The following is a 57,671-nucleotide window of genomic DNA, read 5'->3' on the forward strand; positions in this document are numbered from 1 at the left end:
ACAAGCAGTCGGAGTCATAAGGATCGGTTGATCCAAATATTCATATGTCAAAAGAAGCATTATTTAAGTCAGTATTTGCCACAACCTTAGGTGTCGCAGCTTTGCTGTGTGGGGCACTCATTTACTTTGGTTACCAAGCTTATACCAATCCATCCCAAGTATATGGCTCTTGGATTGAAATTAATGCGCCTGGCTATCGGACTGAAGTCATCACTTTGAGTGACCAAGGTGTATTCCGCAATCACCGTTTAATCAGCACCAGCTTTGAATATGATGGTAAGAACATCAAGATAGAAACTGGTCAAGGACGCTCTGTTTATGCCTTAGCGGGAACAGAGAACTCACCTCAGTTGAAGCGAATTCAGCCAGCATCTCCTGTTCAGCGTTTTATTAAACAAGGCTTTGAAGATACCGTTGATTCAGAAAGTGCAGCGGAAACGCGCCGCAGCGCGATCACTAGTCACTTCGACCAGAACTAACCGGTCAACACTGTATCTTCAGGGTATTTCAACAGGGTTGGTTGTGGGGTCGCAAGCATATAAGCCAATGTTAGCGGCCCGATACGACCAATGATCATCACCACCACCATAATGTATTTACCCGCTTCAGAAAGCTCAGCCGTCAGTCCTGTTGAAAGGCCGACGGTGGCAAAAGCTGAAATCGTTTCAAACAAGATATGATCAAAACTGGCGTTTTTTTCGGTAATCATAAGTAGAAACATAGCGATCGTCAGCAAAGCACCGCTGACAACAATAATCGCCAATGCTTTCGTTACCGTTGGCCAGTTGACGGTACGCTGAAACATCACCACATGTCTCTTCTGACGTAAAAAAGACCAAGTTGCAACAAACGCTACAGCAAAAGTCGAGACTTTAATCCCTCCCCCCGTTGATGTAGAACCAGCTCCGATAAGCATCAAAATGATCATCACCAACAAAGCTGGACGAGTATATTGAGCAAGATCGACACTGTTAAAACCTGCGGTTCGAGCGGTTGCAGACTGGAAAAAAGCCGCTAGCCATTGCGATTCTAAATCCAGATTTTGCATCGTGTTTGGATTGTGCCGTTCTAACAACCAGAACAACACGGTGCCTATAAACAACAAGGTCGGCGTTGCGGTGAGCATGATTTTGGTATGCAAACTCAGACGATGAAAGCCTCTACGCCAGTTCGTCCAGACGTCTCCGACAACGGTGAATCCCAATCCGCCAAAGATAAATAAACTGGCAAGAGTAATAATCACTAAAGGATCGCCCACATAGCCCATCATGCTGTCCGAAAACAGAGAGAAACCAGCGTTATTAAACGCTGAGATAGCATGAAAAAGCGCGTAAAACAGCCCCGTTGACCACCCTAACTCGGGAACCCAGCGAAACGACAAAATCACAAACCCGATAAATTCTGCGATTAAAGCAAAAGTGATGATTCTGGTGACCAGTCTGCGCAGGTTAATAGCTCGGTCTTGCCCCAGTGCATCTTTCGCCAACGCCTGTTGATACAAGCTTAAACGCACACCGAATAGATACAGAAGTACCGCAGACAGAGTCATCTGCCCTAACCCGCCAACTTGCATTAACGCCATCAACAGAATTTTGCCCGCTAAGGTAAAGTGTTGCCCTGTATCAACCACACCAAGTCCGGTCACACTGATCGCCGAAGTTGCAGTGAACAGCGCATCAGCAAAGCTTAAACCGGAAACAGAAAAAACAGGGAGAGTCAGCAAAATAGCGGAAGGTATCAGAACCCAAAGGAAGCTGAGCAAGATAATCTTCGGCTCAGAACTTTTCTTTTCATTATGTTTTTTATCTAAAGGATAGAAAACACCGCTGCGAAATAGACTCATAAAGATTTCAACTTAGCCATTAATACGTCTTTAGGGCCAGCGACAATCAGCATGTCCCCAATTTCCATCACTTTATCAAGGTCGGGATTTTTGATGATTTCTGGACCACGTTTAAAGCCTAGAACCTGAATCTCATCATTCTGACATAAACTCAGTTGCCCAAGAGTTTTGCCCATCAAACGAGAACCAATCACCACTTCGGTCATGGCAAGGTTGCTGCCTAACTCCTGAAATTCCAAGACTCGCTTATCCAGCATCTTACGCGCTACGCGAACACCCATATCGCGCTCGGGCATGATGATGTGGTCAGCGCCAATTTTTTGCAGAATCTTGGCGTGAAACTTGTCGTTCGCTTTTACCCAAACAGATTTCACACCCGATTCTTTCATTACAAGCGTGGTAAGAATCGATGCGTTCACATCTTCGCCTATTGAAATCATCACCATGTCGTAATCGCTGAGTTTTAACTCTTCCGCGGTATCTTCGAGCGTACAGTTAGCGACAACCGCTTGAGTGACAAACTGAGTCGCAGCCTTCACTTTGTCTTCATTGATATCCACAGCCAGCACTTGTGCACCAGCGTCTGCCAACTCTTGGCAAACCGATAAACCAAAACGCCCTAAGCCGATCACGGCAAATTGCTTATCACGAATTTTCATTTTATGGCCTTACTGACTCAAATGGTTACTTTGCTCTATTGGCGCTAACCATACTAATTAAAACCGCTAGCAAACTTGTTGAATACTATTGGACGACTTTTTAGATAGCATAGAATGCCTTTAAAAATTCGCCACTTAACTCACATAATCTAGAGAACAAACCCACTTTCTGTTAATTTAGATGAGAAAAATGACATCAAATTTGGATAGTTATGAACGAATTATTAACACAGCTTCAAACTTCACAGTACCTCAAAGGCTGGGATAACAGCGTAATTTTCATCACGTTAGCAAGTTTAATTGCTTGGGTGATTTGGCGATTCGTTTATAACCACTTATCCAATATCAGTGAAAAAACCAAGTTTCACTGGGACGACTTAATACTACATGCCTTAAAAACCCCAATCAGTACTTTGATTTGGTGCTGGCCTGCAACCATATCTCTTGGATTGCTGCTGGATGATAACATTCAAAGCAAATTCAGTTGGTTAGCAACAAGTAAAAAGCTCATGCTTGCGGCTGTTTTCATTTGGATTTTGATTCGCTTAGCCATCAATATCGAGCAATACCTCCTTCAAGACAAGAGTCGTGATGAAACAACCATACAAGCCGCAAGTAAAGTGGCCCGTCTCATCATCTTAACGATAGGTTTACTCACGGTGATGCAAACACTGGGGGTAAGTTTGCGAGGCTTGCTGACCTTTGGTGGTGTCGGTGGTTTGATCGTCGGTCTTGCGGCCAAAGATCTGCTTTCGAACTTCTTTGGCGGGTTAATGATTTACTTCGATCGCCCTTTCAAAGTAGGAGAATGGATTCGCTCTCCAGACCGCGAAATTGAAGGCACTGTTGAGCGCATTGGTTGGCGTATGACCATCATACGCACATTCGACAAACGACCTCTGTATGTACCGAACTCTGTATTCAGCAACATTATTGTTGAAAACCCGTCACGCATGAAGAACCGCCGCATCTATGAAACCGTAGGTTTGCGTTATCAAGATGCCGATAAGATGGCAACGATTGTGGCTCAAGTTCGTGAAATGTTAGAAAACCACGAAGATATCGATGCGCAACAGACCTTGATTGTTAATTTCAACGCATTTGGTGCTTCATCCCTCGATTTCTTTATCTATACCTTCACAGAAACCATTAACTGGGTTCGCTATCACGAAGTGAAGCAGGACGTAATGCTGAAAGTGATGGATATCATTCATCAAAATGGTGCGGATATCGCTTACCCGACTCGCACACTCATGATTGAGCCAAAAGAAGCACCTCTGTTCGACGAATGATCATTAACCAATAAGATGGATTGTAACGGTTCCCCAACTTACTCAAACAAATAAGGGGAACCATGATATTAAGGACGATTTATGAATAGTACGGCGATGCCGCACCACACTGTAGACTCCAAACCACGGCTTTTTTGGCAAGGCACAGTTGCCATGCTGCCTCTTAGTGTCGCGGTTCTGCCTTGGGGCTTACTCGCAGGTTCCTTTGCAATTGAGGCTGGGCTTAACCCCTTTGAAAGCCAAGCTTTGTCGGCAATCTTATTTGCAGGTTCCGCTCAATTAGTCGCAACAGGCATGATAAAAGCGGGCGCAGGCTTAATGACCATGCTGATCACCACCTTCTTCATCACTTCGCGGCACTTTCTTTATAGCGTCTCGATGAGAGGAAAAATCAGCCCACTACCTACCCGTTGGCGTTTGATTCTCGGGTTTCTGCTTACTGATGAACTGTTTGCATTATGTGGTCAACAAAGTGAAAAACAGTTTAACCGCTGGTATGCATTGGGGGCTGGTTTTAGTTTCTATTTAATCTGGAACTTAGCCACTTTGGTCGGCATTGTAGCGGGAAGTTACATTCCGTCGCTCAATTCTATTGGTTTAGAGTTTGCAGTTGCAGCGACTTTTATAGCAATTGTTATCCCAAACGTTAAGAGCATTCCGATTCTTATTTCCGTAATTACCGCGTTAATACTGTCTGTCACTCTGACAATCTTTAATGTAAACGGCAGCTTAATGTATGCCAGCGTTGGCGCTATGTTAGTCGGATGTTTCAGCGAACTAGCCTTAACGAAAAAAACGCCAAGCAACAAAGAAACGGGAGATAAAGCATGATTATTCTCTCTATCTTGGCCATGACCTGTTTGGTGTTTCTCAGTCGGTATTTATTTCTTGAACCCAGACTGCCACTAAAACTTAGCCCGGGCGTACAGAAGCTGCTCAGCTATTCCAGCCCAGCGGTATTAACGGCAATTTGGGCACCGATCGTTTTTACGCACGACAGTCAGCTTAATACCTCAGTCAACAACCCCTATCTTTGGGCTGCGGTTCTGGCTGGCATTATTGCTTGGAAAACGAAGAATGTACTGCTCACTACTGTGGTGAGTATGGCGGTATTTCTGGTGCTTAACTTGGTTGTTTGGGGATAAACAAGAAAAGGGAAAACGAAATCTGTTTTCCCTTCTCACATCACCTATATAAATAAGAGGCAAGAAGGGAAAGAATTGCCGATTATTCAGCCGGCCATTCAATCTCGATAAGTGTGGTATCACCGCTCTTCAGACGTCCCAGGAAAACATCGCCGCGATGAACTTCTCCCACACCTTGTGGAGTGCCTGTCATGATGATGTCGCCATCAAACAAAGTGGTGTAAGACTTTAATTCCTGCAAAATGACATCGGGTTTGAACATCATTTGTTCAACACCACCCGCCTGTACTCGAACGCAGTTAATCAGCAACTCCAGATGCAGAGAAGCAATATCAATCCCTTCTAGCGGTATAAAACGGCTGAACACTGCTGATCCGTCAAAAGCCTTTGCACGTTCCCAAGGTAAACCTTGTTTTTTCAATACAGATTGCTGTTCACGCTTGGTGAGATCCAAACCCAAACCAACCGCGGCATACTGACCATCTTTAATCATGAAACAGATCTCTGTTTCGTAATGCAGAGTCTCCTGATGGAAAGAGTTCAGTATCGAGGTTACGCTGCTGTTGGGCTTATTAAACACCACCATTTGATCAGGGATGGCATTATTTAACTCTTTAATATGCTCAACATAATTACGTCCAACGCACACCACTTTTGACGGGTAAATCAGTTGCTCATCTAATCGAACCGAGTTCATTTTTCTTCCTTGAACATTGAATGAGCACAAATTTTATCTTATCCATACAATTCAACAACTAAATTGATGGATCTGTTACTGGAACTAAGATCTTTGACCCGATTTTTTAAGTTCAGGACAACTTCGCAATGACCTTTTCGCAAAGTGTTTTTAACGAAACCAGGTCATCCAATTCAAGGTCAAACTTACATAGCATAGCGTTGGGTACTGATAATGCTTTTTGCTTTAGCGCAAAACCTTCATCCGTTAGGAAAAGCTCTCGCACACGTTCGTCAGACAGCCCACGTTTGCGCAGCACAATACCTTTGTTTTCGAGACGCTTTAACAGCGGAGTCAATGTGCCTGAATCGAGGTGCAATCGTTCGCCAAGAATTTTTACGTTAATACCGTTTGTCTCCCACAGTACCATCATCACTAAGTATTGCGCATAGGTAAGATCGAGAGCATCAAGCAATGGTCGATATGCACGAACCACGGCGTTGGCTGCGCTATACAAAGGAAAACACACCTGTTTATCAAGCAGTAGCAGCTCTTCTCTCGCAAGTGATTCCGTATTCTTGCCTGTTCCACAATGACTCATGTTTCTCTCTCTCAAAAATAAATTGTGCACAATATACTTGCATTCGACCTAAAGATCGATTTAATATTGCAAACAATTAGATTGCACACAACATATATTAAGGTGATAAACATGGCGACTATCTACACAACTAAAGCAACAGCACTAGCAGGCCGTAACGGTAAAGTTTCAACAGATGACGGTTTACTGTCTGTAGACTTGAGCTACCCAAAAGAAATGGGCGGTAACGGTACAGCAACAAACCCAGAGCAACTATTTGCAGCAGGCTACTCAGCATGTTTCTCAAACGCGATTCTTCATGTTGCTCGCGAAGCAAAAGTTGCGCTTAAATCCGCTCCTGTAACCGCTGAAGTGGGTATTGGTCCTAACGAAACTGGTGGTTTCGCTCTAACTGTTAGCCTAGATGTTCAGTTAGATCTTGAAGACGCACAAGCGGTTGAACTTGTGAAAACGGCTCACCAAGTATGTCCTTACTCAAACGCAACTCGTGGCAACATCGCAGTTGGTCTGACAGCGAATGGCGTAAAAATCGCTTAATTTTTTAGAATACGCATTCAACAAGCTCGCCAAGTGCGAGCTTTTTTTTCAAGTCACAATAATGACAACAAGTTGAAATCAAACCGTCACGTAATCCATCTACCTTTAGACGCAGCAAAGAAATTGGGCCAAATACTCTATGTATTTGTCACTCACAATGTTTGCTTGGTTTAAATACTCCCAAGATAAATCCTTTTGACCAAACAATCGTTTGGTCTTTTTTTTTGCACCACATCACAGCGTTGTGCGCCATGAAGATGCACATAACGTTCTTGCACAAACACGCAACATTTTAATAACCTATTGTAAATTAAGAAAATTAATTATTGGCACAGTAAATGCTATATAGAAAATACAAATGCAGGCAGCGTTTGTGCTTCTTTTCAGTGATAAGGCAGAAATCACTGGTCACTTCATGTTCTTTCGACCTCCTTCTAGGAGGTCTTTTTTTATCTGTAACTTACCTCAAAGATTCTGAACAGCTTCAACAGATAATCGACATTGGTTTCACTATAAATAGAACGTATGATTCACCCTATTATCTACTTTGTATAAGCATTTCAAATGAACGGAAAACACCAGCCGATCCATGGCGCTTTTTGGATGTTAACAGCGGGGTTAGCTTTTGCTGTTGTGAACAGCGTGACACAAATTGCGACCATCAAGTTCGGACTTACTTCAACTACGGTGGCTTTGATTCAATACGCAGTCGCTATTGTGGTTATCCTTCCTTATCTCAAAACGCTGGGCATTCGCCGATCTTTACGTACCCAACATTTTGGCTGGCACGTATTTCGTGTTTTCCTAGCCGTAATCGGTATTCAATTATGGCTATGGGCACTCGCCTACCCTGTGCCTATCTGGCAAGGTATTGCTTTGCTGATGACATCTCCACTATTTGCCACCGTCGGCTCTGGCTTAATTCTGAAAGAAAAAGTGGGAATCGCTCGTTGGGGGGCTACGCTGACCGGCTTTATCGGCGCAATGATAATTCTTGAACCGTGGGCTGAAGACTTTAGCTGGGCAACACTGCTTCCTGTTGGCGCGGCGTTTTTCTGGGCATGTTATTCACTGATGGTAAAGAAACTCTCTTCCGTCGATAACCCGTCCACTATGGTTGTTTACCTGTTGCTGCTGATTACACCCTTTAACCTGCTTTTGGCGATTCCTGAATGGCAAACACCTGTCGGCGGTACGTTATGGGTATTACTTATTGCTGCTGGCGCGATGACAGCCTTAGCTCAGTGGTCGATAGTTAAAGCATACTCTGTAGCGGATGCGTCCTTCGTACAGCCTTTCGACCATGCGAAACTGCCGTTGAATGTTCTTGCTGGCTGGATGGTTTTCGGTTGGGTTCCACCGGGTAGATTATGGCTTGGGGCAATTATTATCATCTTGTCTGTCGCCTTCATTACTCAGTGGGAAGCAAAAAAGAGCCACGTTGAAATAAAAACCGCCTGAGTTCGTTCTTATGTTGTAAGTGATCAAACGAAGGTTAACTGGGTATCTATCAGCCATGACAAAGCCAATTAAAATAACTTTATATCGATGGGCAGGCAGCTTTGGCCCATTTAAAGTAAACATTCCGTGCGGTGAATGCACACTGACAAAAGACATACTTCTCGATACGTTTAAAAACGAACTCGCAGACGTTCCTGTTGAATTAGAAGTGAAAGACTGGCTATCGCATTGGTGGGAACCTTTAAAGCACGGAGCTTGGCATGCGCCAATTGTTATCCTTGAAGGACAAGTCGTGAGCCAAGGAGAAGCCTTAAACCGAGGTCTGCTGGTACAAGCTGCGATTAAAGAATGGACGAAGCGTGACTCGTTGAAGGGCAATATCGTGTTTGGTAAAGAGACCTGCCCTTACTGCGCCAAAGCAAAACAGTTGCTGGACAAATCTGGCATCAATTACCAGTACCATGATGTGGTAAAAGACAGCGCGGCGCTGTACAGAATGATTCCCGAGGTGAAAGCCATTATTGGAGAAAAAACGCCCGTGACGGTTCCACAAATTTGGATTGAGGGCAACTACATCGGTGGATGCAGCGATTTAGAAACATGGTTAGCGCAACGAGATTTGAATCAAGAAAGCCTATCGAACGGAGAAAATGTTCATCCGATTCATCGCAAAGAGATTGGCTAATCCCATCTCCAATCGAATAAGTAAAAGCCCTGAGACCATTAACCTCAGGGCTTTTTAATTACTGAAAGATTTTCTTAACAAACATCTTTATACGCGATGATTTCTTCGCTTTAGCTTTTCCGTAAAGCGTTTCTTTCATCACTTGTTTAACAACCACTTCACCCGCCACCATATAGGCTGATGCTAATTGAAAATTCATAGCTATCTGCGAAAATTCATAGCTATCTGCGAAAATTCATAGCTATCTGCGAAAACTCAGTTAGCTTCTTTTTGGCTGCTTATAAGTTTTGCCAGCCGCTTGGTAGGTATCTTTATGTTTAACATCAAAATGGATATCAAAGAACCAAGCGACAAACTTAATCACATCGTCACCTTCATTCATAATGTGCTCGACAAACTCTTGCTCTTCGCCTTGTTCATCCTGCTGCAAAAAGACGTGATAGATGCGTTGTTCACCATCAACTTCTGCCAATGCAAACTGACCTGTTAACGACTGAGCCGCTTCCGCAACCTCTTTATCTTCACTCGCTTTTAGCAGCTCCAGAGCCTGAGGTAGGTTCTCTTTCTCACATAAGCTTTTTACCAAAGCTTCAAATTCGTTTTGCTGCATAAAATCTCTCCTCAATAAAGTACGCGGCGGATTATATACGTAAAGCGGCAGACAACGCATCTTCACGTACATCTTTAAAACATAGATAGTTAAAACATAAAAAAGCCCCATCAAACGATAGGGCTCTTGAAACATTAATGAACCAACGACTAACCCTCTTGAGGAACGTCTTTGGTATTTGAAGCAAGCATGCTCTCTTTCGAGTCGAGAATTTTATCGAGCTCATCACGTCGAGCAAGGAATACGGACATCTCTTTTTTCGGCACCGAAGTTGCCATTGGGATATTCGCTTTCATTGCATCAACCGGACGACCACGAACGATCAATTCATAGTGCAAATGCGGACCAGTCACACGGCCTGATTTACCCGACAAACCAATGCGTTGACCGCGAGTAACTTTTTGCCCTTTACGCACCAGTATCTTGCTCAAATGCAAATAACGAGTGCTATAGGTGTTGTCATGCTTAATCACAACATAATTACCCGCATACGGGTGATTACGAGTCATGATCACTTCACCGTCACCGGTTGACAAGATTGGCGTGCCTATTGGTGTCGCGAAATCCGTACCATTGTGCGGAGCATACTGTCCAGTAACAGGGTGATGACGATTAGGATCGAAGCCAGATGACATTCTCCAATGTGTTTTTGTCGGATAACGTTGAAAAGCACGTTGAAGACTGTTGCCATCTTTATCGTAATACTGACCATCTTTGTATAAATACGCAGACACTTCGCTATTACGGCTGTAAATTTTAATCGCTTGAATTTCTCGGTTACCTGTCAGTTTTTCACCGACATACTGACGAGATTGCACCACTTCAAACTGGTCACCAGCACGTAAATCTCGGCCAAAATTCACTTTATCCTTCAACAAAGCCACAATTTGGTCGATCTCAGCGCTGCCTAAACCAATCTTGTTCGCAGATTGTGAAAAACTACCCTGAATTTCACCGACAAGAGCAAACTCTTTCCATCGGCTAGGTAAAGTTACGTCCTTATATTCAAAACTTCCATCTTCAACACGCGAATAAACCGCTCGCTCAACCAAACTGAACTCTAACTCCATCTTCGCCAGAGTTCGTTTATTATCTCCTGACCAGAAACGCAGTATGTTGCCAGGCTTCAATGTATCCAGTGCCAGATAGTTCAAGTCGGTTTCCATTATCTTCATCAGCTCTTGGTAGGAAAAACCAAGCTGGTTAAAGATACTACTTAAATTATCACCGGATTTGATTACATATTCGTAATCAGGAAGTGGCTCACTCTCTTGCTTTGACTCGCCAAAAATCGATTCTACTACGTCTGATTCTTGGATAGATAAAGCAATACGTCGCTGATTTGACTCAGGATTTGACGATAACAAGATGGCTGCAGCAGCTACAATAGGTAACCCTAATGCAAAGGCTTTCTTTCTTTTTGAAAGCTCTGAAAATCGCAAAATAACAGATTTTGAAAGCACAACCTTACCTGTGTAAATCATTTAAAAAGAGGCACAGATTACGGCTTTCTTAACAAAAAGTCATTATTGAGCGAGTAAAGAATAGTAAAAAGGCACAAAAGTGCCTTTTTAGAAGTATTGTTTATAGCGCAAGTTTAGCCTTCATTAGCCAATCAACATTACTATTAACTATATGGTATCTAAACGAATTTATTGGTGAGTGGAGACCATACAGTTATCTTCGCCGTAGCCATTCGGAATGTATTGATCAGCCTGTGGATCATTCACCCAAAGTTCTTCGTCTAAAAGATAACGGAACTGGTAATTAGAATCTTTTGGTAGTCGAGTTTTAAACTTAAACACACTGGATTTTGCAACTTTCTTCATAGGCTGAGGCTGCCAATCAAGAAAATCTGCAACAATAGCTACATTCGATGCGACATCCGGTGCATCCAGCTCAAATGTCACCTCTACTTCATCTTTTGTCTTAAAGAAACGCTTATTAATCATGTCAAACTCCATTTTTGCTCAAAAAGTGTTCTGTTAGGCAAATGATAGAAACTCAAAAATAAACTTTCAAATTAAGCCAAGAAGTTTACTCAGACCACTGAGTATCACTAAGCCATTTTCCTGCTAAGCAACTACCCTGTTGAAACTAAGTTTCTAACTGGATGGCGATAGCTGATATTTCTCCGATATCGAAAACAGTATAGACACAGATTCCGTTGGTGCCTCAGAAAAAGCCACATTATTTGCATGGCTTAGCAGTGTTACAGTGACGCTGCTACCATCCTGTACCAGCGATTGCACGTCTACGCGATCTCCTAAAAGTTGGCTGCTGACCATCACCATTCGAGATCTGAGTGAGTCATATTTAAATAGCGCTAAATAGTTGAATACGCCTGAGCCCTGATTCGAAACACGAATGACCGAAAGGTATCCATGGTTCTCTTCAAAACCTTTCAGTTTAAGCATCAGCTGAGTATCCAATGCGACAGAACCTCGCTCGCTTCCCGAATCATAACTGCCGATCACCCAGCGTTGTTGCTCATCCCAAGATTCCATAAACGCAAAGCTTGGGGTTTCAGGCACCGGAACGGTGATTGGGTTGGGTACATCCAATCCAAACACTGCTTGAGCAATCTGATCTTTGTGTTTGGTTGTCGTGGGAAATTTCGCCATGATTTCTTGATCAGACAGTGAAAAGCGATAAACACCCGCAACAACAACTACGACGAGTAAAACAATAGGAGTGAGCAAAATCAGAGGAATAGGTAAAAGGCGTTTTTTCATAATGTTTGTAGTCTGATGTTTTATAAGGCGCGAACACTATAACCCAAGCTCTCTGACATTAAGAGTGTTAAGCCTATAACCTATTGGTAAAAATTCATTACGAATGCCTCACAGGAGTGCAACTTTTCCGCTGGAAAAGCGCTTTTATTACCTAAATTTCGCTGCATAAAATCTATCTGAATCCTACCTTTACAGGATATGAAATGAGCGTAGAATCAGACGCCGTTCGATTACCACACCATTTTTAAGGCTATTGATATGTTTGCCATCTATGAATCCCATAAAGCAGGTCTGCTTAAAAGTAAGCATTGGTTAAATAATTTAAGCGCGGGATTGATTGTCGGGGTGGTTGCTCTTCCTTTAGCGATGGCATTCGCGATTGCATCAGGAGTGAAACCTGAACAAGGTATTTATACCGCGATTATCGCTGGCTTAATTGTCTCTATCTTCGGTGGTTCACGAGTTCAAATTGCAGGCCCTACTGGTGCATTTATCGTTATTCTGGCGGGGATTGTTGCTCAGTATGGCGTTAGCGGCTTGCAAGTCGCGACCATGATGGCGGGTGTCATTCTGCTTGTTCTCGGTGTAACTAAACTCGGCAGTATTATTCGTTATATCCCAGATCCAGTTATCGTCGGCTTTACCAGTGGTATTGGTGTCATTATTTGGGTCGGTCAATGGCAAGATTTCTTTGGTTTACCTCAGATCAGCGGTGCGCATTTTCATCAAAAACTGATTTCTATTTTCCATGCGTTCCCACAGTTTCATTTAACAACGACCTTATTGGCTTTATTATCTTTGGTATTGGTCATTGCAGCTCCCAAGATTCCAAAGTTATCACGCATTCCGGGGCCATTGCTGGCACTGGTGGTGGTGACCACATTGCAGTATGTCGTCGGCTTTGAAGGCGTGCGCACCATAGGTTCAGCTTTTGGTGGTATTCCGCAAGGTTTACCAGAGCTTTCCGTCCCTGATATCTCTTTTTCTCAGATTATTCAGTTGATCGGCCCTGCCTTTGCTATCGCTATGCTTGGCGCTATTGAGTCTTTGCTTTCTGCGGTTGTTGCGGATGGTATGGCGGGCACTAAACACAACTCAAACCAAGAACTAGTGGGCCAAGGCATTGCCAATATCATCGCACCTATTTTTGGTGGTATTGCTGCAACAGGGGCAATTGCCCGCACCGCAACCAATATTCGTAATGGGGGTAATAGCCCGCTTGCTGGCATTATTCACGCCTTAACACTTGTCGTTATCTTACTCGTTTTAGCGCCACTGGCAGTCAACATTCCATTGGCAACACTGAGCGCGATTCTATTCGTCGTTGCTTGGAACATGAGTGAGCTTCCACACTTCTTAAAGTTGGTAAAACGCGCACCCAAGGCAGATGTGGTTATTTTGCTTATTACCTTCAGTTTGACTGTGTTCGCAGACCTAGTAGTGGCGGTAAACATTGGCGTGATCATCGCCATTCTTCACTTTGTGAAGCGTATGGCTTCTAGCGTGGAAGTGAAAGCACCTACGGCGGAAGAGTTAACGCCTGATTTGCAACGTCATGGTAAGAGTGCATTACCGCGTGAATTAGCTATTTATGCACTCGATGGACCATTCTTCTTTGCCGCAGCCGAAACGTTTGAACGTGTGATGACCAGTATTCAGGAAACACCAAAGATCCTGATCATCCGTTTAAGATGGGTGCCATTTATGGACATTACAGGACTGCAGGCTCTCGAAGAAATCATCGAGAACTTCCATCATAAAAATGTCACTGTGCTCATTTCAGGGGCGAACCCACGCGTGACACAAAAGCTAGACAGGGCGGGAATTATTCATCTTGTAGGTGAAGAGAATGTGTATAAAGAGTTCGACGATGCGTTGCGTGTAAGCTTAAATGCCATCGATAAAATTTCATTAACAAATACAGACCCAGCCTAGCGCCTAAAGGCAACATTCTCCCTCTGTCAATCCTCATATTCTAGCTCTTGGTCTAATAACCAAGAGCTTTTCTTTATAATTCTGTAACTTATATAAGCCAAACCATTTTTAGCCCGATTCTAAATCCACAAGTCTGTGCCCAATATCACATTAAGCACACAAATGATTTTAAACAAATCCTTCACCAGTGTAACAATAACGAAACAAATCACCATGATTTGCCATTCTCAGAGTGCAAAGGAATGAATATTTACCCTTTTTTGATGAATAGTATTGCTAAAGCATCAAAAAATAGATATTCTCGCGCCAATGAGTAAATACGGATGTTTAGTGAATTAATATACCAAGGACATGGTGTTAATTGACTAGTAGTAACACGAGAAAAATAATGCAAGATAACGCTCAAACATTAGATAGTCCAGTAGAACAGAAGTCTTCTGGAAGCTTATGGATGTTCCTGATCCCTTCTTTGATCGGGGTGTTCCTATTTATGGCACCGATCAGTTATGACGGTTCATTCACCATTCCTGTCGCTGTATTAGCTAAATCAGTACAAGCTCTATTTGGTGACTCTTTAGTTGCAATTATTACCACTATTATTGCATTTATGTCGGTTGCTTCTTTTGCAACGAAACTTTTCAAACCGGCATTCATTGTTGAGAAGCCATTCTTAAACAGCCTATTTAACCCTTCATGGCTATGGCTAGCTGTACGCGTCATTGGCGGTGCAGCAGTAATCATGACTTTCTTCAAAGTTGGTCCTGAAGCTATCTGGGAAGAAAACACGGGTGGCTTAGTTCTGGAAGGATTGTTACCGACGCTATTCTCAGTGTTCATTTTTGCAGGTCTGTTACTGCCACTATTGCTTAATTTTGGTCTGTTAGAACTGATGGGCGCGCTATTAAGCAAAATCATGCGTCCTCTGTTTAACCTACCTGGTCGTAGCGCAATCGACTGTGTGGCTTCTTGGTTGGGTGACGGCAGCGTAGGTATCCTACTGACAAGCAAGCAATATGAAGACAAATTCTACACTCAACGTGAAGCAGCTGTTGTAGGTACAACCTTCTCAGCAGTATCTATCACGTTCAGTCTAGTGGTTATTGCTCAGGTAGAATTGGAACATTTATTCCTGCCATTTTACGGCGCTATCTGTTTAGCTGGTTTTGTTGCGGCGATCATTATTCCTCGCTTGCCACCACTAAGCTTGAAGAAGAACACTTTCATTGATGGTTCAAAACCTGACGCGGATGCGGATGCGATTCCAGCAGGTCACACCTCTCTTTCTTGGGGTATGAAACTTGCTTTAACGAAAGCAGGCCAAGTGAACTCATTCAAGTCAGTGTTTGGCGAAGGTATCCGTAACGCTATCGACATGGTATTCGGTGTACTTCCAGTTGTTATGGGTCTAGGTACTGTTGCTCTTGTGATTGCTGAATACACCTCTGTATTCTCGATTTTAGGTCAGCCATTTATTCCTTACCTAGAGCTATTAGGCGTACCAGAAGCGGTTCAAGCGTCTCAAACAATTGTGGTTGGCTTTGCAGACATGTTCATTCCTGCAATCCTTGCGGCTTCAATCGACAATGAGATGACTCGCTTTGTTATCGCAGCAATGTCTGTTACTCAGCTTATCTACATGTCTGAAGTCGGTGCACTAATGTTAGGCAGCCGTATTCCGGTTAACTTCGTAGAACTGTTCGTTATCTTCATTCTACGTACGTTAATCACCCTACCGGTTATCGCTGGTGTTGCACATTTGATTTTCTAAATTCAGATTCGCAAACAAAAGGCTTCACTCGTTGAAGCCTTTTTATTGCTTAGCGCAAAAGCGATATAAAACTCTTTCCATATTCCTCCCCAGAATTTCATTCACCTCATTGCATAAATTTCCAGTTGATAGTCCTAAATAACCTAACTTAAGTACTATATGTCTTAATAAAAAATAGAACTGGCTAGATATGCACCGTATAATTTCGTAGAAAAATACTGCACAGGTCGTTTTACAGACGATTTATGCAAAAATAGCACTCAATACATAAAGTGAATGAATGGAATGAAACGGATTTTTGCTGCCTCTCTTCTCCTTATTAGTAATTTTGCATCTGCGTTTGATTTAACCGTAAGAGTGCCAGATCAGGCCCCCGTTGTACTTTCTATGCATCAGCTCAAAAGCGAGTTGCCCGTTGTGAGTTTTAGCACAAGCACTCCTTGGGCAGACAACGAGCACACTTCAACCTTTACTGGTTTTACCATGGTCGATTTGTTGAGCTATTTAAATATCAAAGATGTAGCCAGTGTTTCCTTTATCGCTTTGAACGACTACTCAGCATCAACTTCTATTGATGATTTGAAGCGCTATAAACCGATTGTGGCTTACGCAGTCAATGGCGAACCCATGCGAGTACGAGACAAAGGTCCATTCTGGTTTATTTACAATATGTCGAAGTATCCACAGACAGATACCCCGGAGTACCACACTCAAATGGTATGGCAACTTAAAGAGATATCGATTAAATACAAATGATTGCAGCCTCTCAAAGTAAGCAGTTACATCCATTAATTCAACGTACAAAGACGCTGCTACTGATTGTCTCTGTTGTTTTAATGATTGCGAATCTCTATACGCTAACTTCAACCAAGGAGTTAGCTCGTTCCTACACCTATAAGCAGCATAAAGCCACTTGGTTTTTGTTCTACCTAACCAAAGAGTTTACAGAGCTGGTATCTATCATGCCTCATGCTCTTGATACCCCAGAAGATCTCGAAATTGTGAAGCTAAAATATGAGCTTACTTGGAGCCGTTTTGATCTGATCCTGCACAACAGCGAAGCGGATGAGTTCTTAGAAATAGACGGTACGCTACACTATTTCAAAAATACGTTTGACCATTTCAAGCTACTTGAATCCTTCTTAATGAATATCAACGACGAGCAATCGCTCGCTGAGTTCACAACCAGAACCGAAGCTCTATATCTTGATGTGATTCAATACATTAACGATAACTTCAAAATTCAAAGCCCTATGTATTTAGAGCAGAAGGCGCAAGCTGAGTATGTGACCAATATTCAATATGCACTCATTCTGCTGCTGTTTTTCTCTATAGGATTGGTGAGTTTTATTTGGTACAAAGAGGCTCAATATCATCGTCTATTAGCATTAACGGACCCACTGACCGATATCGGCAACCGATTATCGATGTTTCGCTCCATTTCACATCGACCAAGTGGCAGCTATTACTCGCTGTTCCTGTTGGACCTCAACGGTTTTAAAGCCATCAACGATGATTTTGGCCATTTAGCTGGTGATTCTGTTTTAAAACAAGTAACCAAACGCTTATCACATATACCTACTTTCGATTATGAACTGTTCCGAATGGGTGGCGACGAATTTGCAATCATCATTAATAGTATTGATGCACTGGAATTAGAAGGAATGCAAAGCCTGATTGAGCAGTGTTTTGAACAGAAATTTGTGGTTGGTGATAATCAATATCGTTCATTGAACACCAGCATTGGTCTTAGTTCTTGCCCTAATGATGGTAACGACATCAACCAGTTAATTCACATTGCAGACCAAAAAATGTATGCAATGAAGCACCAAAAAAAAGGCCCCTCATTGTGAGGGGCAAGATTACCATCGCTTTATAGTTATATAGTGTTAGCCAGTAAGCGTTGTCAGTAATGACATCTCTTTGGTGAATGCGTTGCGATTAACCGAAATCACCGTTCACATAGCCTTTTGTTCTGTCATCTTTAGGTTGACTGAAAATGATTTGAGTATCGTCATGCTCAACCAACTCTCCCATCAGGAAGAACGCGGTGCGGTCTGAAATACGACGCGCTTGCTGCATTGAGTGAGTAACGATAACGATGGTGTAGTTTTTCTTTAACTCTTCCATCAACTCTTCAATTTTATGAGTTGCAATTGGGTCAAGTGCAGACGTTGGTTCGTCCATCAGGATTACATCCGGTTCCATTGCGATAGTGCGAGCAATACATAGACGTTGCTGCTGACCGCCCGATAAACCAAACGCGTGTGACTTCAAACGATCTTTCACTTCATCCCAAAGCGCTGCACCACGCAGTGAACGTTCTACCACTTCGTCAATGTGTTTCTTATCTTTCACACCTTGAGCGCGTAAGCCGTACGCCACGTTTTCATAAATGCTCATCGGGAATGGGTTCGGCTTTTGGAAAACCATACCTACACGGATACGGATATCTGCAACATCAACGTTGCCATAAATATCCTGACCATCCATCTCAAGCTTGCCTTTGATGGTGACGCCTTCGATAAGATCGTTCATGCGGTTTAAGCAGCGTAATAGCGTTGATTTACCACAACCAGAAGGACCAATCAGCGCCGTCACTTGACGAGTAGGAATTGGCAGGTTGATAGATTTCAGCGCTTGGTTTTCGCCGTAGAATAAATCCAGATTTTCAATATTAAATTTGTTCATTGTCGTGTCTCTTAAATTCTGTCAGTCGTATCGGATTAGTAAGTTGCCGTGTTGAATCGCTTAGCGATTAACTTGGTAACCATGTTGATGAGCAACACAACAACAATCAGCACAGTGGCTGTTCCGTACGCTTGATTCCACTCTTCAATCGTGAATAGTTCAGTTGTCAGTTTGTAAAGGTGAACCGTCAATGTTCGACCTGAATCCAAAAGAGAATCAGGAACACGAGCTACCATACCTGCGGTTAAGAACACCGGTGCTGACTCACCGATAACGCGGCCAATACTCAAAATGACAGAAGTTAGAATACCTGGGATCGCACTTGGCAAAATGAGACGCCAGATGGTGTAAATTTTTGAAGCACCAAGGCCATAAGAGCCTTCGCGATACGTTTGTGGTACCGCCATTAATGCTTCTTCTGTAGTACGAATGATTACAGGCAGAATCAGGATACTTAGGGTTAATGCACCGGAAAGAATCGAGAATCCTAGACCAAGAATCACCACGAAGAATGTCATACCAAACAGACCAAAGATGATCGATGGAATGCCCGCTAATGATTCGGTACAGAAACGGATAACCTTCACCAGTTTACTGCCCACTTTGGCGTATTCGGTGAGATAAATCGCCGTCATGATCCCCATCGGTGCCGCAACCGCTATCGACGCCACTACCATGTAAATGGTTGAAACGATCATCGGGAAGATACCGTGTTCATCACCAGTACGAGTGTAGTTGTCTGTAACAAATGCCCAGTCTACGTGTCGTAAACCGTTAGATAGGATGTACCAGATAATCCAGAACAGAAAGCCAACGGTTAGCGCCGCTGCAAGCCAGATAAACACACGTAATACGTTATCTTTAAATTCACGTGCTTGTTTTAGTTTTGCGCGGTCCACTTGATTGTATTTTGCGTGATCCATGTTGATTACCTCGCTTTCTCACGGTTCAGGTACAGAAGAGCAGCGTTAAGCATCATGATAAACACAAGCAACACAACACCAGTTGCATACAGTGCGTTGGCGTGAACACCACTTGCATAAGACATTTCAATCGCAATGTTCGCCGTTAGAGTACGCGCAGAATCGAGAATACCTTCAGGCATTGCTGGCGCGTTGCCCATAACCATGATGATAGCCATTGTTTCACCAAGTGCACGGCCAATGCCCAGAATCACGCCGGTCATAATACCTGAACGTGCCGCCGGAACGAGAAGTTTGAAGATGGTATAGATATTTGAAGCGCCAAGAGCCAAAGAACCTTCTTTATAAGCGCGAGGTACAGCACGTATAGAGGTCTCAGATACCGTGATTACAGTAGGTAGAATCATCACACCAAGCACGATGATACCTGCAAGAATGGTGTTACCCGCTGGAACTTGGAAGATGTTCTGAATAAGAGGAACAATGATAACCAAGCCGAAGAACCCGTATACCACAGAAGGAATACCAGCTAACAACTCAACAGCAGGGCGAATCACGTCAGCCACACTTTTCGGCGCAATTTCAGCGATGAAAACAGCCGTAAGTACACCAATAGGCACACCAACAATAACTGCACCGAAGGTAGAAACAACAGAAGCCACGATCATTGTCGCGACACCATACAGCGCTGGAGGCAGCCAGTCTTGGCCAAGAACGATTCCTGAAACGCCAGCTTCTTGGAATGCAGGAATACTCTCTCTTACGATGAAGTAGGCAATAACAGCTAGAGAAACGATACCGATAACGGCACTCGTCAAAAACAAACCGTGGAAGAAACGTTCCTTCCAATCTACGCGCTTTTGAGCACGCAGTTTACGCTTTGCTTGCGTCTTTTCGATATCCATAAGCTTGTCACTATTTGCGATGGTCATAGATGTTCTCAATCTCACCTACCGAGCAAACCAACTTTTATCAGTTCGTCGGTATGTAATACAAAAGCCCAGCCCAAATCGGGCTGAGCAAAGTTTATTAATTTAAATCTTAGTTCACTGGGATGTAGTGGTGTGAAGCAACGATTTTTTGAGCTTCATCAGTTAGCATCCAGTCTAGGAACTTTTGTGTTGATGCAGATGGAGCACCTTTCTTGTAAAGCACTAGGAAAGGACGTGCAACTTTGTAGCTACCAGCTTTAACGTTCTCAACTGTTGCTGGAGTACCGTCGATTGCTAGAGCATGAACAGAACCGTCTACTGTACCTAGAGAGATGTAGCCGATTGAGTATGGGTTAGAAGCAACCATAGTTTTCAGACCACCGTTACCGTTCGCAACTTGCGCACGTTGAGAGATAGCTGAAACTTCTTTGCCAGAAACTTTTTTCTTAAGTTCCATGATTTCTTCGAAAGCACCGCGAGTACCTGAAGCAGTATCACGAGTAATTGCTACGATTGGCTTGTCTTCACCACCAACTTGTTTCCAGTTAGTGATTTCACCTTTATAGATTTCAGAAACTTGCTCAGCTGTTAGGCCTTTCACTGTATTGCTTGGGTGAACAACCACTGCAATACCATCACGAGCAATCACTTCTTCTACTAGGTTTGATTCTTTTTCAGAGTCTTTCAGACCACGAGAAGACATACCAATATCTGCACTGCCATTCTTCGCTGCTTTGATACCAGCAGAAGAACCTGGGCCTTGTACTTCAATAAAAACGTCCGAGTTTGTTTTCATGTATGTTTCTGAGAAAACTTCCATCAGTGGTGTTACGCTGCTTGAACCCACTGCAGAGATAGTTTCTTTTGCTGAAACAGGGTTAATTGCTAGGGCGCCAAGAAGAGCGATTGCACCGATTACTGTCTTTTTCATCACATTCTTTCCTTAAGTGGCTATTTTATTTGCCGTTGATTTACTGGAACGGGATTCACTTTAGAATCCAAATGTGACAGTTGTGTTTCAGTTCGTTGAAAACTGCATGACAAATTAAAATAAATCCTTCAAACATATGTACCCAGTTTCTCATATCAAATAAAATTCCGACTGGGAACGTTATCAAATGAGCAAAAAATCAGACAATCTTCAAAAAGACAGCATAAATACTCAAATAATAGGCAATATCTGATTAATTTGAGGCCAGAAATAATTGAATTATTACTCCAAGTCGATAAAATCTCGAAGTGACAAAACTATCAAATAATAATTACTACTATTTACATAAGGATACATCATGCGAAAGCTGATCTCCGGGTTGTCTATCAAGCTACAGGTTGTCGTGCCTGTTCTTGTAACTATGCTTCTTCTGACTGTTGGAATTACCTATAGCTCGTCAGTTCTTAAAACTGCCTTCAAAAGTGTGACTCAATCCACCGAGCAGCTTGTTGAGCACAAAGATGCTGTAACCAACATTGTTAACAACACCTACAGTATGCGCATCAGTGCTATCTATAGCTTGTTCACTCCTGACGAAGTCGCACGTCTTCAATCCGTACTAAAAGAGAACGAAGCCAAGAACCTTAAACTTCTTCAATCTCTAAACACAGTTCAAGGTCTACAGCCAGAAGTCACCGCGCTGCAAAAAGTGATGAAACACTATGTAGATTACTCTCTTAACACCATGATCCCATTGCTTAAAACTAAGCATAACCAAACCAATCTTGATTCAAGCTTTGACAACAAATATCAGCAGGCTTCTGCCGCGTACAGAGATGCTGGCGCGCAAATGGTCAAAGCGATTGAAGCCCTTTCAAGCAGACTCAATGCTATTGCACTGGAAAGTGTCAAAGGTTCCGAAAATCATCACGGCACAGTGATGCAAAACTCCATGATTGGATTTGTCACAGTTTTGATTCTGGCAGCATTTTGCAGTTGGCTTTTAGCGGCCATCATCGTTAAGCCAATTCAGAACCTACAAACGATTATGCGTGAAGTTGCCAAAGGCAACTTGCTGGTTGAAGCCAAAGTTGAAGGCAACAACGAAGTGAGCGCACTGGCTCGTGACATCAACGACACAACCAAACAATTACGCGAAACAGTTGAAACATTAATCCGCATTAGTGTTGAAGTTGCTTCAGCTTCAACAGAGCTTGCTGCAGTAATGACACAATCAAGTGTTAACTCTGACCAAGAAAAGCAAGAAGTGGAACAAGTGGCTTCAGCGGTAAATCAGCTTGAAAGTGCTGCTCAAAGTGTAACCAACAACGCTTCTCAAGCAGAACAAGCGGCGCAACAAGCTAATCAGCAAGCGAAAGAGAGCTTGGCAATATTCGAACAAAGCCACAAAGCAAGTATCGATATGGCTCGCCAGCTTAATGAAGCCGCATTGGTTGTGAATGGTTTGAAAGAGCAGTCAGAGCAAATTGGTCAGGTCATTGAAGTGATTGAAGGCATTTCTGAACAAACCAACTTGCTGGCTTTGAACGCGGCAATTGAAGCGGCGCGAGCCGGAGAAAGCGGTCGTGGCTTTGCTGTTGTTGCCGACGAAGTTCGTATGCTCGCAGCTCGCACTCAGCAGTCAATTCAGGAAATTCAGCTCATCATTGAAGAGCTGCAAAGTAAATCTGGCATTGCGAATGACAGTATGAATATGAGCTTGAAGATGATTGAAACCAATCAGGCATTGGGCGATCAGGTAAGTGAATATCTCAACAATATTAGTCAGGCGATTTCGGAACTGAACGGCATCAACACCCAAGTTGCCGCAGCTTCTGAAGAGCAAAACCACGTGACTTCGGATATTAACCGCAACTTGGCAACTATCTATGAGTTGGTAAGCCAGAACGTTGCTGGTATTACCCAGTCAGCAGCAGCAAGCCAAGAACTTTCAGCACTTGCAGAGCAGCAGAAAGAACAACTTAGCCACTTCCGCGTTTAAACCGTTTGTTGCTCAGACATAAACACAAAGGCGATGGTTATATTCCATCGCCTTTTTTGTACTGTACGTTTTCGAATCTCTATTGCCGCTCATCTTTTGGCGAATCCATCACCACCATGGTCGAGATGGATTTCACTTGCGGACTTTCACCCAAGACATTCGAGTGAAAGCGCTTATACGAATTTAGGTCCTTAGTTTCCACACGCAGCAGATACTCATTCATGCCTGTAATGTTATGGCATTCCACCACTTCCTTGGCATAACGAACATGATCTTCAAATGCGAGTTGCGACTGCTTAGTGTGGCTATTTAAACCTATAGAGACATAGGCAATAAAACCGACTTCTAGCAGATTTTTGTCCAATACAGCGCGATAACCTTTGATCACTTTGGTTCTCTCCAGTTCCTGCACTCGTCTTAACGTAGCCGAAGGCGATAATCCCACTCTTTCCGCCAGCTCGACATTTGAGATTCTTCCGTCGGACTGAAGCTCAAACAATATTCTTTCGTCAAATCTATCCATAGCTAAATTTTATTGCTTATAAATTGCATTAAACACAAATATAAGCACAAAATTGCGTTCGCATCCAATTACAATTTTTCCATCATTTGATAACAATTGCAGGAGAGAAAATGGATTTATATCAATGGTGGCCTTTAGTGATGTTTGCGTTTGTATCCACGTTTTCCCCTGGTCCAAACAACATTATGTTGATGACGTCTGGAGCGAATGTCGGCTTCAAGAAAACCATTCCTCATATGGCTGGTGTCACTTTTGGCTTTAGCATCATGATCATTTTGGTTGGTATAGGTTTGATTGGCGTGTTCCAACAATACCCGATCATTCAACAGGCACTGCACTGGTTGTGTTTAGGCTATTTAGTTTATCTGGCTGTCAAAATTGTGCTTAGTAAGCCAAGTCAAAGCAGTACGACCTATAAGCCAATGACTTTTCTTTCAGCAGCTATGTTTCAGTGGGTGAATCCCAAAGGCTGGTCAATGGCTTTGACCGCAGTGAGTGTTTACAACTACACCACCAGCTGGGTTGGTTTAGCCATTATTGCAATTGTATTTGCGATGGTGAATGTGCCTTCAGTCAGTGTCTGGACGGCGGAAGGTAAACAGCTTAGTCACTGGATGCATCATCCGAAATATGTGCGCTGGTTTAACGGAGCGATGGGAGGACTACTGTTACTTTCCGTAGTCCCAATGCTATAGAGCGAAACGTTGAAGAGAGTTAGAACTCTTGATTGATCAGCGTCAGCATTTGAGCCAGATTCTTTTGCTGCTCGGCACTAAAACGACGAGTGAGCTCTTCAGTGAGCGACATGTGCAAGGCGTTGTGTTGTTGAAACACCCCTTTCCCTTCTTCAGTCAAAGTAACCTGAATAGAACGTCGATCCCCTTCTATGGATTGACGTTCTATTAGTCCCGCCTGAACCAGTTTTTCCACTTGAACGGTTAAGGTTCCCGTTGTAATGCTCAGTCGATTCGCTAACTCTTTCATTCGCATTGCACCGTGAGAGCCTAACACCTCAAGCGTGTGAATTTGAGCCAATGAGTACCCTGTTTCTTTAACAACGGACATCTCCCAAGAGGACATCTTGTCGTAGAACTCAGTAATCAGGTTGTTAAGCTCGGTCAACTGGTGCATATGTCATAGCCTTTAAAGCGGGTTTACTTCTAGCGTGAGGTGGTGGAGTCTATCAAACTCTTTCAACACCTGTCTAAAGTACAGTGCATCTTTATTCGACTCAGCAGACATTCGTATCGCCGCAGAATAATGATTCGCACTCACTTTCCAAACGTGAATATCAATTACTTTTGCGCCTGCTTCAGTAAGTTTGGCGAGCACTTTCTTTTCATAGTCATGGCTGATGTGAGCATCCAACAGAATAGGCGCTGTTTGCTTCATTAATCCTACTGCCCACTTAGTGATCACAAGAGCACCAACAATACCCATGATTGGGTCTAACCACACCCAGCCTAAATATTTACCTACGATCAAAGCCGCGATAGCCAATAACGAAGTTAACGCATCAGCCAGCACGTGCATGTAAGCCGCGGTAAGGTTGTGATCATGATGATGCTCATGAGCATGGTCGTGATGGTCGTGATGGTCGTGATGGTCGTGATGGTCGTGATGGTCGTGATGGTCGTGATGGTCGTGCAATAAAAACATACTGGCGACGTTTACTACAAGACCTACGACGGCAACAATAATCGCTTCATTAAACTGAATACTTAGCGGGTTAAACAAACGATGAATGGATTCGCCAGCCATCACTAACGCCACCAAACCTAAGCCGATTGCACTTGTGTATCCACCCAAAACGCCAACTTTACCAGTACCAAAGGTGTACGCTCGGGTTTTCTCATGTTTACGGGCATAGCGATAAGTGAACAACGTGATACAAAACGCAGCGGCGTGTGTGCCCATATGCCAGCCATCAGCAAGCAAGGCCATAGATCCATAAAAACTACCCGCAACAATCTCGACTGCCATAGTGACAACGGTAAGTAACAGAACATAAAGGGTACGTTTTTCACCTTTCTCATTGGTGTATGAAAACGTCTGCGTTTGAGGACAACTTGGAGTTTGCATAATAAATAATTTGATAATCAAATTTTCTAAAGTGTAGTTAGTTTGATTATCAAAGTAAATTAAAGTTTGTTGTATACATGCGTTTAACCTTAAATTATCCAGAACATAACAAGAAGGTTAATCATAGTGTCACCTGTTTTCTTAACTGTCGTTACCATGCTTGCTTTCGCAGCAAACTCCATTTTGTGTCGCTTAGCGTTGCAAGACCAAACCATTGATGCCACCACCTTTACTTACCTTCGACTGGTATCAGGGGCCATTACTTTGATTGTTTTACACAGTGTGATGGTGAAAAAGGCAGAGAGGCGCTACCAACCGATGTTCGCCATCAAAGCAGGATTGGCTCTGTTTACTTATGCATTATGTTTTTCTATTGCCTACTTGGAGCTATCAACCGGAACAGGCGCTCTGCTTCTGTTTGGTACGGTGCAACTTAGCTTACTTGCGGCGCACTTTTTCCAAGGGAACAGAATCAACGCATTAGAACTTGTAGGATTAGTTGTTTCTATATCCGGTTTTGTTTATCTCATGGCGCCCAGTGTCACCAGACCTGACATTCTCTCCGCTCTGTTGATGATTCTTTCAGGGTTAGCATGGGCTGTCTTTACTCTGGTCGGCCGCAACAGCGGCAACCCTATCTCAGCCATTTCTCAAGGATTTTGGGTCGCTGGGCTACTTTGCGTATTACTGACACCGTGGATGGTGAACCTAGATTCAAGCTCCTCCAAAGGTATCGTCCTCGCTTTGCTTTCCGGCAGTATTGCTTCTGCGGCTGGCTACATTTTGTGGTATCGAGTGATCAGTCATCTGACTATGTTGCAGGCTTCTGTCGCTCAATTGTCTGTACCTGTGATTGCCATAGCAGGCGGAACTCTACTGGTGGGAGAAGCATTTACCCTGCACCTGACCCTTGTCAGCGCACTGATTCTCGGCGGCATCATTCTGGTGATTATGGGTAAACAAACAAAATGATGGATTTTCCCTCTGCGCCCAGTAAAATTCCGCGCTTATATCTATCTAGGTTTTGATGACCTAAAAGAGGTTCCAGCGTTATGAAGCACTCCGATCACTGTTTTACCCCATTTCAGACTGACATTTCTGAATACACATTACCGGAGCGTTTTACTTTTCCGTTTTGCTATGAACCTCATCCGCTAAGCGAAATCGCCTCCAAAGAGCTACAGCAACATATTGAAACTCAGACCGATTGGACACACCCTTTCGGGCTCACTGAAAATGAACCCGATTCTCACGGCAAAATGTTTGGCGTGTTAGTGGTACAAAATCAAAAAGGTGAACTAGGCTATCTCTCCGCTTTTTCTGGTCTGCTGGCGGAAAAGCTGCAACAGCCTCACTTCGTGCCGCCAGTATTTGATCGTTTTGAAGACGAAACCTTCTTCCGCTTGGAAGCCAATCAAATTGCAGAAATTAACCGCCAAGTTCGAGAGCTGAATGAGTCGCCAACTTCTGCGCAGTTAACTGGGGCAATTCATGCTTGTCAAAAGCAAGCTGAGCAAGAAATTGAATCTCATCGTCAAGTGATGATTGAAGGACGCAAGCAGCGTAAATTGTTGCGTCAAACACCGCCTGAAAACATGTCTACCGATGAGATAACTGACCTTTTTGAACAACTTGCACAGCAGAGCGTCACTGAAAAGAATCAGCTCAAGCATCTCAAGCAAAAGTGGGATAACGAGTTATCGCTGCTTCAAGCGGAACTTGAACAACATCAGAATCAGCTTGAAGAACTCAAAGAAAAGCGTAAGCAGCTTTCTGCTGCTTTGCAGAAAAAGCTGTTCTCGCAGTATCAGTTTTTAAATCAGCAGGGTGATGAAAAATCGCTGGTCGACATCTTTGAAGGCACGGTGAATCCTAATCCACCAGCCGGTTCTGGCGAATGTGCGGCCCCTAAATTGTTGCAATACGCTTTTGCACACCAACTAAAGCCGATTGCATTGGCGGAATTCTGGTGGGGTCGTTCACCAAAATCCGAAATCCGCCAGCATAAGAAATATTATCCGGCTTGTAACAACAAGTGCCATCCGATATTAGGCCACATGCTTGAGGGTATTGAACTGGATGACAATCCATTGCTTGAAAACCCCGCTGACGGCAAAGAGATCGAGATCCTCTATCAAGATGAAGCGATTGTCGTCGTCAACAAACCCGCTGAGTTTTTGTCTGTACCCGGTGTGAATATCAAAGACTCGGTTCTAACACGCTTAGAGGCAATGTTTACCGACGTAGAAGGCCCTTTTGTTCTGCATCGGTTAGATATGTCGACATCTGGAATATTGGTGTTTGCACTCACTCGTCGCGCGAACAAGAGTTTGCAAAAGCAGTTCATTACTCGCGGCGTTGAGAAGCGCTACGTAGCACTATTAAGTGGCGAACTGACGGCTGATTCAGGAGAAATCACGCTTCCTCTGCGTGGTGATTTAGATGACCGACCTCGCCAAATGGTTTGCTACGAACACGGCAAACCAGCCGAAACCTTTTGGCAAAAAATCAGCAGCAATGAAGGCAAAAGCAGGGTTTATTTGTACCCAAAAACAGGGCGAACACACCAGCTTCGTGTGCATTGTGCTCACGCCGACGGCCTGAATATGGCGATTGTCGGCGATGACCTATACGGACGAAAAGATAAGCGCCTTCATCTGCACGCAGAAAGTCTGAGCTTTGATCATCCCTACACAAAAGAGCGTATGCACTTCCAAGTCGATCCTGATTTTTGAGTTCAAATTCATTGAGCAAATAAGTCGAATTTGTACGTTAAGGTTCACTTTAAAAATCACTAGACGACTGGTCTAATTTAAATTATATTGCCTCCCATGAACGAAAAATCACACGACACCAAACAGCATATTTTAGACATTGGCTATGAACTGGTTGCCAGTAAAGGGTTTACCGGTGTTGGCCTGTCTGAGCTATTGAAAAATGCTGAAGTACCGAAAGGTTCTTTCTATCACTACTTCAAATCCAAAGAACAATTTGGCGAAGCGCTGCTGCAAGATTACTTCAATCACTACCAGCAGAAGCTCGAAAACCTGTTCGCCAGCAGTGATATGAGTGAGTATGAAAAACTCATGCAATATTGGCGGTACTGGATGGAACAAAACAGCAGTGCGTGCCAAACTGGTAAATGCTTAGTGGTGAAACTCGCAGGTGAAGTCTCTGATTTATCTGAGCCGATGCGCTTAGCACTGCATAAAGGCACAGACCGTGTGATTAGTACCGTGGCAGAACACATTGAAAAAGGTATTCAGTTCGGCGAAATGAACGTAAAAGATAGTCGCCAAACTTCAGAGTTGCTGTACAACCTTTGGATTGGTGCAAGCTTAATAAACAAAATTCGTCTCGATGACGCGAGCTTAGTTCAGGCACTAAAAGTAACCGAACAAGTTTTAAAAGGTGAACAGCTCAACTAAGCGATATCGACAACGGCTAACCTGTGCCGATTTAACAGATTCATCCGCTATTTCCGTAGCGGTTTTTTTGAAACGAACACTAGACGACTGGTCTAATTATTCTAGAAATATAAAAGGAAAGTCTAATGACTGACTCTACAAACCAACGTATCGTGTTGGCGTCACGCCCTATAGGCGCGCCAACACCAGAAAACTTTCGCTTAGAAACCGTTGCTAAGCCAGAACCAAAAGAAGGCGAAGTTTTACTACGTACTATCTACCTATCACTCGACCCATACATGCGCGGCCGCATGAGTGATGCAGAATCTTATGCTGCACCTCTAGCAATCAATGACGTCATGATTGGCGGCACTGTGTGTCAGGTTGAAGCATCAAACAACCCTGATTTCCAGGTTGGTGAATGGGTTCTTTCATACACGACAGGTTGGCAGAAATACTCACTATCCGATGGTACTGGCCTATTGAAACTAGGTGCGAACCCAACAAACCCGTCATGGGCGTTAGGTGTTCTTGGTATGCCAGGCTTTACCGCCTACATGGGTCTTTTGGATATCGGCGCACCACAAGCGGGTGAAACCATTGTTGTCGCTTCAGCAACAGGCCCAGTAGGTTCAACAGTAGGTCAGATTGGCAAAATCAAAGGCTGCCGCGTTGTTGGTATCGCTGGTGGTGAAGAGAAATGTCGTTATGCAGTAGAAGTACTGGGTATGGACGCTTGTATCGACCATAAAGCGGAAGATTTTGCAGAGCAGCTTAAGGCAGCTTGTCCACAAGGTATCGATGTGTACTTCGAAAACGTGGGCGGTAAAGTATTCGACGCAGTTATGCCTCTGTTGAACACCAAAGCTCGTATGCCAGTGTGTGGTTTGATTGCTCAATACAACGCAACGTCACTACCAGAAGGTCCAGACCGTTTGTCTCAACTAACAGGTCTAATCCTGACTAAGCGTCTAAAAGTTCAAGGCTTTATTATCTTTGATGATTACGGTCACCGTTACGGCGAGTTTGCTGCAGACATGAACAAATGGGTAGCAGAAGGTAAGATCAAATACCGTGAACAAGTAGAAGTTGGTTTGGAAAATGCTCCAGAACAGCTAATTGGCCTGCTAGAAGGTAAGAACTTCGGCAAGCTAGTGATTGAAGTCGCTAAGCCGCTTTAATCTCAACATCCGGATACGAAAAGAGCCTGTAAATACAGGCTCTTTTTTTGATTTGTACATTACGCAACTTCGGGAGTTGCATTGGTTGTATTCTCGTTTGGATCGTCTTCTTTCTGCACTGGTGGTACCTGACCTTCCTGAACCGCTTCTTGATAACAGCCGCTGAGCTTAATCGCTAAATAGAGATCGGCACGAAGTACTACCCCACCGTCACCAACAGGCACACCAGTTAACTCACACCATTTACGTAGGCTACGTTTTCGCCCTGCGATCACTAAGCGAATACCTCGTTTTTTCAGAATCGTCTGAACATCGCCCAACATCGCCATCACACTGAGATCTAAGTGGGTAAAACTGGAGACCGCATCGACCACCACACACACAACGCCACTGCCGCCAGCTTCTGAAAGCTCCAATAGTCGGCGCTTAAAGTACGGCGCGTTAAAGTAGGTAAGCGGAGAGTTAAAACGATAAATGATCAAACCCGGAATCGCTGTCGCTTTGCCTGAAGGGTCAATCGAACGTACCGTACCTTTTTTATCCAAACCTAATACTTGGTCTCTCGGACGCATGACCACGCGAAGGAACTGAAACAAACCCAACAATACCGCCAAAGTGATACCGGGAATAACGCCAATAACTAGCACTGATACCAGCGTAATGGAAGCAAGATAAAACGCATCTTTATTACGTTTGCGAAGTTGCCAAACCCCTTTTAAATCCAGCAGAGACATCGACGCAATAATCAGCACAACACCTAGTGCCGCAATCGGAATGTACTGTAATGGCTGATAAGCAAATATCGCTATTGCCCCAATCACCGCCGCTGCAATCACTGAAACCAGTTGTGATTTTCCGCCGTTTGCATCATTCACTGCGGTGCGAGAATCTGCGCCACTAATAGCAAAACCTTGCGAAAATGCAGACGCGAGATTCGCAAGTCCCAATGCCTGAAATTCTTTGTCTGCATCAATGTCATAGCCGTTTTTCGCTGCAAAACTACGTGCAGTAAGCATCATACTTACGAAGCTTACTACCGCTAAGTTAAGCGCAGGAACAACGAGTTCACGGGAAACACCAATATCAAATGTCGGAGCCTGAAACGCTGGCAACCCACCTTGAATAACGCCCACCACTTTTACACCGACGGTGTCTAGCTTCATCAGCCAAACCATCACACCAGTAATGAAAATCGCAAACATCGCTGCTGGCCACTGCGGTCTAAAACGTTTTGACGCCAGATAAACAACCACCGTAGTAACACTGATCATCATGGTTTGCCAATGAACACTCAGCAATAAAGAAGGGGCTTCATACAATCGTTCCAAAAGGTAACGCTGTTCAAACTTAAAACCGAATATTTTTGCAAACTGACCAACAATAATGGTCAACGCCACACCATTAAGCAGGCCAAGCAAAATAGGTCTTGATAGGAAATCTGCCAGAACACCCAGCTTGAAACGGCTGGCTAAAATACACCAGATACCGGTCATCGCCGTCATGGTCATAACAAGCTGCCAATGTTTGGTCGGGTCGCCTGCGGCTAAAGGCGTAACCACCGCAGCAATAACCGCACAAGTTGCGGCATCAGGGCCAATAATTAACTGCCGAGAGGTTCCGAACAAGGCATAAACCAGCATTGGAAGCACACACGAATACAGACCAACAATCGCAGACACTCCGGTTAACTGCGCATAAGCAATAGCAACCGGCAAGGCGACAGCTACCACAGATAACGCGGCTCGGAGGTCATCTTTAAACCATGAACGGTCATAGTGTTTCAGTTGATTTAAACCGGGCATCCATTGTTCGATCGAAACGTGTTTCAATTGCTGTGTTCCTTACTTCACATACTTAATTTCTCCATTAAGCATAACCTAAGTTGTTCAAACACTTCACATAAACATTGAAATAAAAATGCAATAAAAAAGCCTGTCGTTGAGACAGGCTTACAAAGTAATATTACTTTTGTATCGAAACTTGAATTCTCTTATAACGAACGCTGCAAACTGGTAATCAGAGACAGCACAGAAGTAAGTCAGCAAGCTCTTTAGGCAAACCTTGCATTAATTAAATAGTAGCGATTCGAGATCAAAAACTTCCTTCACTTCAGGATCCTGAAATATTACTTTCTGCTTCTGTCCATTTTCATCATAGAGCGTCACTTTTGCGAGTTTACCATCACGATATTGGAACTGCTTCCCCACCATTAGGCCACTCACATAGTGCTCTACTTTAGTTAATGCACCACTACCATTGGGATCCATGTGGTAACGAATTCCATGTAATTGACCTTCATCATTATAGTTACTTCGGCCAATTTCATATCCACTCTTAGTTGTTGAAACCCACAAACCTACTCGATTACCTTGCCGATATTCCCCTTTCGATACGTAGTTATTACTGTACCCCGTGGTCTCTAGCTCTAACCATGCTCCATCTTTGACACCCAGTTTATATATACCCGATTCAAGCAGCGTTCGATCATCATCATACCGCTCATATAACCCGTCTAACTGTCCATGATGATAAGTTGCATGACTGATGACTGTACCATTCGAAGCCAGGTCTCGCTCTTCTCCGTGCTTCTTACCATACTCATCATAGATAACTGTGCGTTCACTATTGGGAGCTCTATAAAGCCAAGGTCCAATCTTTTCGCCCATAAAATATTGTCCCTGTTCCAAGGTACTTCCATCTTGAGCCTTACTTAGATACCTTCCATGCTGTAAACCATCGACATAGTAGCCAGTATTCGAAATTCGGTACTCAGAACGGTCAATCTTCTCATACCAGATATGCTCCCCATATAACTTCCCATTACGAGTTTCTTTGCGAGCAATTAGCGTACCTTGGGGATCAAACTCTTCTTCGATTACTTGCCCTGCAAGAGTGTTTTCTCCCGTAAATATGCGTTCGTGCTGTATGAGTTGCTCATCTTGGTAGCGCCTCTTATCTTCAGTAACCCCTATATCCGTATAACTCCATATCTGTTCGACTCTTTGAGCATTTTGATCATAAAAATAAGTTCTTTCCATTCGGCGACCGTTTTCATCATAGCGTTCACGCTCTTTCAGTCTGCCGTCTGAATAGAATAATTCTCGATTTCCTATAAGGGTATCCTGTGAATAGAACTTGCTCTCTGCAAGCGTCCCGTCGGCGAAATAGCGTGTTTGTTGACCATGCTTTTTACCAGATTGGTAATGCTCCACTAAAACCAGAATGGCACTTTCTTCCCCCCAGATTTTTTGTGGCCTATGTAATTGACCATCTTCATAGCTTCTTTGCTCAGATAGCACACCTTGTTGGGAATAAAACTTTTGTAAACCATGAAGCTTTCCGTTTCGATATTCGCTTTCTGTGGAAAGCCCGCCTTTACTATAAAAACTTAGTTCTGGACCATGTTTCACACCATTTATAAAATATACGATAGAGCATATTTTCTCAGGAGTATTCTCAAAATAACCAACGACCTTGCCATTCCCCTGTCCATTCTCATCAAGAGAACCTTTCGACTGAATATCCCCATTTTTAAAATAGTAATAGTGGTCACCTATTAGATTTGCCTCCGGATGAAAAATGGAATCTTGTGTAATCTTCGTTTTAAAACGCAGTTGATCATTTTCCTTGTAGTAAATCTCCGCGATCCAAGCCTTACCATCTCTCTCTAAGGGAACTTCAATATAAAATGAAGCCGTTTCTTTACTTGTTTCCTTCCATTGTTCATCAAGCCATACAACCTTGCTGTAGGCAAAAGGACTAAAACTAAGAGCAATAATAATTAGAGTTATTAAACGCATAGCTTATTGCTCCGAAGGGAAAGCAGGGAAAGAGTGCTGCCACTGCCGCTGGTACTGAAATGGTTGCAGAGAAGTCAATTTTCCTGAAGTAACAACACCTGATACTACAAGGTATCCCTCATCGCTTAAAATACTGCTCAGTAACTCCTGACGAAATGGGTTTACCCTATATCTATCTGGCGCACCACTGTTGCTGAAGCTTTCAAAACCTGTAAGCTCCTTCTGAGCATCTAACACAACTAAAGAATTTTGGTCACGATTGTAGAACTTGAAACGTTGTACAAACGTTTCAATCGTCATAGAGAGAACATCGACGTTGGGGTCCAACTCATTTAAAGAATCAACGTTAATCAACCAAGGTTTGTTAGATACGGTTTGAGGAGTGAAATACGTTTCTTCTGGTCGAGAGTTGCAAGTCAGTTCTGTAGTCACTTCTTTGTTATAGAAATTTCGGCGTATACCATCTTCTGTTGACAAGAAAAATTCGGATCTTTGACTGCCGTTGCGAAGCCACAAGACTGAATGATTATTAACTGAAAACCCTTTTGCGACCCTTAACTCACAGCTTTGTTGCCAGTCTTGAGGAAGGGTAAACTTTAACCCATATATATTCGACACGACTGGGAAGGCAGATTCAATAGAGAATGGCTCTTCGCTCTTAGGTAGTTCATTGACATCGTTGATGGTTTCCACAAATGATGGATTGTTTGTATCTTCAAGATAAGAAAAATAATCCACAAATTGGACTAGCTGAGTGATGCTCTTGGCTGGGTCGGTATAGTCAATGTAAAACTGTACGTTGTTGGGTTTCTGAGAAAATATCACTTCGAAGATAGAATAATCATGATTCCAATCTTCACTGAAATATAAAGAGTCAAATTGCTCATTTGAGATTAATGAACGTACTCGATCTAATGAAGTCACATAAGCATTTTTCGTCGTCCCTCCAGTTTCAACAACATATGGAGCAAGCCAGCTGTCTCCGCTGTGTTTGGCGACTATCAAATAGTGTTCAGAGGTATCTGACACAGGAAGAATCCGAACTTCAATCCCCTGTACATTCAATACTCGGTTCTGACCAGAAACCCACTCCACCTCCTCTTTAAGTCTTTGATGGTGTTGAATAGATACTTCCCCTTCAAACGCATGAAAATCATCTAATTTTTTCTCTGCATCCCAACCTAAAGGCAAGGCGGGAAAATCCAGAGAAACAATTCCATCGGATTCCCAAGACTTCCACTCTCTGTAATAGCCTTCTAACCAAAACTTTTGCTTGTCTCGCTGCCCGTTTTTATCCAGCGCATAAAGTTTATCCAGACTATAACTGTAGTAATTCTCACCCCCTTCAACGACTGATGGGTAAACCAACCTCAACCTATCTTTATCAAAATAAAAGGCACCTTTGGTATTTCCCACCAACTTGCCCGTTGGCTCTATATCAAAAATTTCATAGTCGTAAAATTTAGGTTCCGACACCACATTCTGAGATGAGTCCTGAAAAACATCAGCTACATAAGGAATGTCCTGTAGAGATAATTCTGAAACCGCTATTTGCGCATGTGTTAAAACATAAGTTGGATTGTACAAGTCAGGCAAATGTGCAGGTTGCTTTGATGTCATTGATAAGCTCCGAACCCAACCATTTTGGCGATCAATGGTGACCTTAGCCACCACACCCGTTTGTTTGTCGTCAGAAAAAGCGTCAATGGTTGCCGTTATCACGTGTTCATCAATCAGTTCTACTTTTAATGTCGCTGGCTGTCCCCAAAAATCGTTTAGCGGTACCTGAGCCCCGACTTTCGCAGGGATGCTTTTCGCTATCATGGGTACAAACTTCATCACATCTAACTCTTGAACTCGATCTTCCTTACCAGCATCTTTCAGCTTATTCCATAGATCTTGATTGTTTGCTGAATAAATTGGGAGTTCCGTAGATGACCTATCCAATGACAAATTAAAGCCTTCTAACAGCAGCTGGCGAATATCTTTATATCGATTCGAAGTGTCATCAATCACACTATTAAAAGAACCATCTATCCCTTCGAGAGAAAAATAATCGTAACGCTGCTCAAGACTTATAGCTTCAGGACGAATCCCGTCAACCTTAAACCGAGTTTGGTTAAGTTGTTCAAATAAAACAGGATTCTCCTCTAGATCGCGGCCTTCATAGACAAGGCGCTTTGTTAACTCTATTTGATACGTTTTTTCATCGCCCAGTTTCGGTTTATATGTGACGAAATCATCTTTCACACATCCCGATAAAAAGACTAATGAACAAAAAAACACTGCGAATTTAATTCGATTGATCATCCAATGATTACCTTAATTGAGTAGCGAAACTAACCAATAATCACTCATTGACTACGTTGTTTATTATTGGCTTTGCTATACGACAACCAAAGTCCGTACCAAGAATTTTGTTTAATACTTTCAATACATTAAAATTATCGCCAAAAAAATGGCCTTCATCCAAGTAACTTTTAACCTGTTCAGGCAAAAACTTACTCGAATGAAGACCATTAAAACTGAGATAAAGTATTATTTGAGAAACAGGAATATCTTCGACTGAGCTTTCAGTTTCTTTCTGAATTTCAGGGATGTATCCTTCCCCTACGTCATTGAAATAGCAGCCACTGAGTTTGATCTCCACAAACATATCTGCTGGTAACACTAAACCTCCGTCGCCGACATGAATACCGCTTAACTCGCACCACTTGGGCATACTCGGTTTACGCCAGCGATAACCAAGTTTTTGAGCTGGTGCAACCCTGGCACCCATTGCTGAATTGATGCAGATTTCAACGATCTTCCCTTCCAAAACGGCTTAAGCCGGTATGTTGTTTGAAGCTGCTCCCAAAAACGGGGCGTAAGGATAACCCAAGGCGAAAAATCTCTCTCTGCATAATGCGTTACGTAAGGAAAGATAAGCAGACGCTTTCAAGCCGATAAAAAAAATCTCACTTCAAAGTCAGAATATGGGAGAATAACGAGCTTCCACACACCAGCTCAAAGTTGTAATAATGAAATTCAAAGCTGCTATTTTTGATATGGACGGACTATTGCTGAATACCGAGCAAGTCTGTTTAGAAATCTTCGAACAAGCCTGCTACGCAGTAGGCGTACCTTTCCACCGAGAGATTTACCTGTCTGTCATTGGCAAAAACGCGGCGGGAATAGAACAAACCTTACGTGAAGGTTACGGCCCTGATTTAGATTACCCAGTACTGCATCAAGAATGGCGTAAGCGCTACGATGCGGTTGTGAAGCACCAAGCGATTCCTGTCAAAGAAGGGGTTGTTGAACTTCTGCAATGGCTGAAAGAAAACAATATTCCTACCGCTGTCGCTACCTCCACTCAACGCGACGTTGCCACCGTAAAACTACGTTTGGCTGAGCTTGATCAGTACTTCGATACCTACGCGACAGGCTGTGAAGTGAAGAACGGTAAACCAGACCCAGAGATTTATCTTCTCGCGGCTGAACGTTTAAATATCGCCCCAGAGCATTGCCTTGCCTTTGAAGATTCGAACAACGGTGTGAAATCTGCGATGGCTGCAAACATGATCACTTATCAAATCCCTGACTTAGTCAAACCTTGTGACGATGTGCTGGCACTCGGCCCATATATTCGCAACTCAATGCACGATGTATTAAGCGAATTAAAAGCGGCAAGCTAAGCATTAAACATTTAGGAAGCCCAAAGATGAGCGTTATCGAGCAAACAAACCTACTGATAAAAGGTGATGAGTTCAGAATGGAATGTCTCACAGTGGCACGAACGCTTGCTTTACCTAACTGGTATCTCGCTGCGGGCTTTTTAAGAAATGCTATTTGGGATCATCTGCATTCCAAACCAGAAATCACACCATTAAACGACATTGATTTGGTCTATTTCGATACTGAAGATCTAAGTCACGATACTGAGCTTCGCTATCAGAATCATTTGAACAGTGCGCTTCCGCACATCAATTGGGAAGTCCGAAATCAAGCTCGGATGCACTTAAATCATGGTCATTCCCCGTATCAAAGTACCGAACATGCCATTGCCCATTGGGTAGAAGTGCCAACCTGTGTTGGTGTTCATTTGGGCGTAGATGACCAACTCACCTTTTGTGCCCCTTTTGGCCTAGAAGAAAACTGGTCGCTGAACGTTGCTCTCAATCCACAATTCCCTCAACCCGATGTTTTTACTCAAAGAGTACACAAGAAAAACTGGCTTACTATTTGGCCTAAACTCGTCTTAGAAGAAGTGAACCAAGCCTCTATTCAAATGTTGGAATGAACGTTCAAAAGCTCTTGAGGTTTTTATTGTCGAACTTGGAAAATTGCGTTCATAATGAGTTCAGTAGGATATCCACCAAGGAGATGTAAGGTTATGTGGAAAAAGCTATTAAGTTTACTTTTAGGTGGCGCAATGGCGTTACCAGCAGGTTCAGCTTTGGCGTCACAGCGAGCTGATGCCGCATGGGAACTGATTGAAAGTGGCGCACTGGTGGTTGATGTGAGAACCCCTGAAGAATTCGCTCAAGGTCACCTCGATAACGCGATTAATATTCCACTCAACACGGTTGAAACTGGTTTTGCAGATATCGCCAAAGATCGTTCTATTGTCGTTTACTGCCGCAGTGGAAACCGCTCAGGTATGGCGATGGAATCTCTTGTGAAACAGGGCTTTATCAATGTTCACAACGGTGGCGGTTTATCAGAAATGCAGGAAGCACAACTGAACCAAGCACCACTGAACTGATTATCTCTCTTACCAACTAAATCACTGCACCGTCAAAGAAGACCATTAATAGCTATTGGTAGTTTGTAAGTGCAGTGAAAACAACGACAAACTGAACACATCGGCAACTAAGAATTCATTTTGTGGAACTGCGTTTTCTACGCATACTTTGGTGAGAAATTTAAACCGAATAGATATTTTTACAACCACTCAACATCTTCAGTATTTCCGCACTGTTCTAACTAAATATTGCCCCTTTTCTTCATAGATGCATTGTTTGCTACATTCCTAGCAAGACTTGTTTGATTGAATTTCTCTAATGATTAATGATTTCTATTGAATAAATACGTGGCTAGTTTGTTTCAAGTGCCCCCTCGCATTAAAAATACGACTCAAAAAATATCTTACCATCTATTGATTTTAATCAATCCTTAATGAGAGTTTTTTATTAATTTATCAATGATTTAAAAATATATTTAGCGAGCAAATGAATGTTCGTTTAATGCTAATAACTGTTAACGAAATTTGCTCAATTATTCAATAAAAAGGATTCGTAGTGGTTTTCTATCAAGATAAAAATATCAAGCTGGGCCTAGTAGCATCAGCTTTAGCCGTTATTTTAACGGGTTGTGGCGGTGACGACTCTTCTGGCGGTTCTCCAAACTCGCCAACTCCGAGTACAACTCAATCAAATACTACCAGTGAAGTCGCTGCATTAAACACACGTATGGATGCAATTAACTATAACGTGACAACTATCAGTGATACTTCACTTTGTAACAATGCTGTCTCAAGTAACTATCTCATTAGTACAGACCACTTCAATATAGTAACTGAAACTGGCTATGAAGTTTCACAAGCTAATGCTATACGTGCGGCACAAATGGCTGAAATAGTCTGGCAAGATATGATTGCTGAAGATATGTTTGATATAGATGCAGCCAACGACACAACTATCAAAAGTGAAGCGTGGACTGTGTGTCTAAAAACCGCTTCAGACTCTGGGTTTAAAGGTTCAGCATTAGATTACAACGAGTTGGAAATGGTTTATACCGCCGCAGCTGCAAGTGATTACGTGATAATGCTACATGAAATGACTCACGTCTTGGGCGAGAACATCTCGTATCTCAACGCTGTAGATAACGGTCAAACTTACACCATGAACACCAGCACTATGCGTTGGATTAAAGAAGCAATCGCGACCATTGCTGCCGAACAAGCGCAAATTTATAACTCAGAGATTGAATCAACCTTCTACTCAGCTACTGGGTCCTCGGTCGTTTCCCCAGCGCTTATTAATAATTATAATGATAGTTCTAATGCTGGTTTGACTAGTTATGAGGGTTATGACGAATACTATTACTACGCAACCATGCTGCAAGCAATCCAAGATCAAGGTACTAACTTTGCCTTAAAAGATTGGCTCTATCTATATAGTGATTATGATGTGCTCACTGACACCACAGCACTTGAAACGCGTTTTAATACTTTGCTGAGCAATAAAGGGATTACCAGTTTCACTCTTGCTGATTTACAAACAGCGGCTGGCTTCCAAACTCATATAGTGAACTATATCGCTGATAACTACGATAAAACCGTCAGCTTCAGCGCTGATAGAACGTATACTAACTTCTTCATTGAGACAGATTCTATCTATCAACCAAGCATTGAAGCAGTTGTTTCAAGCTCTGATAGTTCGAAAATATTGTATACTACGAAAAATATCAGCGACGGCGATTATAAGTTATATGCCGTAACCAGCAGCAGTGATAACTATGGTCCAGTGAATATCACTATCTCTGGTGGTGTTATCGCAGGTTCACTTGACTTAAATAGTCTGCCCGCTTTTGTTGACTAAGTTTTCACTCACGGCTAACTAAAAGAAAGAGGAACTCTGATTTGAGTTCCTCTTTTACCACCAATTATTTTGCTCCGTTATCGCACTTAACTGCATGCTTTAATTATATTCTTGCAACTGTTTGCTGCTTTCCTTTTGAAACTCAATAAAGGCTGATATGGGAAATTTATTCTGTATTCTATTGAGTCTTTGCAATACTAAAAGTTTTCCGAAAACTGATAATTTACTCCTACCGGTAAATCAAATTGTCCATAAACGATTTATCCCCTCAAATGCCCTCAGAGCCATACCATTAAAGGTTCTACATCATTTTTAACTAGCGAAATTTTGGCGTGGAGGAAGAGTGAGTGCGAATTATATCTATGCGTCAGAACTTAAACCTGTTGGCGAAGTGAAAGATTCATTTGGGGATGTGGTTGGTCTGTCGTTGAGATCATTAAGTGGGCATCAAATAACAAACACACTTAACTTACATAAGTTTAATTCAATAACGGCATCTTAAGATGCCGTTATTGTTTAGGTTTAAGCTCTGTTTAAACCATTAATCTGTTCGATTAGATCTGCGAATACCGCTTTACCAACTGGTATTAACTCATCTGGGAAATCATAATCGGGGTTATGAAGTTGTGGGCTTTTGCTGCCTGAGCCGAGCACAAACATCGCGCCCTCTCTTGCAACCGCTGTAAACTGTCCGAAATCTTCCGACCAGCGCATTGGTTCCTTCAGAATATGGCAAGGTGTCTGAGTGCTTTGACACGCTTTCACCACCAGCTCGGCACCAAGTTGCGAGTTCACACTGGCCTGAAAAACATCCTGCCATTCCAGCGACCACGTCAACCCATGTTGCTGTGCCAGTTCCTGCGCAATTTCTGTTGCTGCATTAACCAAGCTCTCCATTGCTTCGTTGGTTTCGCTGCGCAGCGTCGCCATAACCACTGCGTCACCCGGTGAAGTACCAAAAGCAATTTCGCCAAGAGATGCATGAATAACGGTCACCCAACTTCTTTGAGTAAGGGTTTCAGGTAAGGCAGCTAAGGATTCAATAATGCTGCACATCGCCAAAGCAGGGCTGACCCCATTCTCAGGATGAGCTGCATGAGAGGTTTTCCCTTTGAGGCGAATGATCATCCCGCGAGAAGCGCAGTTAAAAGAACCGGATTTTACTGCTACATGCCCTAACTCCAGCCCCGGATAATTATGCAGAGCAAAGGCGAAGTCCGGCAGATAATTTGAAAACGAAGGGTCATTCACCATATTGATGGCACCTTCTCCCGTCTCTTCTGCTGGTTGAAAAGCGAGAATAACGCGACCAGATTTCGGTTTGTTTTCGGAGAGCATTTCACCTAATGCCGTCACAATTGCCATATGACCATCATGACCACACTTGTGCGACACGCCCTGATGAACCGAGCGATGAGCGAAGTCATTACACTCTTCGATAGGTAATGCATCCAACTCACAACGAATTAAGGTTGTGGGCCCTTTTTTGAAACCGTTAAAAACGAAAGCAACGCCATGACCGCCAAGAGAAGACACCGTTTCATCCGGCTGGAAACGCTTAAACACATCTTTGACACGATGAGCGGTTTGATGCTCATGGTTTGAGAGTTCAGGATACTGGTGCAGCGCGCGTCTAAAATCACTCCACGTTGTTTGAGACATAATTCACGACCTCCTTGTCGTTCTCAGTATTTATTGTGCTTTTTGAGATTCCAGCGCTTGCTTCATTGCTTCGGTTACCAGCTCGTGATCTTCCAACGAAGCCAACCCAGATGCCGTTACCGCTCCCACTAAACCAGAACCTTTGATTCGGATTGGGAATGAGCCGCCGTGAGCACAGTATTCATTCGGGTCAATGTGTGGCTGAGTTTCAAATACTCGCTTCTTACCCTCATTGTAGAGAGATAAGTAGTAAGTACTTTTGCCATAACACAACACTGAATTACGCTTACGACGAATCCAATCCAGCTGATCCGCACTCGAACCCATCATGCAATATTGAAATAAGGTTTGGCCGAAACCAAACACTTCTATCGATATCGACGCGCCTTTTTTCTCGGCAAGCGTTTTAATGCAGGTGCCCAACTGCCAAGCAACATCTTGGTTGAAATATTCCAACTCAAGCTGGTGTTCTTGTTCAATCAAGCTTTCTAGGGTGTAACTCATAGGTTCACCGTGAGCGTTTGACCCGTTTCGCTGCTTTCCATCGCCATCTGAATCAGGGTGATATTTTTCAGTGCTTCCGTCGCTGGTACAGGGTTTTCTGTTCCAAGACGAATAGCCGATGCAACAGCCTTAAAGTACATTTCGTAGCAGCCGTGTTCGGTTGTAATCGTGTGAGATTCATTTTCCAGATACAGTTTGCCGTACGAAGATTCCTCTTCTTTCGCCCAGCCTGATGCGTTGGGTTCCACGCCATCTTTTAGGCACTGCTCTTGCGGGTCTAATCCGTATTTTTCATATTTACCCAAGGTACCTAATACCTTGTATCGCAAGTTCGGCTCTGGGCTATACATGTTGCCGTGCAGGTGAACCAGATGTTCTGGGTAATGCAGAATAAGATTAAAGTAGTCGTTAGTGGTCGAACCCGGGCGCATATTTCTGCATTGTGCATTGATGGCTTGTGGCATCCCGAACAACATAAGCGCCTGATCCAGCAAATGAGGCGCTAAATCAAACAGAATACCGCCGCCGTCAGCGGACATTTCTCTCCAACGTTGACGAACTTCCGGACGGTAGCGATCGAAGTGAGATTCAAACAGTTTCACTTCACCAAGTCGGCCCTCATCAATGAGTTTTTTCACTGTAAGAAGATCACCATCCCAACGGCGGTTATGGAACACGCTCAGCACAAGTCCTTTCTCTTCAGCCAGAGCAATCAGCTCTTCACCCTCTTCCACTCGAGTAACAAACGGCTTTTCAACGATAACGTGTTTGCCATTTTCCAGCGCGCGTTTTGTCAGTGAGTAATGCACATCGTTTGGCGCGGTGATGATCACCAGCTCAGCATCACTGTTATCTAGTAATTCATTCGCATCAGCAAACCACTTCGCTTGCGGCCAGTCAGCTTCAACACTCGCTTGTTGACTGGAGCTGATAGCGGATAACTCTAACTCTGGTAGCGCTTTGATAAATGGAAGATGGAAGGTTTTTGCGGAAAAGCCGTAACCAATAACGGCTGTTTTTACTGGAGTGAAACTCATATCAAAGCAATCCTTTTTAGAGGCGGAATGAAACCGGTATCGTGACATAAAAATAAAGCCCTCTCTAGTGAAAAAACCAGAGAAGGCTCTTTTAATGGTATGACTGACGGATTAAGCAGCGACGATGTACTTGTGCTTAGTCTGCTTTTGTTTCTTGAGCGATTTAATCAAGGCATCGATATCGACTTCAATATCGAATCTGCGCTTAAGGTTGGCGAGAAACAGTGGGTCTTCACACATGGCTTTTTCCGGCTCATCACTGATCTTCGCCACAGGTCTGCCATTGCACTCTGTCAACTTAATCACGATAGAAAGTGGCTTGTAGCTCTTGCCCTGCTCATTTTGCCAACCTGCGAGATCGTTAGTCAAAAACGTACCGATACCGAAGGAAATCTGAACTCGACCTGCAAAGTATTCGCACAGATCCAATGCTTCATTGAAGTTCAATCCATTGGAGAAAATGAAGATTTTCGTTTTCGGGTCAATACCAAGGCTCTCATAGTGAGCAATCATTCGGTCGCCCCACTTAAACGGGCAACCGGAATCGTGTCTAACGCCACTGTAGGCTTTAGCTAGGTGCATATTGAAGTCACTGATGAAAGCATCAATCGTGAGTGTATCTGTTGGCGCAATAGCGATCTGACCTTCAAATGCGTTTAGCCATTGTTCAAGTGCCACGCGCTGAGAATCACGCACATTCACTAACGCTTGATGCCCCATGAACCACTCGTGGGCGATAGTGCCAATCGGTTTTAAATGAAACTCACGGGCAAAGTGGCAGTTACTGGTACCCAATAACAATTCCGGTATTTCTTTTTTCAGATGCGCCATCACATCTCTTTGCACCTGACCGGAGAAGCGGCGGCGCGTCCCCATTTCAGTTAGTGAGAAATTGGTAATGCCGCGTTTAGCGATTTCTGATTTCAGCAACGCTATTTTCTCGGCAAACACTTGCATTGGCAGTTCAGCAGGCACATCCGCCCAACGGCGACGGTTGCGAACTTCAGACACAATCGCCATCACTATGGTTTCGTACAAGATGGTGTCACGCCAAGAACCTTGAATGCTGATTCGCAGCTGATGTTTACCGTCCTGTTTAACCACATCTAACTCAACCTGACGTTCAGGCTGAAAGTGGAAATAGCGCAAAGACTGAATGAACGACGGTTTCAAATGCGGGAAATGAGCGCCTAAATACGCGATATCGGCATCGGAGAATCTTAACGAGGACAGATGAGCAATTTCTTCACCAACTTCTTCCAGTAAGTCACTGACATCTTCATCGCTACGAACAATCAGTTCATAACGCACTTGTGTATCAGGATAATTGGAATGAATAGCCTGCATCATATTGATTTTATAGGCATCTAAATCCAATAGACTGCGGATGATTTGAGGAGAGAATAGGCGATTGCTCATGATGCCTTCCTTCTGTTTACTGCAAGGAGTGATTCGCGTTAGTAACATTTTGTTCCTAACTTTGCCATGAACAATAATTCAACCCTTTTAGTTTGTCAAACTTCGTTACAAACCACACAAAAAGTGTCGTTTTATAGATCTGTAACTCGTCTGCATTGATTCATATTAATTACAGAGACTTATTGTAACTACCTCCGTCTTTTCTCAAATTTCTAATCTAGTTTGTCACGATATGTTATTTACATTGACCCTCAATATTCACTTGCCTAGAATGGTGCCACTAAATGTCAGGATTCTTATTATGATTGTTACCATTGATATGGTTTGCCTTCGTCTCGCACCATCGGGGATTCAGACCCTACTCGTAAAACGCTCTAACCCAAACCGCCCTGACTGTGGTAAATGGGCGCTGCCGGGCGGGTTTGTTTACGACGAGGATATGACCAGTCAAGGTGGCGAGCCCGCAGATGAAGATTTCAATTCTGCACACCGAAGAATCTGTCGCCAAAAGATACACACCTATCCCAATTACATCAGTGATCCTCTAGTGGATGGCAACCCTAAACGAGATCCGGAAGGCTGGAGTATCAGCATTTCTCACTATGCGCTTCTCAATCCATCCAACGTTCAGCAAATCGAAAATGCAGGAACAGACAAAAGCCGCGCAGATTGGTTTGACTTGCCACCTTTGCTTGATGAAAAAATGGAACTGGCTTTTGACCACGTCGCACAAATTCAGCACGCATGGAAAAAGCTTAGAGCGGCGGTAGAATATACCTCTGTGGTTCTGTTTCTATTGGAAAAAGAATTCCTGGTGGCAGACATTATTGATGCCTACAGCAAGTTTGGCGTTGAAGTAAACCGTATGACCATCAAGCGACGCTTAATTGATACTGGCATTATTGTCAGTGCCAACAAAATTGCAGCGTCGAGCAAAGGTAAAGGCGGCAAACCTGCAAATGTGTACAAGTTAGCGACCAACGAAGTGAGCTATTTCCAGACCTGCCTGCGTGGTTAAACCGCCCATTTTTAGTACGCCTAAATTTTATTCACAATCGCTATTGCGCCCGCAACATTGATGAGTAATATGTAAACAATCATACCGTTACGGCTTGAAGCTTTTTGTTCAAGCGTTTTGTGTATAAACAAAAATAATTCCAACAAATATCGCCACTTCCCTACATTTCATTCACTTTTTGTTTGGCGTACTTAAAACTATGAAACCCTCTGTTGCTGCTACTGGCGGCTGGTTGTTAATGCTTAGCGTACTACTTTCGCTCGTCGCTCAGATCACAGGTCTATTCAGCGGCTACTGGGCGGGAATTCCTATCTGGCTAGTCGTCATGCTGTTCGTGCCCTACGTCAAACCAACGCAAAGAAAACAAATTATCCTGCTGATGGCAGTAGGCTCAATTGGCTTGCTCTACGGATTGTTCAAAGGGCTTGATGGACGTTATCTGTTAAAAGCCTTAGATGCCAACCAAAACGTGGTGGCCATGATCGTCGGTGTTGGGTTTCTTCGTATTTTCGCGGTCAATAGCGTCAAAACAGGAGAAACGCTCCCTCAAGGCAAAAGCGCTGTGATTCGGACTCTGCTTGGCGCTCATCTATTTGGCACTGTGCTCAACATCTCGTCCGTTATGATTATCGGCGATAAGCTGGCAACACAAAGCAAACTCAGCACAACTCAAGGTTTAGTGTTACTGCGAGGCTTCGCTGCCTGTGCGTTATGGTCACCGTTTTTTGCTTCTATGGGTTTAGCGTTGACCAGTGCTCCCGGCTCTGAACTTGGTACCTTGGTGAGCTACGGTATTCCGGTATGCGCAGTGGCATTAGCCATAAGCGGCTGGCAACTTGTTCGTCGCGCAGATGCAGACTCTGTTTCGGGCTACCCAATTTCTATCTACTCTTTGTGGATGCCCGCTTTACTTGCATCCGTTGTAATCGCCGCTCATAAGTTCTATCCGCACATTAGCGTACTCTCTCTGGTGACTTTAACGTCTTTGTGCTTTATCGCTTTGTGGCTTCTGATTAATAAGGGCTACCACGCAATTGTCGCGGCACGCAACCATATTGAGTCTGGAATTGCCAATTCCAGCGGCGAAGTGGTTTTGTTTGCTGCCGCTGCTATGCTCGCATCGGGTGTTGCTGCCTCTTTAGATGCAATGAACATTCAATTAGCACCGCAACATTTTGGCGCGATTGAAGCCAGCGTGACAGTCGCCGTACTCATTGCTTTGGCGATGACAGGAATGCACCCAGTGACCAGTGTGGTATTGGCAGGCAGTGTACTTGCGCCTTCAATGGCAGCCCCTAATATGCTTGGTTTAACTCTGCTGATGGGCTGGTCATTAGGCATTACCGCCTCACCTTTTTCTGGTGTCCAACTCAGTATTCAGTCTCGCTACGATATCAGTGCGAAAGCGTTGCTTAAGGCCAACTGGCGCTACATCACCATCATGTATCTGGTTTGCTGCTCTGTGCTCTGGTGGTATTCGACTCAGATATAACGCACTAAACCTTACTGTGTACGTAATAATGTGAACAAAATTTGGTCAATAGTTTTACAGTGTTAGAAAAAACCGCAACTAAATCAGGAATGTCAGAAAGTTGAAGATAAGATTTCTATCGTTTTACATTGGTTGACGGACTCCTTACATGTCTGTTGTTAGGATAATTTCGTGCTCAACATGCACATGATACCCAAACAACAAGTTGTCACGGGCAGATGAATAGCATCAACACCGTGTCGCTTTTTGTCGGAAGGGCATAACAACGACAGTTAAAGGAGTATTCACATGAAAAAAGCGCTCGCATTAATCACTATGATGGTCGTAAGCGGTAGTGTATTGGCTGCTACCCAAACCAAACAATCAGAAACCACATTGCAAACAGAAGTGTTCAATTCTGAACAAAAAGCGCAACAAGCAGGATTCAAAATTATTCACGATTTGAGAGAGTTATCTTCGGAAGAGCTCACTTTCAAGCTAGGTGTTGTTGAACCTCTGGTTGTTCCAGACAGCGTTAAAATCAACAACAGCGAACTGAAAGTTGAATCGATCATGGTTGAACCGGACAAAACGTCTTATCGCGGTTTAGTCAATGTTGATTACCAATACGACATCAAAGATCAAAACAACTAGCCTCGACTTCTTACCCCTATATAAGTTAGTCACGCTAAATTGATGACAACGGAGTGTCATCAATTTGCTGCTTACCAAACTAACAGGTGATCAGTTACGTTCAAACTGACTGATGAGCCTCTGCAACTCTTTAAGGTTTGAGACCAGCACTCTGGTACGGTTCACCGAGTCAGCCGAAGAGTGCGCGGTTTTTTCCGTTAACATCTTAATGTTGACCGCATTGGCGGTGATCTCTTTGGTCGCAATCGCCTGCTGCTCTACTGCAACCGCTATCTGCTGACTTCGGTCAGATACCTGCTCCAGTTTTGACGTGATATCGTTGATCATTCCGCCAGTTTCATCTGCGCTCACAATACACTGCTGAGACAAATCTGAACCACGCTGAATGGCGTTTACACCCTGAGCCGCAAGATCTTGCAGTTCTGTAATCATGCTATGAATTTCGGTTGTCGAGTCATTGGTTTTAATCGCTAAATGACGAACTTCGTCTGCCACCACAGCAAATCCCCGACCAGACTCTCCAGCTCGTGCAGCTTCAATTGCCGCATTTAACGCAAGTAAATTGGTTTGCTCTGAAATCGCACTGATCACATCTAGGATCGACTCAACCTGCTTAGTATGGGCAGACAATGTTTGCAAAATAGTCTGGCTGTTGAGCAGCTCTTTATCCAACTCATTAACTTTGCTCACGGTTGCTTTAATGCTCTTTAATCCCGTAATGGATTCAGAACGAGCTTCCTGAGTGAGTTGAGAAGTCAGTGAAGCCGCACTGGCGATATCGTGAATAGAGTATGTGAGTTCCTCTACTGCTGATGCCACTTGTTCCGTTTCCGCATGTTGCGCGGTTAAGCTTTGCTCTATCGATTTAGCCGTTTCAAATTCATGCTGGGCATCTTTCAAAATACGACCAGAAGTATCACCGCTTCGCGCTGTAACAGCTCTCAACTCAGCCTTGCGCATCATAAGAGCCAGTTCCACTTGGGAAAACTCGTCGCGACGGCCGGTATACACCTTTTCTAACAGAGGATTGGAATAGGCTTCGCTAGCCAATGCCTGCAAATGACTTAATCGGCGCTGTACATGGGCGATTCCGACCATTAGCGCTAACAAAAATGCACTGGAAAGTGCACCCAATAGCCAAGTCTGCTGCTGCAACATCCAATATAGATTGGTTGCCAATCCGAGAACACTTATCAGCATCAAAAGTTTGGTTAGAGGAGAACGTGTGAGGGAGATTTTTTTACCCGCGTTAATTGCTTTGTAAAGCGCATCAGCGCGCTTCACCTGTTCAGCCGTGGGCTTAGAGCGAACCGATTGATACTCAATGATCTCGCCCTTTTCGTTTTTTATCGGTGTGACGAATGCAGAAACCCAGTAATGCTTAGAGCTTTTACATTTGTTTTTAACTATGCCCATCCAGCTTTTGCCTTCCTGGATGTAGCTCCATAGTTGTCCGAACGCCGCTTTAGGCATATCTGCATGACGAACTAGGTTGTGAGGATTACCCAGCAACTCTTCCTGCGAGTACTCTGCAATATCACAAAACACTTGGTTCGCATAAGTGATGTGACTAGAACGATCAGTTGTAGAAATAAAACTGACGTGATCTGGGTAATCTTTATTTTCAGTAACTTCCATGCAAATAGCGCTCACTAACGTTCGTGTTGAAATGTAATTTCAAAAATTACGATATATTTTGCAGCTTTTTTAACATGGGATAGCCGTCGTGACTTTGACCCTAATCAATTCAGAAACTTATCAATAAGATACATATCATAAGTGAGACAAATAAACATTTTTGCATCACACCGTTTTTAAATACCTCAAGCCCAACGAAATAGGCGTACTTCATTTCCTTCTTCAGGTTGCTTAGGAATATTCAGAGAAAGCAGCAGTGATATACCCGCCATGCCTGCACCGATATAAAAAACCGCGGCTGGTGATATTAGCCATAGCATACCGAAACTGACTGGAATAATGACGGCTGCAATATGGTTGATGGTAAATGCCACCCCCGCTGTCGACGCCATATCTGCTGGGTCGGCGATTTTTTGAAAGTAGGTTTTCACAGCCAGAGCCAAGGCGAAGAACAGATGGTCGATAACATAGAGTCCCGCAGCCCAGTGTGCATCGGTCACCACAGCATAGCCAACGAAGACACCAATCAAGCCAACATACTCAACAATTAACGCTTTGCGTTCGCCAACCACACCGATAAAACGACCAATTTTTTTGGCAAATAAGAAGTTAAAAACGTAGTTGATTAAGAAGAGTAACGTGATGTCTGCTGCTGTATAACCGAACTTCTCAACCATTAAGAAGCCAGCAAAAACAGTGAAGATCTGGCGGCGAGCGCCACTCATAAAGGTCAAAGCGTAGTAAAGCCAGTAACGCTTACGTAAAACCAATTTCTTGTTTTGCGGTGTAGCCGATTTGAACTCTGGAAATGCAACGGCAGCGACAATAACTAGGGCCAAAGCAAGTCCGCCAGTAATGCCATACACCCATTCATAACTTAAGTGTAATTGCTCAAGCATGATCCACAATGCGCTGTAAGTCAGCAGCGACGCCAGTGCGCCTATAGAGATCATCTTACCGAGCATTTCTGGTGCTTCATCTTTACTGAGCCACTGCAGTGATAATGACTGCTTCAATGTTTCGAAATAGTGGAAACCCGTAGACATCAACAAAGTGGTTAGCAACAAGCCGGTCAAAGAAGGAAACAACCCCGTGATTGCTGTGCCCAACGTCAGCATCATAAGGGAGATCAACAGAAAGCGTTGCTCTCGGATAAAAAGCAGCACAAAAACAGCAGTGAAAGCGAGAAACCCAGGCACTTCACGCACACTTTGCAGCAAGCCGATATCGGCCCCATCAAAGTTCGCTTTTTCGATTACAAAGTTATTGAGCAGTGCCATCCAACTAGCAAACGCAATCGGAACAATCGCTGAAATAACCATTAAGAAGTTTTGTGGGGTACGCCAAGTTTTAGTGTTCATTAAAAGTATTATCATCCTTGTTATCATATTATCAGTCTAACCAATACCGCTTTATCTGTAACCTAACTATTAATACTAGGGTCTCCAGATCCTGATAAAAATAGGAGCAATCGATGCAAATCCGTTTTGCTACCGCAAACTTATTCAACTATCTCGCTCCCCCTAATGCATTTTACGAGTTCAATAATATTTACGAGCTCAACCAATGGCATAAAAAACAACAGTGGTTAGAACGGAAATTATTAACCTTAGATGCGGATGTGGTCGGGTTTCAGGAGATCTTCAGCGCAGAAGCACTGGAGGCGCAGTTAAAGCCGCTAGGTTATTCATATTTCGCTGTTGTAGACCAACCAAAAGTCTCTCAAGACTACATCTACACTCACCCAGTAGTCGGTATTGCTTCACGTTATGAGCTGACAGATATAGAGGCCGTTGAGGCCAAGAAACCGAATTCCGATGACGCTTTTACCTTCTATCGTAAACCGCTGCGAGCAACGTTGAACCACCCTGTAATGGGGAAAGTGGATGTCTATATCGTTCACTTTAAATCACAGCGTCCGACACTAGAAAACAAGGAAGAAGGTTCGAGCGTGTTTGAAACATGGCAGCAGGAAAACTATGGCAACTGGCTTTCCACTGTGCAACGTGGATTCGAAGCAACACTATTGCATCAAGCGATCATGGAGAGAAAACGAGCCACTGGGCATCCGGTGGTACTAATGGGTGATTTTAACCAACTGCTTGATAGCCAAGAGTTCGCCTGTTTACGTTCTACTCACCGTTTTCGCCAGCCGGATTCTTACCTGCCGCTCCTCCCCTACCATCTTACCGATAGCTGGGAACTGTATTGCCACACGGGAAAGGTTCAGCGTCAGCCAACTCATTACACCGGAGCTTCAGGGCAAGTTTTGGATTACATACTGATGTCGAGCGAATTCGGCTTAGAGACAGACCGCAATATCGCCCGAGTCATTGATTTTCATGTTGAGGATCAGCATCTGATCAATCCAAGTTTCGAGCTGGATAAATTCGCCAGTGACCATGCGTTTGTATGCGTCACGCTAGAATTACGCTCGTAAATGTTGCCATTGCGGATGACGGTCTAAATAGTGTTTTACGTAACTGCAAACGGGCACAATCTTAAACCCTTGCGTTTCAATCAGTGGTAAAACGCTTTCCATCATAATTTTTCCGTAGCCTTTTCCCTGTAATTCTTGCGGGACTTTGGTTGACGTTATGTGCATAGCCTTATCGAAGAACTGATAGCGCACAACCGCGTAATGTTCACCTTCAAGGTGGACGCGAAAGCACTCGTTCTCTCTGTCGTAAATAACGGTATGTTCCATTTTTATATCCAAAATGATAATCAAGTCTTATTTTATGGTTATGATGAATTGAAAGTCTGAATGCATAACCATAAAATCTCAACTCTTAAAAAAATTATAAATTGTCTTGTTGGAGATTATGGATGAGCTCGCCACAAACAGCGACTAAAAGTGCTAAAACAAATGTCGCGAAAGCGACTAAATCCGTTATCACTCTCAATAGTACCGACGCTCTTGCTATGGTTGAGCACGGTAGCGAATTGAAGCTGAACATTACCACTCCTGTCGGCACAAAGTTCATCTGTAGAACACCATTTATCGGTACTCACTCTGACACGTATCTTCTCGCTGAAATTCCAAATATCTCAGCCAGCGATATGAGCTTTTATTTTCAAGAAGGTTTCTGGATCAATATTCGTGCAATATCTTCGCGTGGCGAAGGCGCAATGATCCACTTTCGCAGTCAGTTATTGCATGTAGTTCAAGAGCCAATCCCGCTGGCTATGCTGTCAATACCAAGCTCAATGCAAGTAACACAACTGAGGAAAGAGCCTCGTTTTGACGTCAATCTGCCAGGCAGAGTGATCTGTGGTGAACACAAAGCCAGTGGCGAAGTTCGTGATTTATCCAAAAGTGGATGCCGATTTATCGCCCCACCAGTTGGCAAAACGTATCAAGTCGGTGAAATGGTCTCGATAGAGATATTTGCAGATCAGCGTGGCACCAAAGTATTTGCGCCATTAACGGGTAAAATTTGTAACCTACAACGTTCCACCCACTATGCACGTTACGGTATGGAGTTTGATGAAGCAGGACAAAAGAATGCTAAGAATCTACTCAGCCAGTTGAAATTCAATGGCACCAAGCTAACGTTGAACATCGAACGTATTGCATAAAACCTTAAAATCTCGATATCTCACCAAAACCTAGGAGTATGAACGTTCCTTTTTCGTTATACTCCCCATCACTATTCTCATTTAAAGGTTTGAAATGAACTACTTTAGTACTTTCATTAAAGGAATGGCGATGGGCGCAGCGGATGTTGTTCCCGGCGTTTCAGGTGGTACCATCGCATTCATTACCGGCATTTACGACACTTTGCTGGAAAGTATTCGACGCATAAATCCAAGCTTACTCGGCATTTGGAAACGCGAAGGTTTTGCCGCTGCATTCCAGTATATTAACGGCTTTTTCCTCATTTCATTGTTTGCGGGAATATTCACCAGTATTGCTACTTTGGCAAAACTCATCTCTTGGGCATTGGTCACTCACCCTATCCCAACTTGGTCTTTCTTCTTCGGTTTAATCCTTGTTTCGGTGTTCCATATGCTCAAACAAGTGGAACACAAAACCGCATCACGTTGGGTATGTTTGGCTCTAGGTGTTGCTTTTGCTTATAGCATTACGATTTTGAAACCATTGAACCTCGAACTCAGCAACATCAACATTATCCTTTCGGGTGCTATCGCGATTTGCGCGATGATATTGCCGGGTATTTCAGGCAGTTTCATTCTGCTGCTAATCGGCATGTATGCAACAGTATTGGGTGCGGTTAAAAACGTGCAAATCGACGTCTTACTATTGTTTTTATCAGGCTGTGTGATTGGCTTACTGAGTTTCTCTCACGTGCTTTCTTGGCTGCTAAAACGATTCCGAGAAGTCACCTTAATGTTCCTCACGGGTTTAATGCTGGGTACTTTGCCGAAAATCTGGCCGTGGAAAGAGACGGTTTCATGGCGCACTAACTCTCATGGGGAACAAGTGCCACTGGTTCAGCACAACTTATCTCCATTTGAGTTTGAAGCGATCACCTCTCAGTCTTCGCAGCTAGTGGTTGCCGTTATCTTTATGTGCTGTGCAATCGCTTTAGTTTTGGGACTAGAAAAATACGCTGAGAAACACGACGTTTAATCGTTTCATATTCCCTCAATAGGCGGCTTCAAGTCGCCTGTTCATCTCCTCAATGTTTGCTTGAACCTTTCCACATTTTGCCCTACTTTTCCTAAACTTAATCTCCGTTTATGCTAGGATGCGCACACCTTTCCTAACCATGTGTAAGAAAATGCGTTCAGCGTTAAAACTTCTCTTTATTATTGCCGCACTTCTTGCTGGTTTCTTTGCAAGCGACATCATTAAACTCTTCTCATCAGAGACAAAGAGCATTGATCTGTCTCAGTACTGTGTATTGTCAACGACCCCTTGCTCACAACAGAATATCTCAATGACTCTTGCTCAGGACAAAGTGCACCCTCTGGTGGCAAATCGTCTCTCGGTTTCATGGCCGGACAGCGATTCTGAGCAGCTTGAGCTACGGCTACAAGGTGTCGAAATGGACATGGGAACCGTGAAATACGTGCTTAAAAAAGCAGAGTCTGGCAGATTTGAATCTGACATCATATTGCCCGTATGTACTAGCGACTCAATGACATGGGTAGGACAACTCACTGACGGTAAAATAACGGTTCTACCAGCATTAAGGATGGAACGATGAGTAAAAATTGGTCTTTAATTTTAATCATGGCATTCGTACTTGGTTTTGGTACCAAGAGCTATTTCGATGCACAGAAAACGCTAGAACAGGAAGAGATGCAATCCGCGTCTGATGTAACGCTGTACGGTGAAAAAAACCAAACGGTGAACATCTTTGATACCTCGGATGATCGAATCCGTGTTGTCTATTTTGGCTTTACTCGTTGTCCGGACGTTTGCCCAACATCACTGGCCATGCTGGCAGGTGCGTTAAATCAGATCGACGATGAAACAAAAAAACAACTTAGACCTATGTTTGTTTCATTGGATCCAGAACGAGATGATGCAGAATCCTCTGCGACCTATGCTCACTACTTCCACGCGATGATCGAGGGTCTTTCTGGACCTCTGGATATTACGACATCACTCGCGAATCGATATGGCGTGATCTTTCGTAAAACCGAATTACCAAATTCGGAGCTTAAGTACACGCTCGATCACAGCTCCTATTTTTATTTCTTACAACCCGACGGCACTCTAATAACAAAAGTTCCACATACGCAGAACCCTGCGCCAATAGTGGAAGCGATAAAAGAAGTCACTCAACCAACAAAAGGATGAAACAATGAAAGGTAAAGCCCTGTTACTTATCAGCTTATTAGCAAGCCCTTTAGCCTACGCGAAAATGGACATCATGGTTCATCAACCTTACGCGAGAGCGACGCCACCTACCGCGGTAACCAGCGCAGTATTTGGTGAGATTGTTAACCGAAGCGACACTGACCGATACATTGTTTCAGCAACTACAGAAGCAGCTGGAAAAGTGGAACTGCACGATGTGCTCACAGAAGGTGATGTGATGAAAATGCGTCAGGTTTCTGAGTTAAAAGTCCCAGCCAAAGGCAAGCTAGAACTGAAACCGGGCAGCTTCCACATCATGCTATTTAACTTGCCAAAACCGCTGGCAGAGAATGAAGAGATCGATGTTCAAGTGACCTTCAAAGATGGTGAGCAACTGACATTTAAAGCACCCGTTAAAAAAGTCATGAGTGGCATGAAGATGGAACATCATTAATACGAGATGAGCGACTTGCGCTGTCCAATCTTTGTATTATTCAAACCATAAAAAAGAGGTGGGTATTCCCGCCTCTTCTGCTATCATTTGCATGCGTTTCAACCAGAAATTTAGGAGATTTTAATGATTGTATTTAAAACCCGCCGCGCAACTTCAGAGAAGAAAGCTTAACCTTCAACTCTTTCTTTCCCTTGAATTGCCCGGTGTTTAACTAAACCGGGGTCACACCTTTATTCGGCCCTAGTCATATTTAATTGCGTTATAAGACAGCGTACCTACGCGTGTCTGGGGTAACCAAATGAGTTTAAACGAAACTTTATCACTTTCTTTGCCACAATTAGGATGGCGACCTGTTTACCAGCAACAGTTAAGCTGGGATGAATTAGAAACGGCAATTCCCGCGCGTATTAGTGAACATCACCGAACTGGCTACATTTGTTGGACAGAGAATGGCGAAATTCACTTAGATATTCACGCCAAACTGCCAGCAATGACCGTTGGAGACTGGGTACTGCTCGACCGTGAAACGAACCAGTTTGTTAAATTGCTAGAACGCCAGTCGCTTTTTAGTAGAAAAGCCGCGGGTATTAAGTCTTACGAACAACTTATCGCTTCCAATGTCGATACGGTGTTTATCGTCTCATCGCTCAATCAGGACTTTAATCTCAGTCGAATAGAACGCTATCTGGCTCTTGCGAAAGAAGCTCAGGTAGAGCCTGTTATTGTGCTGACTAAAGCCGATCTATGTGACGATGCGGATGACAAGAAACAGCAGGTTCAAGCTCTGAATCCATTGCTGAACGTGGAATCCATCAACGCACTGTCCAGCGAAAGCTGCCAGAGTTTGAAAGCATGGTGCAAAGTTGGAAAGACAATCGCCGTTATGGGGTCTTCTGGTGTGGGTAAATCTACCTTAGTGAATACGCTGATGGGTAGTGACATTCAAGAGACCAGTGGTATTCGAGAACACGATAGTAAAGGCCGCCACACAACCACATCACGTTCACTGCTTTCTATGCCTTCCGGTGCGTTGTT

The 57,671-nt window shown here is 43.6% G+C and carries 58 protein-coding genes (1 of these 58 cut by a window edge); 31 read left to right on the forward strand and 27 right to left on the reverse strand.

Going from position 1 to position 57,671, the window contains the following annotated elements; translation table 11 throughout:
• The first annotated feature begins 44 nt into the window (after positions 1-44).
• Positions 45-479: a DUF2850 domain-containing protein gene (locus HKI82_RS00875; protein ID WP_171136911.1), complete on the forward strand. Its 435-nt coding sequence runs from the start codon at positions 45-47 to the stop codon at positions 477-479.
• Here HKI82_RS00875 and HKI82_RS00880 read toward each other — a convergent pair.
• Both HKI82_RS00880 and HKI82_RS00885 read right to left on the reverse strand, forming a co-directional pair.
• Positions 476-1,843, reverse strand: coding sequence for a TrkH family potassium uptake protein (locus tag HKI82_RS00880; RefSeq protein ID WP_171136912.1), 1,368 nt, complete (start codon positions 1,841-1,843; stop codon positions 476-478). The genes HKI82_RS00875 and HKI82_RS00880 overlap by 4 nt on opposite strands.
• Complete coding sequence (locus HKI82_RS00885; RefSeq protein ID WP_102941788.1) at positions 1,840-2,502, reverse strand: potassium channel family protein; 663 nt, start codon at positions 2,500-2,502, stop codon at positions 1,840-1,842. Before HKI82_RS00885 ends, HKI82_RS00880 begins: the two co-directional genes overlap by 4 nt.
• 212 nt (positions 2,503-2,714) lie before the next feature.
• Between HKI82_RS00885 and HKI82_RS00890 the strand changes: the two genes are divergently transcribed.
• The 3 genes from HKI82_RS00890 (at position 2,715) to HKI82_RS00900 (ending at position 4,939) form a co-directional block, all read left to right on the forward strand.
• Positions 2,715-3,794, forward strand: coding sequence for a mechanosensitive ion channel family protein (locus HKI82_RS00890; RefSeq protein ID WP_171136913.1), 1,080 nt, complete (start codon positions 2,715-2,717; stop codon positions 3,792-3,794).
• Between the two features lie 81 nt (positions 3,795-3,875).
• Positions 3,876-4,625 carry an AzlC family ABC transporter permease gene (locus HKI82_RS00895; RefSeq protein ID WP_171136914.1) on the forward strand — a complete coding sequence of 250 codons (750 nt, stop codon included), beginning with the start codon at positions 3,876-3,878 and terminating at the stop codon, positions 4,623-4,625.
• Positions 4,622-4,939: an AzlD domain-containing protein gene (locus tag HKI82_RS00900; RefSeq protein ID WP_171136915.1), complete on the forward strand. Its 318-nt coding sequence runs from the start codon at positions 4,622-4,624 to the stop codon at positions 4,937-4,939. Before HKI82_RS00895 ends, HKI82_RS00900 begins: the two co-directional genes overlap by 4 nt.
• An 82-nt stretch (positions 4,940-5,021) precedes the next feature.
• Here HKI82_RS00900 and HKI82_RS00905 read toward each other — a convergent pair whose 3' ends face one another.
• Positions 5,022-5,636, reverse strand: coding sequence for a fumarylacetoacetate hydrolase family protein (locus tag HKI82_RS00905; protein ID WP_102941784.1), 615 nt, complete (start codon positions 5,634-5,636; stop codon positions 5,022-5,024).
• A gap of 112 nt (positions 5,637-5,748) precedes the next feature.
• Positions 5,749-6,216, reverse strand: coding sequence for a transcriptional regulator OhrR (ohrR, locus tag HKI82_RS00910; RefSeq protein ID WP_171136916.1), 468 nt, complete (start codon positions 6,214-6,216; stop codon positions 5,749-5,751).
• A gap of 111 nt (positions 6,217-6,327) precedes the next feature.
• Here ohrR and ohr point away from each other — a divergent pair, with 111 nt between their 5' ends.
• The 3 genes from ohr (at position 6,328) to HKI82_RS00925 (ending at position 8,899) form a co-directional block, all read left to right on the forward strand.
• On the forward strand, positions 6,328-6,753 hold the full coding sequence (gene ohr, locus HKI82_RS00915) for an organic hydroperoxide reductase Ohr (RefSeq protein WP_102941782.1): 426 nt from the start codon (positions 6,328-6,330) through the stop codon (positions 6,751-6,753).
• A 564-nt stretch (positions 6,754-7,317) separates the two neighbouring features.
• The gene (locus HKI82_RS00920; RefSeq protein ID WP_102953684.1) at positions 7,318-8,214 is read left to right on the forward strand and encodes a DMT family transporter; all 897 of its coding nucleotides are present in this window, start codon (positions 7,318-7,320) and stop codon (positions 8,212-8,214) included.
• Between the two features lie 55 nt (positions 8,215-8,269).
• A complete protein-coding gene (locus HKI82_RS00925) occupies positions 8,270-8,899 on the forward strand; it encodes a glutaredoxin family protein (protein WP_042485514.1) in 630 nt (209 codons plus the stop codon).
• Positions 8,900-8,957: 58 nt separating this feature from the next.
• On the opposite strand, the gene HKI82_RS00930 is transcribed toward HKI82_RS00925, so the two are convergent.
• The 5 genes from HKI82_RS00930 to HKI82_RS00950 all read right to left on the reverse strand — a co-directional run bounded on the left by HKI82_RS00930 (position 8,958) and on the right by HKI82_RS00950 (position 12,244).
• Positions 8,958-9,098 carry a hypothetical protein gene (locus HKI82_RS00930; RefSeq protein ID WP_171136917.1) on the reverse strand — a complete coding sequence of 47 codons (141 nt, stop codon included), beginning with the start codon at positions 9,096-9,098 and terminating at the stop codon, positions 8,958-8,960.
• A gap of 60 nt (positions 9,099-9,158) precedes the next feature.
• Positions 9,159-9,509, reverse strand: a complete 351-nt coding sequence (locus tag HKI82_RS00935) for a hypothetical protein (RefSeq protein WP_102941780.1) — start codon at positions 9,507-9,509, stop codon at positions 9,159-9,161.
• A gap of 149 nt (positions 9,510-9,658) precedes the next feature.
• Positions 9,659-10,972, reverse strand: a complete 1,314-nt coding sequence (locus tag HKI82_RS00940; protein ID WP_171136918.1) for a peptidoglycan DD-metalloendopeptidase family protein — start codon at positions 10,970-10,972, stop codon at positions 9,659-9,661.
• A 189-nt stretch (positions 10,973-11,161) separates the two neighbouring features.
• Positions 11,162-11,461 (reverse strand): isoamylase early set domain-containing protein, encoded by a 300-nt coding sequence (locus HKI82_RS00945; protein ID WP_042485941.1) that lies wholly within the window; start codon positions 11,459-11,461, stop codon positions 11,162-11,164.
• 153 nt (positions 11,462-11,614) lie between these two features.
• Positions 11,615-12,244 carry a hypothetical protein gene (locus HKI82_RS00950; RefSeq protein WP_102941778.1) on the reverse strand — a complete coding sequence of 210 codons (630 nt, stop codon included), beginning with the start codon at positions 12,242-12,244 and terminating at the stop codon, positions 11,615-11,617.
• A 258-nt stretch (positions 12,245-12,502) separates the two neighbouring features.
• On the opposite strand from HKI82_RS00950, the gene HKI82_RS00955 reads away from it, so the two are divergent.
• The 4 genes from HKI82_RS00955 (at position 12,503) to HKI82_RS00970 (ending at position 17,800) form a co-directional block, all read left to right on the forward strand.
• Complete coding sequence (locus tag HKI82_RS00955) at positions 12,503-14,179, forward strand: SulP family inorganic anion transporter (RefSeq protein WP_102941777.1); 1,677 nt, start codon at positions 12,503-12,505, stop codon at positions 14,177-14,179.
• A gap of 388 nt (positions 14,180-14,567) precedes the next feature.
• Positions 14,568-15,947: a YjiH family protein gene (locus HKI82_RS00960; RefSeq protein WP_102941776.1), complete on the forward strand. Its 1,380-nt coding sequence runs from the start codon at positions 14,568-14,570 to the stop codon at positions 15,945-15,947.
• Between the two features lie 285 nt (positions 15,948-16,232).
• The gene (locus HKI82_RS00965) at positions 16,233-16,703 is read left to right on the forward strand and encodes a putative pterin-binding protein (RefSeq protein WP_102941775.1); all 471 of its coding nucleotides are present in this window, start codon (positions 16,233-16,235) and stop codon (positions 16,701-16,703) included.
• Positions 16,700-17,800, forward strand: coding sequence for a GGDEF domain-containing protein (locus HKI82_RS00970; RefSeq protein ID WP_102941774.1), 1,101 nt, complete (start codon positions 16,700-16,702; stop codon positions 17,798-17,800). The genes HKI82_RS00965 and HKI82_RS00970 overlap by 4 nt, the downstream gene beginning before the upstream one ends.
• Positions 17,801-17,888: 88 nt before the next feature.
• On the opposite strand, the gene pstB is transcribed toward HKI82_RS00970, so the two are convergent.
• From pstB to HKI82_RS00990, 4 genes are all read right to left on the reverse strand, one after another.
• Positions 17,889-18,638 (reverse strand): phosphate ABC transporter ATP-binding protein PstB, encoded by a 750-nt coding sequence (pstB, locus tag HKI82_RS00975; protein WP_102941773.1) that lies wholly within the window; start codon positions 18,636-18,638, stop codon positions 17,889-17,891.
• A gap of 35 nt (positions 18,639-18,673) precedes the next feature.
• Positions 18,674-19,537: a phosphate ABC transporter permease PstA gene (pstA, locus tag HKI82_RS00980; protein WP_102941915.1), complete on the reverse strand. Its 864-nt coding sequence runs from the start codon at positions 19,535-19,537 to the stop codon at positions 18,674-18,676.
• A gap of 29 nt (positions 19,538-19,566) precedes the next feature.
• Positions 19,567-20,493, reverse strand: a complete 927-nt coding sequence (gene pstC, locus HKI82_RS00985) for a phosphate ABC transporter permease subunit PstC (protein WP_102941772.1) — start codon at positions 20,491-20,493, stop codon at positions 19,567-19,569.
• Between the two features lie 109 nt (positions 20,494-20,602).
• Positions 20,603-21,424 (reverse strand): phosphate ABC transporter substrate-binding protein, encoded by an 822-nt coding sequence (locus tag HKI82_RS00990; RefSeq protein WP_102941771.1) that lies wholly within the window; start codon positions 21,422-21,424, stop codon positions 20,603-20,605.
• Between the two features lie 358 nt (positions 21,425-21,782).
• On the opposite strand from HKI82_RS00990, the gene HKI82_RS00995 reads away from it, so the two are divergent.
• On the forward strand, positions 21,783-23,426 hold the full coding sequence (locus tag HKI82_RS00995; RefSeq protein WP_171136919.1) for a methyl-accepting chemotaxis protein: 1,644 nt from the start codon (positions 21,783-21,785) through the stop codon (positions 23,424-23,426).
• A gap of 79 nt (positions 23,427-23,505) precedes the next feature.
• Here the strand turns inward: HKI82_RS00995 and HKI82_RS01000 are convergent, their stop codons facing one another.
• Entirely contained in the window at positions 23,506-23,949 is a 444-nt protein-coding gene (locus HKI82_RS01000) for an Lrp/AsnC family transcriptional regulator (RefSeq protein ID WP_171136920.1), read from the reverse strand.
• A 110-nt stretch (positions 23,950-24,059) separates the two neighbouring features.
• Between HKI82_RS01000 and HKI82_RS01005 the strand changes: the two genes are divergently transcribed.
• The gene (locus HKI82_RS01005) at positions 24,060-24,644 is read left to right on the forward strand and encodes a LysE family translocator (protein WP_171136921.1); all 585 of its coding nucleotides are present in this window, start codon (positions 24,060-24,062) and stop codon (positions 24,642-24,644) included.
• Positions 24,645-24,663: 19 nt separating this feature from the next.
• Here HKI82_RS01005 and HKI82_RS01010 read toward each other — a convergent pair whose 3' ends face one another.
• Positions 24,664-25,080 carry a MarR family winged helix-turn-helix transcriptional regulator gene (locus HKI82_RS01010; RefSeq protein WP_102941767.1) on the reverse strand — a complete coding sequence of 139 codons (417 nt, stop codon included), beginning with the start codon at positions 25,078-25,080 and terminating at the stop codon, positions 24,664-24,666.
• Positions 25,081-25,092: 12 nt separating this feature from the next.
• Positions 25,093-26,031 carry a CDF family Co(II)/Ni(II) efflux transporter DmeF gene (gene dmeF, locus HKI82_RS01015; protein ID WP_171136922.1) on the reverse strand — a complete coding sequence of 313 codons (939 nt, stop codon included), beginning with the start codon at positions 26,029-26,031 and terminating at the stop codon, positions 25,093-25,095.
• A 126-nt stretch (positions 26,032-26,157) separates the two neighbouring features.
• Between dmeF and HKI82_RS01020 the strand changes: the two genes are divergently transcribed.
• The 4 genes from HKI82_RS01020 (at position 26,158) to HKI82_RS01035 (ending at position 30,619) form a co-directional block, all read left to right on the forward strand.
• Complete coding sequence (locus HKI82_RS01020) at positions 26,158-27,003, forward strand: DMT family transporter (protein WP_171136923.1); 846 nt, start codon at positions 26,158-26,160, stop codon at positions 27,001-27,003.
• An 80-nt stretch (positions 27,004-27,083) separates the two neighbouring features.
• Positions 27,084-28,766 carry an RluA family pseudouridine synthase gene (locus HKI82_RS01025; protein ID WP_171136924.1) on the forward strand — a complete coding sequence of 561 codons (1,683 nt, stop codon included), beginning with the start codon at positions 27,084-27,086 and terminating at the stop codon, positions 28,764-28,766.
• A 96-nt stretch (positions 28,767-28,862) separates the two neighbouring features.
• A complete protein-coding gene (locus HKI82_RS01030; protein WP_102940018.1) occupies positions 28,863-29,459 on the forward strand; it encodes a TetR/AcrR family transcriptional regulator in 597 nt (198 codons plus the stop codon).
• A 125-nt stretch (positions 29,460-29,584) separates the two neighbouring features.
• Positions 29,585-30,619, forward strand: a complete 1,035-nt coding sequence (locus HKI82_RS01035; protein ID WP_171136925.1) for an NADP-dependent oxidoreductase — start codon at positions 29,585-29,587, stop codon at positions 30,617-30,619.
• A gap of 59 nt (positions 30,620-30,678) precedes the next feature.
• Here the strand turns inward: HKI82_RS01035 and HKI82_RS01040 are convergent, their stop codons facing one another.
• The 4 genes from HKI82_RS01040 to HKI82_RS01055 all read right to left on the reverse strand — a co-directional run bounded on the left by HKI82_RS01040 (position 30,679) and on the right by HKI82_RS01055 (position 37,237).
• Positions 30,679-32,421 (reverse strand): SulP family inorganic anion transporter, encoded by a 1,743-nt coding sequence (locus HKI82_RS01040; RefSeq protein ID WP_171137199.1) that lies wholly within the window; start codon positions 32,419-32,421, stop codon positions 30,679-30,681.
• Between the two features lie 264 nt (positions 32,422-32,685).
• Positions 32,686-34,419, reverse strand: coding sequence for a toxin-antitoxin system YwqK family antitoxin (locus tag HKI82_RS01045; protein WP_171136926.1), 1,734 nt, complete (start codon positions 34,417-34,419; stop codon positions 32,686-32,688).
• A gap of 3 nt (positions 34,420-34,422) precedes the next feature.
• The gene (locus HKI82_RS01050; protein WP_171136927.1) at positions 34,423-36,729 is read right to left on the reverse strand and encodes a hypothetical protein; all 2,307 of its coding nucleotides are present in this window, start codon (positions 36,727-36,729) and stop codon (positions 34,423-34,425) included.
• 40 nt (positions 36,730-36,769) lie between these two features.
• Positions 36,770-37,237, reverse strand: a complete 468-nt coding sequence (locus tag HKI82_RS01055) for a hypothetical protein (protein ID WP_171136928.1) — start codon at positions 37,235-37,237, stop codon at positions 36,770-36,772.
• A 202-nt stretch (positions 37,238-37,439) separates the two neighbouring features.
• Here HKI82_RS01055 and HKI82_RS01060 point away from each other — a divergent pair, with 202 nt between their 5' ends.
• From HKI82_RS01060 to HKI82_RS01075, 4 genes are all read left to right on the forward strand, one after another.
• On the forward strand, positions 37,440-38,096 hold the full coding sequence (locus HKI82_RS01060) for an HAD family hydrolase (RefSeq protein ID WP_042490394.1): 657 nt from the start codon (positions 37,440-37,442) through the stop codon (positions 38,094-38,096).
• Between the two features lie 26 nt (positions 38,097-38,122).
• Positions 38,123-38,701, forward strand: a complete 579-nt coding sequence (locus HKI82_RS01065) for a nucleotidyltransferase family protein (RefSeq protein WP_102940013.1) — start codon at positions 38,123-38,125, stop codon at positions 38,699-38,701.
• Between the two features lie 93 nt (positions 38,702-38,794).
• Positions 38,795-39,166, forward strand: a complete 372-nt coding sequence (locus HKI82_RS01070) for a rhodanese-like domain-containing protein (RefSeq protein WP_081878789.1) — start codon at positions 38,795-38,797, stop codon at positions 39,164-39,166.
• A gap of 535 nt (positions 39,167-39,701) precedes the next feature.
• Positions 39,702-41,003: a hypothetical protein gene (locus tag HKI82_RS01075; protein WP_102940012.1), complete on the forward strand. Its 1,302-nt coding sequence runs from the start codon at positions 39,702-39,704 to the stop codon at positions 41,001-41,003.
• 522 nt (positions 41,004-41,525) lie between these two features.
• Here the strand turns inward: HKI82_RS01075 and HKI82_RS01080 are convergent.
• The 4 genes from HKI82_RS01080 to pncB all read right to left on the reverse strand — a co-directional run bounded on the left by HKI82_RS01080 (position 41,526) and on the right by pncB (position 45,625).
• The gene (locus HKI82_RS01080) at positions 41,526-42,665 is read right to left on the reverse strand and encodes an amidohydrolase (protein ID WP_102940011.1); all 1,140 of its coding nucleotides are present in this window, start codon (positions 42,663-42,665) and stop codon (positions 41,526-41,528) included.
• A 30-nt stretch (positions 42,666-42,695) separates the two neighbouring features.
• A complete protein-coding gene (locus HKI82_RS01085; protein ID WP_171136929.1) occupies positions 42,696-43,169 on the reverse strand; it encodes a heme-degrading domain-containing protein in 474 nt (157 codons plus the stop codon).
• Positions 43,166-44,206, reverse strand: coding sequence for an oxidoreductase (locus HKI82_RS01090; RefSeq protein ID WP_102940009.1), 1,041 nt, complete (start codon positions 44,204-44,206; stop codon positions 43,166-43,168). Before HKI82_RS01090 ends, HKI82_RS01085 begins: the two co-directional genes overlap by 4 nt.
• Before the next feature lie 111 nt (positions 44,207-44,317).
• On the reverse strand, positions 44,318-45,625 hold the full coding sequence (gene pncB / locus HKI82_RS01095) for a nicotinate phosphoribosyltransferase (RefSeq protein ID WP_171136930.1): 1,308 nt from the start codon (positions 45,623-45,625) through the stop codon (positions 44,318-44,320).
• A 301-nt stretch (positions 45,626-45,926) separates the two neighbouring features.
• Here pncB and HKI82_RS01100 point away from each other — a divergent pair, with 301 nt between their 5' ends.
• The 3 genes from HKI82_RS01100 (at position 45,927) to HKI82_RS01110 (ending at position 48,768) form a co-directional block, all read left to right on the forward strand.
• A complete protein-coding gene (locus HKI82_RS01100) occupies positions 45,927-46,643 on the forward strand; it encodes an NUDIX hydrolase (RefSeq protein ID WP_171136931.1) in 717 nt (238 codons plus the stop codon).
• 199 nt (positions 46,644-46,842) lie between these two features.
• A complete protein-coding gene (locus tag HKI82_RS01105) occupies positions 46,843-48,135 on the forward strand; it encodes a hypothetical protein (RefSeq protein WP_171136932.1) in 1,293 nt (430 codons plus the stop codon).
• A 288-nt stretch (positions 48,136-48,423) separates the two neighbouring features.
• On the forward strand, positions 48,424-48,768 hold the full coding sequence (locus HKI82_RS01110; protein ID WP_102940005.1) for a DUF3316 domain-containing protein: 345 nt from the start codon (positions 48,424-48,426) through the stop codon (positions 48,766-48,768).
• A 90-nt stretch (positions 48,769-48,858) separates the two neighbouring features.
• On the opposite strand, the gene HKI82_RS01115 is transcribed toward HKI82_RS01110, so the two are convergent.
• Positions 48,859-50,406, reverse strand: coding sequence for a methyl-accepting chemotaxis protein (locus HKI82_RS01115; RefSeq protein WP_171136933.1), 1,548 nt, complete (start codon positions 50,404-50,406; stop codon positions 48,859-48,861).
• Between the two features lie 185 nt (positions 50,407-50,591).
• Positions 50,592-51,767: an MFS transporter gene (locus HKI82_RS01120; RefSeq protein ID WP_171136934.1), complete on the reverse strand. Its 1,176-nt coding sequence runs from the start codon at positions 51,765-51,767 to the stop codon at positions 50,592-50,594.
• Positions 51,768-51,880: 113 nt separating this feature from the next.
• Between HKI82_RS01120 and HKI82_RS01125 the strand changes: the two genes are divergently transcribed.
• Positions 51,881-52,846, forward strand: a complete 966-nt coding sequence (locus HKI82_RS01125; RefSeq protein WP_102940003.1) for an endonuclease/exonuclease/phosphatase family protein — start codon at positions 51,881-51,883, stop codon at positions 52,844-52,846.
• Here HKI82_RS01125 and HKI82_RS01130 read toward each other — a convergent pair.
• The gene (locus HKI82_RS01130) at positions 52,835-53,113 is read right to left on the reverse strand and encodes a GNAT family N-acetyltransferase (RefSeq protein WP_102940002.1); all 279 of its coding nucleotides are present in this window, start codon (positions 53,111-53,113) and stop codon (positions 52,835-52,837) included. The genes HKI82_RS01125 and HKI82_RS01130 overlap by 12 nt on opposite strands.
• A 122-nt stretch (positions 53,114-53,235) precedes the next feature.
• Here HKI82_RS01130 and HKI82_RS01135 point away from each other — a divergent pair, with 122 nt between their 5' ends.
• The 6 genes from HKI82_RS01135 to rsgA form a co-directional block, all read left to right on the forward strand.
• Positions 53,236-53,988: a flagellar brake protein gene (locus HKI82_RS01135; protein WP_102940001.1), complete on the forward strand. Its 753-nt coding sequence runs from the start codon at positions 53,236-53,238 to the stop codon at positions 53,986-53,988.
• A 94-nt stretch (positions 53,989-54,082) separates the two neighbouring features.
• Entirely contained in the window at positions 54,083-55,003 is a 921-nt protein-coding gene (locus HKI82_RS01140) for a polyprenyl-phosphate transporter (RefSeq protein ID WP_102940000.1), read from the forward strand.
• A gap of 151 nt (positions 55,004-55,154) precedes the next feature.
• Positions 55,155-55,583 (forward strand): hypothetical protein, encoded by a 429-nt coding sequence (locus HKI82_RS01145; RefSeq protein WP_171136935.1) that lies wholly within the window; start codon positions 55,155-55,157, stop codon positions 55,581-55,583.
• Positions 55,580-56,182: an SCO family protein gene (locus HKI82_RS01150; RefSeq protein WP_171136936.1), complete on the forward strand. Its 603-nt coding sequence runs from the start codon at positions 55,580-55,582 to the stop codon at positions 56,180-56,182. Before HKI82_RS01145 ends, HKI82_RS01150 begins: the two co-directional genes overlap by 4 nt.
• A gap of 4 nt (positions 56,183-56,186) precedes the next feature.
• A complete protein-coding gene (locus HKI82_RS01155) occupies positions 56,187-56,636 on the forward strand; it encodes a copper chaperone PCu(A)C (protein WP_102939997.1) in 450 nt (149 codons plus the stop codon).
• Positions 56,637-56,934: 298 nt separating this feature from the next.
• Positions 56,935-57,671: the 5' portion of a ribosome small subunit-dependent GTPase A gene (rsgA, locus tag HKI82_RS01160; RefSeq protein ID WP_102939996.1), read on the forward strand. It continues 322 nt past the right edge of the window; the window shows 737 of its 1,059 coding nt (coding positions 1-737); it begins with the start codon at positions 56,935-56,937; its stop codon lies off the right edge, out of view.

It is taken from the genome of Vibrio plantisponsor, from assembly GCF_013041605.1.
GTDB lineage: Bacteria > Pseudomonadota > Gammaproteobacteria > Enterobacterales > Vibrionaceae > Vibrio > Vibrio plantisponsor.

Coding starts and splice junctions, on each gene's coding strand:
- HKI82_RS00875 (WP_171136911.1), top strand. CDS start 45: ATGTCAAAAGAAGCATTATTTAAGTCAGTATTTGCCACAACCTTAGGT.
- HKI82_RS00880 (WP_171136912.1), bottom strand. CDS start 1,843: ATGAGTCTATTTCGCAGCGGTGTTTTCTATCCTTTAGATAAAAAACAT.
- HKI82_RS00885 (WP_102941788.1), bottom strand. CDS start 2,502: ATGAAAATTCGTGATAAGCAATTTGCCGTGATCGGCTTAGGGCGTTTT.
- HKI82_RS00890 (WP_171136913.1), top strand. CDS start 2,715: ATGAACGAATTATTAACACAGCTTCAAACTTCACAGTACCTCAAAGGC.
- HKI82_RS00895 (WP_171136914.1), top strand. CDS start 3,876: ATGAATAGTACGGCGATGCCGCACCACACTGTAGACTCCAAACCACGG.
- HKI82_RS00900 (WP_171136915.1), top strand. CDS start 4,622: ATGATTATTCTCTCTATCTTGGCCATGACCTGTTTGGTGTTTCTCAGT.
- HKI82_RS00905 (WP_102941784.1), bottom strand. CDS start 5,636: ATGAACTCGGTTCGATTAGATGAGCAACTGATTTACCCGTCAAAAGTG.
- ohrR (WP_171136916.1), bottom strand. CDS start 6,216: ATGAGTCATTGTGGAACAGGCAAGAATACGGAATCACTTGCGAGAGAA.
- ohr (WP_102941782.1), top strand. CDS start 6,328: ATGGCGACTATCTACACAACTAAAGCAACAGCACTAGCAGGCCGTAAC.
- HKI82_RS00920 (WP_102953684.1), top strand. CDS start 7,318: ATGAACGGAAAACACCAGCCGATCCATGGCGCTTTTTGGATGTTAACA.
- HKI82_RS00925 (WP_042485514.1), top strand. CDS start 8,270: ATGACAAAGCCAATTAAAATAACTTTATATCGATGGGCAGGCAGCTTT.
- HKI82_RS00930 (WP_171136917.1), bottom strand. CDS start 9,098: ATGAATTTTCAATTAGCATCAGCCTATATGGTGGCGGGTGAAGTGGTT.
- HKI82_RS00935 (WP_102941780.1), bottom strand. CDS start 9,509: ATGCAGCAAAACGAATTTGAAGCTTTGGTAAAAAGCTTATGTGAGAAA.
- HKI82_RS00945 (WP_042485941.1), bottom strand. CDS start 11,461: ATGATTAATAAGCGTTTCTTTAAGACAAAAGATGAAGTAGAGGTGACA.
- HKI82_RS00950 (WP_102941778.1), bottom strand. CDS start 12,244: ATGAAAAAACGCCTTTTACCTATTCCTCTGATTTTGCTCACTCCTATT.
- HKI82_RS00955 (WP_102941777.1), top strand. CDS start 12,503: ATGTTTGCCATCTATGAATCCCATAAAGCAGGTCTGCTTAAAAGTAAG.
- HKI82_RS00960 (WP_102941776.1), top strand. CDS start 14,568: ATGCAAGATAACGCTCAAACATTAGATAGTCCAGTAGAACAGAAGTCT.
- HKI82_RS00965 (WP_102941775.1), top strand. CDS start 16,233: ATGAAACGGATTTTTGCTGCCTCTCTTCTCCTTATTAGTAATTTTGCA.
- HKI82_RS00970 (WP_102941774.1), top strand. CDS start 16,700: ATGATTGCAGCCTCTCAAAGTAAGCAGTTACATCCATTAATTCAACGT.
- pstB (WP_102941773.1), bottom strand. CDS start 18,638: ATGAACAAATTTAATATTGAAAATCTGGATTTATTCTACGGCGAAAAC.
- pstC (WP_102941772.1), bottom strand. CDS start 20,493: ATGACCATCGCAAATAGTGACAAGCTTATGGATATCGAAAAGACGCAA.
- HKI82_RS00990 (WP_102941771.1), bottom strand. CDS start 21,424: ATGAAAAAGACAGTAATCGGTGCAATCGCTCTTCTTGGCGCCCTAGCA.
- HKI82_RS00995 (WP_171136919.1), top strand. CDS start 21,783: ATGCGAAAGCTGATCTCCGGGTTGTCTATCAAGCTACAGGTTGTCGTG.
- HKI82_RS01000 (WP_171136920.1), bottom strand. CDS start 23,949: ATGGATAGATTTGACGAAAGAATATTGTTTGAGCTTCAGTCCGACGGA.
- HKI82_RS01005 (WP_171136921.1), top strand. CDS start 24,060: ATGGATTTATATCAATGGTGGCCTTTAGTGATGTTTGCGTTTGTATCC.
- HKI82_RS01010 (WP_102941767.1), bottom strand. CDS start 25,080: ATGCACCAGTTGACCGAGCTTAACAACCTGATTACTGAGTTCTACGAC.
- dmeF (WP_171136922.1), bottom strand. CDS start 26,031: ATGCAAACTCCAAGTTGTCCTCAAACGCAGACGTTTTCATACACCAAT.
- HKI82_RS01025 (WP_171136924.1), top strand. CDS start 27,084: ATGAAGCACTCCGATCACTGTTTTACCCCATTTCAGACTGACATTTCT.
- HKI82_RS01030 (WP_102940018.1), top strand. CDS start 28,863: ATGAACGAAAAATCACACGACACCAAACAGCATATTTTAGACATTGGC.
- HKI82_RS01035 (WP_171136925.1), top strand. CDS start 29,585: ATGACTGACTCTACAAACCAACGTATCGTGTTGGCGTCACGCCCTATA.
- HKI82_RS01040 (WP_171137199.1), bottom strand. CDS start 32,421: ATGCCCGGTTTAAATCAACTGAAACACTATGACCGTTCATGGTTTAAA.
- HKI82_RS01045 (WP_171136926.1), bottom strand. CDS start 34,419: ATGCGTTTAATAACTCTAATTATTATTGCTCTTAGTTTTAGTCCTTTT.
- HKI82_RS01050 (WP_171136927.1), bottom strand. CDS start 36,729: ATGATCAATCGAATTAAATTCGCAGTGTTTTTTTGTTCATTAGTCTTT.
- HKI82_RS01060 (WP_042490394.1), top strand. CDS start 37,440: ATGAAATTCAAAGCTGCTATTTTTGATATGGACGGACTATTGCTGAAT.
- HKI82_RS01065 (WP_102940013.1), top strand. CDS start 38,123: ATGAGCGTTATCGAGCAAACAAACCTACTGATAAAAGGTGATGAGTTC.
- HKI82_RS01070 (WP_081878789.1), top strand. CDS start 38,795: ATGTGGAAAAAGCTATTAAGTTTACTTTTAGGTGGCGCAATGGCGTTA.
- HKI82_RS01080 (WP_102940011.1), bottom strand. CDS start 42,665: ATGTCTCAAACAACGTGGAGTGATTTTAGACGCGCGCTGCACCAGTAT.
- HKI82_RS01085 (WP_171136929.1), bottom strand. CDS start 43,169: ATGAGTTACACCCTAGAAAGCTTGATTGAACAAGAACACCAGCTTGAG.
- HKI82_RS01090 (WP_102940009.1), bottom strand. CDS start 44,206: ATGAGTTTCACTCCAGTAAAAACAGCCGTTATTGGTTACGGCTTTTCC.
- pncB (WP_171136930.1), bottom strand. CDS start 45,625: ATGAGCAATCGCCTATTCTCTCCTCAAATCATCCGCAGTCTATTGGAT.
- HKI82_RS01100 (WP_171136931.1), top strand. CDS start 45,927: ATGATTGTTACCATTGATATGGTTTGCCTTCGTCTCGCACCATCGGGG.
- HKI82_RS01105 (WP_171136932.1), top strand. CDS start 46,843: ATGAAACCCTCTGTTGCTGCTACTGGCGGCTGGTTGTTAATGCTTAGC.
- HKI82_RS01110 (WP_102940005.1), top strand. CDS start 48,424: ATGAAAAAAGCGCTCGCATTAATCACTATGATGGTCGTAAGCGGTAGT.
- HKI82_RS01115 (WP_171136933.1), bottom strand. CDS start 50,406: ATGGAAGTTACTGAAAATAAAGATTACCCAGATCACGTCAGTTTTATT.
- HKI82_RS01120 (WP_171136934.1), bottom strand. CDS start 51,767: ATGAACACTAAAACTTGGCGTACCCCACAAAACTTCTTAATGGTTATT.
- HKI82_RS01125 (WP_102940003.1), top strand. CDS start 51,881: ATGCAAATCCGTTTTGCTACCGCAAACTTATTCAACTATCTCGCTCCC.
- HKI82_RS01130 (WP_102940002.1), bottom strand. CDS start 53,113: ATGGAACATACCGTTATTTACGACAGAGAGAACGAGTGCTTTCGCGTC.
- HKI82_RS01135 (WP_102940001.1), top strand. CDS start 53,236: ATGAGCTCGCCACAAACAGCGACTAAAAGTGCTAAAACAAATGTCGCG.
- HKI82_RS01140 (WP_102940000.1), top strand. CDS start 54,083: ATGAACTACTTTAGTACTTTCATTAAAGGAATGGCGATGGGCGCAGCG.
- HKI82_RS01145 (WP_171136935.1), top strand. CDS start 55,155: ATGCGTTCAGCGTTAAAACTTCTCTTTATTATTGCCGCACTTCTTGCT.
- HKI82_RS01150 (WP_171136936.1), top strand. CDS start 55,580: ATGAGTAAAAATTGGTCTTTAATTTTAATCATGGCATTCGTACTTGGT.
- HKI82_RS01155 (WP_102939997.1), top strand. CDS start 56,187: ATGAAAGGTAAAGCCCTGTTACTTATCAGCTTATTAGCAAGCCCTTTA.